At 71.2% G+C, this 41,513-nt stretch carries 36 protein-coding genes and 1 pseudogene; 25 read left to right on the forward strand and 12 right to left on the reverse strand.

Features of this window, described 5'->3' with window-relative positions:
- From VFW79_RS05850 to VFW79_RS05905, 12 genes are all read left to right on the forward strand, one after another.
- Nucleotides 1-1,578 (forward strand): dihydroxyacetone kinase family protein (locus tag VFW79_RS05850; protein ID WP_329676379.1); only part of this gene is annotated, 1,578 nt, incomplete at its 5' end.
- On the forward strand, nt 1,575-2,042 hold the full coding sequence (locus VFW79_RS05855) for a ribose-5-phosphate isomerase (RefSeq protein ID WP_329676380.1): 468 nt from the start codon (nt 1,575-1,577) through the stop codon (nt 2,040-2,042). The genes VFW79_RS05850 and VFW79_RS05855, both read left to right, overlap by 4 nt.
- Complete coding sequence (locus tag VFW79_RS05860) at nt 2,039-2,779, forward strand: triose-phosphate isomerase (RefSeq protein ID WP_329676381.1); 741 nt, start codon at nt 2,039-2,041, stop codon at nt 2,777-2,779. The genes VFW79_RS05855 and VFW79_RS05860 overlap by 4 nt, the downstream gene beginning before the upstream one ends.
- Before the next feature lie 248 nt (nt 2,780-3,027).
- Nucleotides 3,028-3,723 (forward strand): TetR/AcrR family transcriptional regulator, encoded by a 696-nt coding sequence (locus VFW79_RS05865; RefSeq protein WP_329676382.1) that lies wholly within the window; start codon nt 3,028-3,030, stop codon nt 3,721-3,723.
- 47 nt (nt 3,724-3,770) lie between these two features.
- Entirely contained in the window at nt 3,771-4,691 is a 921-nt protein-coding gene (locus VFW79_RS05870; RefSeq protein WP_329676383.1) for an ABC transporter ATP-binding protein, read from the forward strand.
- The gene (locus VFW79_RS05875) at nt 4,688-6,331 is read left to right on the forward strand and encodes an ABC transporter permease (RefSeq protein WP_329676384.1); all 1,644 of its coding nucleotides are present in this window, start codon (nt 4,688-4,690) and stop codon (nt 6,329-6,331) included. Before VFW79_RS05870 ends, VFW79_RS05875 begins: the two co-directional genes overlap by 4 nt.
- A 408-nt stretch (nt 6,332-6,739) precedes the next feature.
- Nucleotides 6,740-8,041, forward strand: a complete 1,302-nt coding sequence (locus VFW79_RS05880; RefSeq protein WP_329676385.1) for an extracellular solute-binding protein — start codon at nt 6,740-6,742, stop codon at nt 8,039-8,041.
- 8 nt (nt 8,042-8,049) lie between these two features.
- Nucleotides 8,050-9,066, forward strand: coding sequence for a sugar ABC transporter permease (locus VFW79_RS05885; protein WP_329676386.1), 1,017 nt, complete (start codon nt 8,050-8,052; stop codon nt 9,064-9,066).
- The gene (locus tag VFW79_RS05890; RefSeq protein ID WP_329676387.1) at nt 9,066-9,938 is read left to right on the forward strand and encodes a carbohydrate ABC transporter permease; all 873 of its coding nucleotides are present in this window, start codon (nt 9,066-9,068) and stop codon (nt 9,936-9,938) included. Before VFW79_RS05885 ends, VFW79_RS05890 begins: the two co-directional genes overlap by 1 nt.
- Nucleotides 9,939-10,036: 98 nt before the next feature.
- Nucleotides 10,037-12,460, forward strand: a complete 2,424-nt coding sequence (locus VFW79_RS05895) for a beta-glucosidase family protein (protein ID WP_329676388.1) — start codon at nt 10,037-10,039, stop codon at nt 12,458-12,460.
- The gene (locus VFW79_RS05900) at nt 12,457-14,055 is read left to right on the forward strand and encodes a glycoside hydrolase family 43 protein (RefSeq protein ID WP_329676389.1); all 1,599 of its coding nucleotides are present in this window, start codon (nt 12,457-12,459) and stop codon (nt 14,053-14,055) included. Before VFW79_RS05895 ends, VFW79_RS05900 begins: the two co-directional genes overlap by 4 nt.
- Nucleotides 14,056-14,136: 81 nt before the next feature.
- On the forward strand, nt 14,137-15,630 hold the full coding sequence (locus VFW79_RS05905; RefSeq protein WP_329676390.1) for an MATE family efflux transporter: 1,494 nt from the start codon (nt 14,137-14,139) through the stop codon (nt 15,628-15,630).
- Nucleotides 15,631-15,710: 80 nt separating this feature from the next.
- Here the strand turns inward: VFW79_RS05905 and VFW79_RS05910 are convergent, their stop codons facing one another.
- Both VFW79_RS05910 and VFW79_RS05915 read right to left on the reverse strand, forming a co-directional pair.
- Entirely contained in the window at nt 15,711-16,199 is a 489-nt protein-coding gene (locus VFW79_RS05910) for an SRPBCC domain-containing protein (protein WP_329676391.1), read from the reverse strand.
- Nucleotides 16,196-16,546 carry a metalloregulator ArsR/SmtB family transcription factor gene (locus VFW79_RS05915; RefSeq protein ID WP_329676392.1) on the reverse strand — a complete coding sequence of 117 codons (351 nt, stop codon included), beginning with the start codon at nt 16,544-16,546 and terminating at the stop codon, nt 16,196-16,198. The genes VFW79_RS05910 and VFW79_RS05915 overlap by 4 nt, the downstream gene beginning before the upstream one ends.
- A 108-nt stretch (nt 16,547-16,654) precedes the next feature.
- Here VFW79_RS05915 and VFW79_RS05920 point away from each other — a divergent pair, with 108 nt between their 5' ends.
- Both VFW79_RS05920 and VFW79_RS05925 read left to right on the forward strand, forming a co-directional pair.
- The gene (locus VFW79_RS05920) at nt 16,655-16,879 is read left to right on the forward strand and encodes a three-helix bundle dimerization domain-containing protein (protein ID WP_329676393.1); all 225 of its coding nucleotides are present in this window, start codon (nt 16,655-16,657) and stop codon (nt 16,877-16,879) included.
- A 95-nt stretch (nt 16,880-16,974) separates the two neighbouring features.
- Nucleotides 16,975-17,631: a histidine phosphatase family protein gene (locus VFW79_RS05925; protein WP_329676394.1), complete on the forward strand. Its 657-nt coding sequence runs from the start codon at nt 16,975-16,977 to the stop codon at nt 17,629-17,631.
- 30 nt (nt 17,632-17,661) lie between these two features.
- On the opposite strand, the gene VFW79_RS05930 is transcribed toward VFW79_RS05925, so the two are convergent.
- Entirely contained in the window at nt 17,662-18,270 is a 609-nt protein-coding gene (locus tag VFW79_RS05930; RefSeq protein ID WP_329676395.1) for a TetR family transcriptional regulator, read from the reverse strand.
- An 84-nt stretch (nt 18,271-18,354) separates the two neighbouring features.
- Between VFW79_RS05930 and VFW79_RS05935 the strand changes: the two genes are divergently transcribed.
- A complete protein-coding gene (locus tag VFW79_RS05935; RefSeq protein ID WP_329676396.1) occupies nt 18,355-19,944 on the forward strand; it encodes an MFS transporter in 1,590 nt (529 codons plus the stop codon).
- 29 nt (nt 19,945-19,973) lie between these two features.
- Here VFW79_RS05935 and VFW79_RS05940 read toward each other — a convergent pair whose 3' ends face one another.
- Nucleotides 19,974-20,159: a hypothetical protein gene (locus VFW79_RS05940; protein WP_329676397.1), complete on the reverse strand. Its 186-nt coding sequence runs from the start codon at nt 20,157-20,159 to the stop codon at nt 19,974-19,976.
- Nucleotides 20,160-20,339: 180 nt separating this feature from the next.
- Between VFW79_RS05940 and VFW79_RS05945 the strand changes: the two are divergent.
- Nucleotides 20,340-20,459 (forward strand): annotated as a pseudogene (locus VFW79_RS05945) (helix-turn-helix transcriptional regulator); the annotation flags it as partial.
- A 90-nt stretch (nt 20,460-20,549) separates the two neighbouring features.
- Here the strand turns inward: VFW79_RS05945 and VFW79_RS05950 are convergent.
- From VFW79_RS05950 to VFW79_RS05975, 6 genes are all read right to left on the reverse strand, one after another.
- On the reverse strand, nt 20,550-21,317 hold the full coding sequence (locus VFW79_RS05950) for an HAD-IIB family hydrolase (protein WP_329676414.1): 768 nt from the start codon (nt 21,315-21,317) through the stop codon (nt 20,550-20,552).
- A gap of 91 nt (nt 21,318-21,408) precedes the next feature.
- Nucleotides 21,409-22,371, reverse strand: coding sequence for a transporter (locus VFW79_RS05955; protein ID WP_329676398.1), 963 nt, complete (start codon nt 22,369-22,371; stop codon nt 21,409-21,411).
- Nucleotides 22,372-22,414: 43 nt separating this feature from the next.
- Nucleotides 22,415-23,335 carry a cation diffusion facilitator family transporter gene (locus tag VFW79_RS05960; protein WP_329676399.1) on the reverse strand — a complete coding sequence of 307 codons (921 nt, stop codon included), beginning with the start codon at nt 23,333-23,335 and terminating at the stop codon, nt 22,415-22,417.
- Nucleotides 23,332-26,163, reverse strand: coding sequence for a cation-translocating P-type ATPase (locus tag VFW79_RS05965; protein ID WP_329676400.1), 2,832 nt, complete (start codon nt 26,161-26,163; stop codon nt 23,332-23,334). The genes VFW79_RS05960 and VFW79_RS05965 overlap by 4 nt, the downstream gene beginning before the upstream one ends.
- Before the next feature lie 138 nt (nt 26,164-26,301).
- Complete coding sequence (locus tag VFW79_RS05970; protein ID WP_329676401.1) at nt 26,302-26,982, reverse strand: response regulator; 681 nt, start codon at nt 26,980-26,982, stop codon at nt 26,302-26,304.
- Nucleotides 26,979-28,601, reverse strand: coding sequence for a sensor histidine kinase (locus VFW79_RS05975; RefSeq protein WP_329676402.1), 1,623 nt, complete (start codon nt 28,599-28,601; stop codon nt 26,979-26,981). Before VFW79_RS05975 ends, VFW79_RS05970 begins: the two co-directional genes overlap by 4 nt.
- Before the next feature lie 420 nt (nt 28,602-29,021).
- Between VFW79_RS05975 and VFW79_RS05980 the strand changes: the two genes are divergently transcribed.
- The 7 genes from VFW79_RS05980 (at nt 29,022) to VFW79_RS06010 (ending at nt 36,599) form a co-directional block, all read left to right on the forward strand.
- A complete protein-coding gene (locus tag VFW79_RS05980) occupies nt 29,022-30,470 on the forward strand; it encodes an anion permease (RefSeq protein ID WP_329676403.1) in 1,449 nt (482 codons plus the stop codon).
- Between the two features lie 80 nt (nt 30,471-30,550).
- Nucleotides 30,551-32,002, forward strand: coding sequence for a class II fumarate hydratase (locus VFW79_RS05985; RefSeq protein WP_329676404.1), 1,452 nt, complete (start codon nt 30,551-30,553; stop codon nt 32,000-32,002).
- A complete protein-coding gene (gene frdA / locus VFW79_RS05990; protein ID WP_329676405.1) occupies nt 32,002-33,819 on the forward strand; it encodes a fumarate reductase (quinol) flavoprotein subunit in 1,818 nt (605 codons plus the stop codon). The genes VFW79_RS05985 and frdA overlap by 1 nt, the downstream gene beginning before the upstream one ends.
- Entirely contained in the window at nt 33,816-34,637 is an 822-nt protein-coding gene (locus tag VFW79_RS05995; protein WP_329676406.1) for a succinate dehydrogenase/fumarate reductase iron-sulfur subunit, read from the forward strand. Before frdA ends, VFW79_RS05995 begins: the two co-directional genes overlap by 4 nt.
- On the forward strand, nt 34,634-35,125 hold the full coding sequence (locus VFW79_RS06000; protein WP_329676407.1) for a hypothetical protein: 492 nt from the start codon (nt 34,634-34,636) through the stop codon (nt 35,123-35,125). Before VFW79_RS05995 ends, VFW79_RS06000 begins: the two co-directional genes overlap by 4 nt.
- Nucleotides 35,125-35,484 carry a fumarate reductase subunit FrdD gene (gene frdD, locus VFW79_RS06005; protein WP_329676408.1) on the forward strand — a complete coding sequence of 120 codons (360 nt, stop codon included), beginning with the start codon at nt 35,125-35,127 and terminating at the stop codon, nt 35,482-35,484. Before VFW79_RS06000 ends, frdD begins: the two co-directional genes overlap by 1 nt.
- A gap of 8 nt (nt 35,485-35,492) precedes the next feature.
- Entirely contained in the window at nt 35,493-36,599 is a 1,107-nt protein-coding gene (locus VFW79_RS06010; protein WP_329676409.1) for a hypothetical protein, read from the forward strand.
- A 67-nt stretch (nt 36,600-36,666) separates the two neighbouring features.
- Here the strand turns inward: VFW79_RS06010 and VFW79_RS06015 are convergent, their stop codons facing one another.
- Nucleotides 36,667-38,094, reverse strand: coding sequence for an NAD-dependent malic enzyme (locus VFW79_RS06015; RefSeq protein ID WP_329676410.1), 1,428 nt, complete (start codon nt 38,092-38,094; stop codon nt 36,667-36,669).
- 330 nt (nt 38,095-38,424) lie between these two features.
- Here VFW79_RS06015 and VFW79_RS06020 point away from each other — a divergent pair, with 330 nt between their 5' ends.
- On the forward strand, nt 38,425-39,753 hold the full coding sequence (locus VFW79_RS06020; protein WP_329676411.1) for a 2-hydroxycarboxylate transporter family protein: 1,329 nt from the start codon (nt 38,425-38,427) through the stop codon (nt 39,751-39,753).
- A 32-nt stretch (nt 39,754-39,785) separates the two neighbouring features.
- Here the strand turns inward: VFW79_RS06020 and VFW79_RS06025 are convergent, their stop codons facing one another.
- Nucleotides 39,786-40,790, reverse strand: coding sequence for a patatin-like phospholipase family protein (locus VFW79_RS06025; RefSeq protein WP_329676412.1), 1,005 nt, complete (start codon nt 40,788-40,790; stop codon nt 39,786-39,788).
- Nucleotides 40,791-40,929: 139 nt separating this feature from the next.
- Here VFW79_RS06025 and VFW79_RS06030 point away from each other — a divergent pair.
- Nucleotides 40,930-41,513 (forward strand): methyl-accepting chemotaxis protein (locus tag VFW79_RS06030; RefSeq protein WP_329676413.1); only part of this gene is annotated, 584 nt, incomplete at its 3' end.

Genomic DNA, 41,513 nt, shown 5'->3' on the forward strand with positions numbered 1-41,513 from the left:
CCCGGGATGGCGCACGGCGTCGTCTGCGGCAACGTCTTTGCCTCGCCTTCTGCTTCGCAGGTCTACTCCGTGGTCCGCGCCGCCGACAACGCCGGCGGGGTGCTGCTCGGTTTCGGCAACTACGCCGGGGACGTCCTGCACTTCGGGCAGGCCGCCGAGCGGCTGCGGGCGGAAGGCCTCGATGTCCGGATCGTGACCATCACCGACGACATGGCGTCCGACACGGCTGCGAACTCGCTGTTGCGCCGGGGCATCGCGGGCGATCTGCTCGTGTTCAAGATTGCCGGTGCCGCAGCCGAGGCGGGCTGCGACCTCGACGAGGTCGAGCGGGTCGCGCGCAAGGCCAACGCCCGGACCCGCTCCCTCGGCATCGCATTCGGCGGCTGCACGCTGCCCGGCGCGGACCATCCGCTGTTCGAGGTGTCAGGCGCCACCATGGCGATCGGGCTGGGCATCCACGGGGAGCCCGGGATCTCCGTCGCGCCGCTCGGCACCGCGGACGATGTCGCCGACGCGCTGCTCGACGGCATCCTGGCGGAGGAACCGGAGCGCGGTGTCGACGGCTACGAGGGTCGCGTCGCGGTCTTGCTGAACGGCCTCGGCGCCACGAAGTACGAGGAGCTGTTCGTCGTGTACGCGCGGATCGCGGATCGGCTTGCGCGGATGGGACTGACTGCCATCGAGCCCGAGGTCGGCGAGCAGGTGACGAGCCTCGACATGGAGGGACTGTCGCTCACGGTCACGTTCCTCGACGCCGAGCTCGAGGGGTACTGGACGGCACCGGTGGACACCCCTGCATTCCGGCGGGGTGCCTCGTCTCACCGGCCGCGCCGCGTCGCGCGAGTCGAAGCCGACGAGCAGGCGGCGATCGTCCCCGGCTCGGCAGAGTCGCAGGAGCTGGCCGCTCGGCTCGCCGCTGCGATCGACGCGATGGTGCTGTGCGCCCGCGAGAACGAGCAGCAGCTCGGTGACCTGGACGCGGTGGCGGGCGACGGCGACCACGGACAGGGCATGGTGCTCGGCACCAGCGGTGCCGCTCGAGCGGCCGAGGCGGCGCTCGCAGCTGGTTCGGGTGCCCAGACGCTTCTGATCAGAGCCGGCGGGGCGTGGTCCGAGAGCGCTGGCGGTACCTCCGGGGCGCTGTGGGGGGCGGCGCTCGCGGCGATGGGCGCAGCGCTGAGCGACTCCGTCGGGGCGGACGAGGACGAGCTGCTCGCCGCGGTGCGTGCCGGTACCGACGCGATCGTGCGGCTGGGCGGCGCAGCACCGGGTGACAAGACGATGGTCGATGCGATCGCCCCGTTCATCGACACGCTGACCACGTCTCGTGCGGGTGGCGCCTCGCTGCACGAGGCCTGGGCAGCGGCGGCCGCCGTGGCCGCCGTGGCCGCGGAAGCGACTGCCCTCATCACGGCGAAGCGTGGTCGAGCCCGCACGCACGGCGAGCACAGCCTCGGCCATGCCGACCCCGGTGCGACGTCGTTCGCCCTCCTGATGGCTGCCGTCGCACCCGTGCCCGCAGACGCCGACCAGACCGATCCCCCTTCGTCCACCTCGCTGACCGGAGTCCTCTCGTGACCTTTCGCATCGTGATCGGCTCGGACTCCGCCGGATACGCGTACAAGGAGGCCCTCAAGAAGGACCTGGCCACCGACACTCGAGTGAGCGACGTCATCGACGTCGGTGTGGGAGCCGACGCGGACACTACCTACCCTCACGTGGCCGTGGAGGCGGCCCGGTTGGTCGCGGCAGGGGAGGCCGACCGCGCCCTGCTCATCTGCGGGACCGGCCTCGGGATGGCGATCGCCGCGAACAAGGTGGCGGGCATTCGAGCTGTCACGGCGCACGACGGGTACTCCGTCGAGCGTGCAGTCATGTCGAACAACGCCCAGGTGCTCGCGTTCGGCCAGCGTGTCGTCGGTCTGGAGGTCGCTCGGCGCCTCGCGCACGAGTGGCTCGGGTACGAGTTCGACGAGACGTCGCACTCCGCCGCGAACGTGGCCGCGATCTGCTCCTACGAACCAACACCTCTCCCCACGTGACCACCTGGGTGGGCACGAGCTGGAAGATGAACAAGACGCTGGCTCAGGCTCGCGACTACGCCGAGACCCTGGCCGCCACCGACCCGGGACGGTGGCCCGGTGTCCAGCCGTTCATCTTGCCGCCGGCCACCGCGTTGGCAAGCGTCAGCGCGGTGCTCGGGCGGGGCTCGCACGTCCTGGTCGGCGCGCAGAACGCGCACTGGGCCGACGACGGCGCGTGGACCGGCGAGGTCTCGGTACCCCAGGTCGCCGACGCCGGGGCGACGATCGTGGAGATCGGGCACTCGGAGCGGCGTGCGTACTTTGCGGAGACCGACGCGACCGTCAACCTCAAGGTGCAGGCATCGCTGCGGCATGGCCTCACCCCGCTGGTGTGCGTCGGCGAGCCGGACGAGGTGTTCGCGTCCGGCAGCTCCGTGCTGCACGTGCTCGACCAGGTCCGCGCAGCCCTCGACGGCGTCGACGACGTGTCGTCGGTCGTGCTGGCCTACGAGCCGATCTGGGCCATCGGCTTCAGCGGCCGGCCGGCCGCGGCGGCGGACATCGCCGACGTGTTCGCTGCGCTGAGCGCCGAGTGGGGCAGCGCTGTGAGGGGCATCCTCTTCGGCGGCTCGGTCAATCCAGGCAATGCGCTCGCGACCCTGGGCGTCGACGGCGTCGACGGGCTGTTCATCGGGCGTGCCGCGTGGGATGTCACGGGATTCATCGGGCTCCTCGACCTCGTGGCCGCCCGCTGACCCTCCTCCACGAGGTGGTCGACGATGGACGCGTAGGCGCCGTACTTGCGCCGGTAGGCGGCGTCGACCATCAGCGGACGCGCCGCCGACTGGTTCCATGGCACAAGCAGACCGCCGGCGGCCGCCGTGCGGGAGTCCCTGGTGAGACGGGTACCGGCAGTGCCACCGTCGGCGCCGCCGGGCGACGCTCGTCGTTGGCCCCGATCTCGTCGGCGCGTCGCGCTGGTCGCGTGTATAGGATGCTGGTCGTGGGTACAGCAGCCGTACCGGACGAACGCTCGGCATCGGACCTGACCGCGCGCGCGAGGATCCGCGACGTCGCGATCGAGTCGTTCGCGGACGAGGGCTTCGGCGCCTCGTTCCGGACCATCGCCACGCGCGCCGGCGTCTCCCCGGGCCTCATCACTCACCACTTCGGCTCGAAGGCCGCGCTGCGGGCCGAGTGCGACGCCGAGGTGCTGCGGCACTACCAGGCGCTGAAGACCGAGGCCATCGCCGACCCGAGTGCGTACCTGTTCGCACGCCTCACCGGACCGGGCATCGCCAGCACCGTCGTCGTCTACATGCTTCGAGCGATCAATGCGGGCGGTGAGCCGGCCCGCCGCTTCCTGGACAGCCTCGTCGACCAGGCCCGCATCGTCATGGCCGACAGCGTCGCGAGCGGGTTGGCGCGTCCGTCGCGCGACGAGGAGGCGCGGCTGCGCTACCTCACCCACCAGACGATGGGCGCGATGCTCGTGCGGTTCGTGACGTCGCCCGGCCTCACCCCGGACGAGTTCGTGGCGTCCCTGCACGACGCCGAGCAGGAGGCCGTCCTGCCGATCCTCGAGCTGTACACCGAAGGGCTGCTGACCAGCCGCCAGATGCTCGACGACTACCTGGAGTACCTGTGGGAGCCGCCCAGCGAGCGGTCCGAGGCCGGATCCTCGGAGCAGACCGCGTGACGGCGTCCGCCGCCCGCCCGCACAGCCGCAGACGAAGGAAAGTGACGATGCCCGCACCGCAGATGGCCGTCGAGGTCGAGGGCCTGACGAAGAGCTTCGGTCGAGTCCACGCGCTGCGTGGTCTGGACCTGACCGTCCCCGTCGGTCAGGTCACGGGCTTCCTCGGCCCGAACGGCTCGGGGAAGTCGACGACGATCCGCATCCTGCTCGGTCTGCTGCGCGCGGACGGCGGGCGGGTCGACGTCCTGGGCGGCGACCCCTGGGCGGACGCCGTGCGCCTGCACCGGTCGATCGCCTACGTCCCGGGCGACGTGACGCTGTGGCCCAACCTCACCGGCGGAGAGGCGATCGACATCCTCTCGCGGCTGTCCGGCTCCCTCGACCCGAAGCGCAAGAAGACGATGCTCGACCGGTTCGAGCTCGACCCGACGAAGAAGGCCCGTGCGTACTCGAAGGGCAACCGGCAGAAGGTCGCCCTGGTCGCCGCTCTCGCGTCGGACGCCGAGCTGCTGCTGCTCGACGAGCCGACGTCGGGCCTCGACCCGATCATGGAGGCGGCGTTCACCGAGTCGATCCTCGAGGTGAAGGCCGACGGCCGTTCGGTGCTGCTGTCGAGCCACATCTTCGCCGAGGTGGAGCGGCTCGCCGACCGCGTGACGATCATCCGCGACGGCGTCACGGTCGAGGCGGGCACCATCGCCGAGCTCCGCCACCTGACGCGCTCGCAGGTGACCGTGGTGCTCGACGGTGGCGTCGACGGCCTTGCTGCCCTGCCCGGGGTGCACGACCTCCAGCGGCTCGACGGCCACGTCACGTTCGCGGTCGACGACGCGGAGCTGCCGGCGGTCCTGAGCGCGGTTGCCCGGCTCCAGCCGCGGTCGCTCGTCGCCAACCCGCCGTCGCTCGAGGAGCTGTTCCTGCGCCACTACGGCGACGAGCTCGCGGCGCTGAGCGGCGGCGACCGATGACTTCGACAGCAGTGCGGACACCGACGGCGGTGCAGCGCCCGGCAGCCGACACCCTGGCCGGGCTGGGCTCGATGGTGCGGCTCGTCGTGCGGCGCAACCGCGTCCGCCTGGCGGTGTGGTGGGTGGTGCTCGTCGGGATGTTCGCGTACGTCGGTTCGTACTACAAGAGCGTCTTCACCACGCAGGCGGCGCTCGACGACTTCGCCGCGCTGAGCAACACGCCGGGGATCAAGGCGCTCACCGGGCTGGCCGCGGCACCGGCCACGCTGGGTGGTGCGGTGTGGACGAAGATCTGGATGACGAGTGCGCTGTCGCTCGCGTTCGGCGTCGTGTTCCTCGTGACGCGCAGCGGGCGCGCCGACGAGGAGGCCGGTCGCACCGAGCTGCTCCGCTCGCGGGTGCTCGGCCTGCACGCCTACTCCGCGGCGTCGTGGCTGGTCAACGCGGCGCTGTGCGTGGCGGTCGGCGCGGGCCTCGCGCTGGCTTCGGTAGCCGGTGGCCTCGACCCGGTCGGCGCGGGCGTCACCGGCTCGCTCCTCACCGGTGCCTCGGTGACCGGCGTCGGGCTCGTGGCGCTCGGCATCGGAGCCATCGCCGGTCAGGTCGCGTCGACCTCGCGCGGCGCGAACGGGCTCGGATCGATCGTCCTCGGCGTGCTCTACGTGCTGCGGATGGTCGGCGACCTCGGCGACGGCCGCCTCACGTGGGTCTCGCCCCTCGGGTGGGGGCAGGAGATGGCGCCGTGGGGCGCGGACCGCTGGTGGCCGTTGGCCCTGCTCATCCTGCTGGCCGCCGTCCTCCTCGTGGTGGCAGGTCTGCTCGAGGCGCGCCGCGACCTCGGGTCCGGGCTGGTCCCGGAGCGTCCCGGCCCAGCCGCGGCACCCGCGCGGTACTCCACGCCCCTCGGCCTCGCGCTGCGGCTCCAGCGCGGGCCCATCATCGGCTGGACCATCACGATCGTCCTGTGCGCGCTGCTCTTCGGATCCGTCGTCCAGGCCATGACCGACCTGATCAAGGACGCCGGGCCGATGGCGAAGGCGATGTTGGGCGGAACGGGCGTCGACGCGCTGCTGTCCCTGCTCATCGTGATGATCGCCATGATCACCGCGGTGTTCGCGCTGCAGTCCGCGGTCACGCTGCGGACCGACGAGGCGAGCGGGATCGTCGAGCCCCAGCTGGCCGGGGCTCTGTCCCGGAGCCGGTGGGCTCTCGAGCGACTGCTGGTCCCGGCAGTCGGGGCAGCTGTCCTGCTGCTCGTCGGGGGAGCGGGCATCGGTGCCGGCTACGGCTCGATCGTCGGTGACCCGGGTCAGACGAGCCGGCTCGCGGGCGCGGCCCTCGCGTACTGGCCGGCCGTCATGGTGCTGGTCGGCGTCGCAGTGGCGCTGTTCGGGTGGCTGCCGCGCCTCGCGATCCCGCTGACGTGGGGTGTGCTCGCCGCGATGTGGTTCATCGTCATCGTCGGCGACGCGTTGCACCTGCCCGGCTGGGTGCTCGACGCGCTGCCGTTCTCCGCGACACCCACCCAGCCGCTCGAGCCCCTGACCTGGACGCCCCTCGTCGTCATGACGGTCGTGGCCGCAGGGCTGATCTGGGGCGGGCTCGACCACTTCGCGCGTCGCGACGTGCTCCCGGGGTGATGCCCCGAGGTCGCGCGATGCCCGCGACGGTTCGTCGCGGGCGACCGATCGACCAGGGACATGGCGAGGCGCGCAGGCCCTGAGCCTCCGGCGTGCTTGACGGGCAGGTGAGCCGCGGCTCGCTCGACGGCCGTTAGGAAAACGTTATCGATAACAATTGACGAGCGGGCGGAAGAGATGCCAAAGTGGCGCTTGCGTCCCCCTGTCGACGACGACCAGGAGTACTCGATGAAGAAGACCGCACCACTCATGACGGTGGTTTCCGCCCTGCGGGGCGGGCGCAGGACCGGCGAGGACGCCGGTCTGCGGCAGTGCCGGGTGGTGCGTCGGTAGCACCTGCGGTCCTCGGTTCGCCTCGCAACGGGCGAACTTTCCACTCTGTGCAGCTCAACGAAGAGGACAGATCTGATGAACGGTAAGAAGTTCCTGGTGGCCACGGCCGCCCTGTCGATCGGCGCTCTGGCGCTGACTGCCTGCAGCAGCGGCGGTAGCAGCAGCGGTGGCAGCAGCTCTGCCGCCGCCGGTGGCAACGTGTCGATGACCTTCTGGCACAACTCGACCACCGGTGAGGGCAAGGCGTACTGGGAGTCCACGGTCGCCGACTTCGAGGCGGCGAACCCGGGGGTGAAGATCACCATCCAGGCCATCCAGAACGAGGACATGGACGGCAAGCTCCAGACCGCCCTCAACTCGGGTGACGCGCCGGACATCTTCATGGCACGCGGCGGCGGCAAGCTGTCGGACGTCGTCACGGCGGGCCAGGCGCAGGAGGTCAAGGTCGACGACGCGACGAAGACCGCTGTCGGCGACGCGGCGTTCAGTGCGTTCACCGTGGACGGCAAGATCTACGGCATGCCGATGTCGATCCTCCCGGGCGGCATCTACTACAGCAAGGACCTGTTCGCGAAGGCGGGGATCTCCGGGACGCCCGCGACGATCGCCGACCTTGAGGCCGACGTGCAGAAGCTCAAGGACGCCGGGATCGCCCCGATCGCCCTCGGTGCCAAGGACGCGTGGCCCGCTGCGCACTGGTACTACTTCTTCGCGCTGCGCGCCTGCTCGCAGGAGACCCTCGACAAGGCCACCGCCACCAAGAAGTTCGACGACCCGTGCTGGACGAAGGCCGGCGACGAGCTGGCCGCGTTCTCCAAGACGAACCCGTTCAACGACGGCTTCCTGACCACCTCCGCCCAGCAGGGCGCCGGCTCGTCGGCCGGTCTGCTCGCCAACCACCAGGCGGCCATGGAGCTCATGGGTGCCTGGGACCCGGGAGTCATCGCGTCCCTCACGCCCGACCAGAAGCCGCTGGCCGACCTCGGCTGGTTCCCGTTCCCGGCCATCGACGGCGGACAGGGCAAGGCCGGCGCCATGATGGGCGGGCTCGACGGGTTCTCCTGCTCCAAGAAGGCCCCCGCGGAGTGCTCGACGTTCCTGAACTTCGCGATGCAGAAGAAGTACCAGGAGGGCTACGCGAACGCGTTCCACACGCTGCCCGCCAGCAAGGACGCGCAGAGCGTCGTCACCGAGGGTGCCCTGGTGGACGTCCTCGCGTCCTACAACAAGGCGCCGTACGTCTCGCTGTGGCTCGACACGCTGTACGGCCAGAACGTCGGGAACGCGCTGAACGCCGGCGTGGTCAACCTGCTGGCCGGCAAGGGCGACTCGGCCTCGATCGTCAAGTCCGTGGTTGACGCGGCGGCGAAGGAGTAGTCGGCACCATGAGTGACACCTTGGGCGAGGGCAAGCTCGCCGTGACGTCATCGCCCGAGGGTCTGTCTGCAGCCGGGGACGGTGCTCGCAAGGCATCGTCCCCGGCCCGCCGGGTCGGTAGGTCGGGCTGGGGCCAACGCCTGGAGATCGCTCTCCTGGCCGGTCCCGCGATGGTCATATTCATCACCTTCGTGATGCTCCCGGTCCTGCTGGCGGCGTACTACGGGTTCTTCAAGTGGAAGGGCTTCGGCCCGCCCACCAACTTCGTGGGGCTGCAGAACTACGTCACGATCTTGAAGGACAGCACGTTCCACGACGCGCTCGCGCACAACGCGATCATCGTGGTGCTGTCCCTGCTCCTGCAGGGCCCGGCCGCAGTGCTGCTGGCGCTCCTGCTGAACCAGAAGATGCGCGGCCGGTCGCTCGTGCGGGTCCTGATCTTCGTGCCATACGTGGTGTCCGAGGTGATCGTGGGCACCGGCTGGAGCCTCATGCTCCAGACCAACGGCGCGGTGAACGACCTGCTGGTCAAGGCGGGGCTACCGAGCTGGACGGTCGACTGGCTGTCCGACCCGAAGATCGCCATCTGGTCGTTGATGCTCATCATCACCTGGAAGTACATCGGCTTCGCCGTGATCCTCTTCCTGGCCGGACTGCAGGGCATCCCTCAGGAGCTCTTCGAGGCGGCGGCCATCGATGGTGCCTCCTACTGGCAGACGCAGCGGCGCATCACCCTGCCGCTGCTCGGCCCGACGATCCGCATCTGGGCGTTCCTGTCGATGATCGGCGCGCTCCAGCTGTTCGACCTCGTGTACATCATCTGGGGCCAGTACGTGGCAGCGACCGCCGGGACGTCGACGATGGCCACCTACATGGTGGTCAACGGCCGCAACGCCGCGAACTACGGCTTCGGCAACGCCGTGGCCGTGCTCCTGTTCGTCATCTCGCTCATCCTCGCCCTCACCTACCAGCGGTTCGTGCTCAACCGCGACACCGAGGGTGCCCTCACGGAAGGAAAGAAGTGATGGCGACGATCACTGCGCCTCCGCTGAGCCCGACGACGAGCCGCAAGCGGCCCAGCCTGAGCCGGGCCAGCTGGGTCACCTACGTCGTCGCGTTCGCCCTGGTGGGCGTCTGCGTCGGACCGGTGATCTACATCATCATCGGCGGCTTCCGGACCAACTCGGAGATCACCCGCGACCCGTCGGGCTTCCCGTCGACGTGGCAGCTGGTCAACTACTCCGAGGTCCTCAAGAGCTCGATCTTCTGGCGCCAGGTCTCCAACTCGGTCATCTGCGGGGTGTTCACGACCCTCGGGGTCGTCGTTCTCGGAGTGGCCGCGAGCTTCGTGCTCGCCCGCTACAACTTCTGGGGGCGCAACGCGATGTACGCGCTCTTCGCCGCGGGGCTGATGTTCCCGATGACGGTGGCCATCACCCCGCTGTACATCCTGATCCGGGGCCTGGGCCTGACCGACAACCTCGCGGGCATCATCCTGCCGCAGATCGCGTTCGCCCTGCCGACGACCATCATCATCCTCGTGCCGTTCCTGCGGGCGATCCCGAAGGAGCTCGAGGAGGCCGCCTCTATCGACGGCGCGAGCCGGCTCGGGTTCTTCTTCCGGATGGTGATCCCGCTCTCGATCCCGGGTGTGGTGACCGTCGGCATCCTCGCGTTCATCGCGAGCTGGAACAGCTACTTGCTGCCGCTGTTCATCCTCAACAACGAGGGGTCGTACACCCTGCCGCTCGGCGTGCAGGCGTTCGCCGCGCAGTACTCCGTGGACACCGCCCGGGTGCTCGCGTTCACGTCCCTGTCGATGATCCCGGCCCTGGTGTTCTTCTCGTTCTTCGAGCGCCGGATCATCGGCGGCCTGAGCGGCGCCGTCAAGGGCTGAGCCCAGGTGCCCGACGGCGGCAGGGCGCACCGCCGCCGTCGGGCCCGGACCAGTGCTCCGGCTCGACACCCCTGCGTCACGACCAAGGAGAACCGCCCGTGTTCGACGCCGCCCCTGCCCTGCCGCACGCCTCCGAGCGCGTGCGCGCGCTCCTTGCGCAGATGACGCTCGAGGAGAAGCTGGCCCAGCTCGTGGGCTACTGGCTCGACCAGAACGGCACGGTCGCGCCGATGCAGTCCGAGATGGCCGCCGGCCAGCAGGACTCGGGAAAGCTCGGCGAGATCACCCGCCACGGCCTGGGCCACTACACGCGTGTGTACGGCACCCGTCCCGTGGAGCCGGCCGAGCGCGCAGCGTGGCTGTGGGCCGAGCAGCGTCGCCTCAAGCGTGAGACCCGCCTCGGCATCCCCGCGCTCGTCCACGAGGAGTGCCTCACCGGGCTCGCCGCGTGGCAGGCCGCCACGTACCCGACGCCGCTCGCCTGGGGTGCGTCGTTCGACCCCGACCTCGTCCTGGAGGCCGCTCGGGCGATCGGCGACTCGATGCGGGAGCTCGGGATCCACCAGGGCCTCGCGCCCGTCCTCGACGTCATTCGCGACCCGCGCTGGGGCCGGGTCGACGAGTGCATCGGCGAGGACCCGTACCTGGTCGGCACCATCGGCACCGCCTACGTGCGCGGGCTGCAGGAGGCCGGCGTGCACGCGACGCTCAAGCACTTCGTCGGCTACTCCGGCTCGCGCGCGGGCCGCAACCACGCGCCCGTCAGCGCCGGCCCGCGCGAGATCGCCGACATCTTCCTCCCGCCGTTCGAGATGGCGGTGCGCGACGGCGGCGCGCGGTCGGTGATGAACTCCTACACCGACATCGACGGCGTGCCGGTCGCGTCGAGCCCCGAGCTGCTCACGACGCTGCTGCGCGAGCAGTGGGGCTTCGACGGCGTCGTCGTCGCCGACTACTTCGCGATCGCGTTCCTCGAGGTCATGCACCAGGTCGCCGCCGACCGCGGGGAGGCCGCCGCGCTCGCGCTGACCGCCGGCATCGACATCGAGCTGCCCACGGGCGACGCCTACCTGCAGCCGCTCGCGGACCGGGTGCGTGCCGGTGACCTCGACGAGGCGTACGTCGACCGGGCCGTCCTGCGCGCGCTGACGCAGAAGGAGGAGCTGGGCCTCCTCGACCCCGACGCGTTCGAGGACGAGCCGCCGACCGACATCGACCTCGACTCGCCGCGCCAGCAGGAGCTGGCCCGTCGCCTCGCCGACGAGTCGGTCGTGCTGCTGTCGAACGACGGTGTCCTGCCGCTGATCCGGTCGCTGTCGGCACCGGCCCGCATCGCGGTCGTCGGCCCCAACGCCCACCGTGCCGAGGCCCTCATGGGCTGCTACTCGTTCGCCAACCACGTGCTGGCCCACCACCCCGAGTTCCCCATCGGCTTCGCGATCCCGACGGTCTTCGAGGCGCTCGCCGCGGTGTACGGCGAGACCGGCACGGCCCAGCCCGAGCTGACGTTCACCGAGGGCTGCGCTGTCGAGGGCGAGGACACGTCCGGCTTCGACGCGGCTGTCGCGGCCGCGCGGGACGCCGTCGTCGTCGTCGTCGTCGTGGGTGACCAGGCCGGCCTGTTCGGCCGCGGCACCGTGGGCGAGGGCAACGACGCGGACTCGCTCGAGCTGCCGGGCGTGCAGCGCCAGCTGGTCGAGGCGCTCCTCGCGACCGGCACCCCGGTGGTCCTGGTGCTCCTGACCGGCCGCCCCTACGCGATCGACTGGGCGCTCGACGGTCCGGGGGCGAAGCCGGGCGCGGTGCTGCAGGCCTTCTTCCCGGGCGAGGGTGGCGGGTTGGCGATCGCCGACGTCGTGACCGGGCGCGTCAACCCGTCGGGCCGGCTGCCCGTGTCGATGCCGCGCTCCGCCGGCGCGCAGCCCTACTCCTACCTGCGCCCCGTCCTCGGCGGCCCGTCCGGCGTGACGTCGACCGACTCGACCCCGCTGCGACCGTTCGGCTTCGGGCTGTCCTACACGTCGTTCGCGTACTCCGACCTGGTGCTGGACGCGACGGTCGGGTCCGGCGGTGTCTTCGAGGCGGCCGTGACCGTCACCAACACGGGAGACGTGCCCGGCACCGACACGGTCCAGCTGTACGGGCACGACGTGCTCGGCACGGTCGCCCGGCCCGTCGTGCAGCTGCTCGGCTACACGCGCGTCGAGCTCGCACCGGGGGAGTCCGTGCGCGCGACGTTCTCGGTGCCGACCGCACGGTTCGCGTTCTCCGACCGCCGGCTCGTCCGGATCGTCGAGCCCGGCGACGTCGAGGTGTGGGTCGGCTCGCACGCCGGCGCCTCGGGCGCTGTCACGACCACCGAGGACTCCACCGGCGGCGCCATCGCCAACGGCAAGGTCGCCCAGGCGCGGGACATCCCGGGGACCGCGACGGCCCGCGGCGTCGTCGCGATCACGGGCGACGTCCACGAGGTCACGGCCGACGACCACCGCTGGGTGGAGGTCAAGGTCGTGCCCGCGTGACGATCGCGCGCAACCCGCTGCTGCCCGGCTGCTACCCCGACCCGACGATCTGCCGGGTCGGCGAGGACTACTACCTGGCCTGCTCGACCTTCGAGTACGTCCCCGGGCTGCCGGTCTTCCACAGCCGCGACCTCGTGAGCTGGGAGCAGATCGGGCACGTCGTCGACCGGCCCGGTCAGCTCGACCTCGACGGCATCGCGTCGTCGGGCGGGCTCTACGCCCCCACGCTGCGGCACCACGACGGCGTCTTCTGGGTGGTCTGCACCCTCGTCGACCAGCAGGACGGCGCCCGCGGCGGCAACTTCCTGATGACCGCGACCGACCCCGCGGGCCCGTGGTCCGACCCGGTCTGGCTCGACGCCGCCGGGATCGACCCGTCGATCTTCTTCGACGACGACGGTCGGGTCTGGGTGCACGGCACCCGGCCGGCACTCGAGCCCGCGTGGCACGACCAGACCGAGGTGTGGGTACGCGAGCTCGACCCGGCGACCAAGCAGCTCGTCGGGCCGGAGAACGTCATCTGGAACGGGGCGCTGCGGGACGTCGTGTGGGCCGAGGGGCCGCACCTGTACAAGGTCGACGGCACGTACTACCTCCTCGCCGCTGAGGGGGGAACCGAGTTCCACCACGCCGTCTCGGTCGCGCGCGCCGACTCGGTGACCGGGCCGTACGTGGGCTGCAAGGGCAACCCGATCCTCACCCACCGGCACCTGGGCCACGGGTCAGACGTCATCGGCGTCGGACACTCCGACCTCGTGCAGGCTGCGGACGGCAGCTGGTGGGCCGTCCTGCTGGGCATGCGGCCGTACGGCGGCTACCACTACAACCTGGGCCGCGAGACGTTCCTGGTGCCTGTGGTCTGGGAGGACGGCTGGCCGGTGTTCGCTCCCGGCGTCGGCCGCGTGCCTGCCGAGGTCGACGTGCCGTTCGCCCTCCCGGCGCGTCCCGGGGCCGCGCAGGGCGTTGCGTCCGGAGTCGTCCGTCCCGACGATCTGCGCTGGACTGCGCTGCGCCGACCTGCCGCGGAGTTCGCCACCGCGCGCGGCCACGGCTGGGACCTCCTGATGCGGCCGGCGACGTTGAGCGAGCCGGGGACGCCGGCCTTCCTCGGGGTGCGGCAGCAGCACCAGGACGTCGACGTGCACGCGACCGTCCGCGCCGACCTTGCGCCGGGGGAGGACGTCGGTGTGGCCGTACGCCAGTCGGAGGACGACCACGTGCGGCTCTTCGTCACGGTCGCGGACGGGGGGGCGAGCCGCAGGGTCGTCGCCGTCCACCGCCGCGCCGGCGTCGAGACCACCCTCGGGGAGCTGGCGCTGCCGGGTGCCGGCGACGGACCGGTGACCCTGACCGTCTCCGCCCGCGGGCAGGACTACACCCTGCTCGGCGGGGTGGCCGGCGACGAACCGGCGACAGTCGCGGTCGTCGACGGCCGCACGCTCGACAGCGTCGCGACCGGCGGCTTCCTTGGACTGTGGATCGGGGTGTACGCCACGAGCAACGGGCGCCCGACGACGACGGTCGCGCACGTGGAGACATTCGAGTACGTGCCGGATCCGCGTGCGGAAAATCACTCAGGAATCCGCGAATCGTAACGATACGATTGGCGAGCATCGGACCGGCCCGCCGGGCCCGGCGCCCGCCCGATCCGTTGCGTCCTGAGGACTCGTCCCGCCATGCCCAAGGTTCTGACCGCCGGACGTCCGTGGCTCGTCATCCTCGCCTTCGCCGTCCCGCTCCTCGTGGGCAACATCGTCCAGCAGCTCTACCAGGTCGTCGACGCGGTCGTCGTCGGGCGGGTGCTCGGTGTCGGCGCCCTCGCCGCAGTCGGTGCGACCGGGAGCCTGCTCTTCCTCCTCCTCGGCTTCGCGTGGGGCCTGACGTCCGGGTTCGCCATCCCGACGGCGCAGGCGTTCGGCGCGGGCCATGGCGCGGCGGTGCGTCGCTCGGTGGCGACCGGCGCGGTGCTGACGGCGGCGACGAGCGTGGTCCTCACGGTGGGCGCGCCGCTGCTCGCCGGGCCCGCCCTCCGGCTGATGCGGACGCCGGAGGAGCTCGTCCCGCAGGCGACGACGTTCGCGGTCGTCAGCTTCCTCGGCGGGAGCACGATCATGTTCTTCAACTACCTCGCGGCGATCCTCCGGGCCATCGGGGACTCGCGGACGCCGCTCGTGTTCCTCGTCCTGAGCTGCGGCCTCAACATGGGGCTCGTCCTCGCCCTCGTCCCGGGCCTCGGGTTCGGCGTCGGCGGAGCCGCGCTCGCGACCATCATCTCGCAGGGCGTCTCGGTCGCGCTGTGCCTGACATACGTCCGGCGTCGCGTCCCCGTGCTCCGGCTGCGCCGCGAGGACTGGCGCGTCACCCGCGGCGACCTCGCCCGGCACCTGCGGCTCGGCCTGCCCATGGGGTTCCAGGCGTCGATCATCGCGATCGGGACGCTCGCGGTGCAGGTGCGGCTCAACAACCTCGGCTCCGATGCCGTCGCGGCGTACACGACGGCGGCCCGCGTCGACGGGCTCGCGGTCGCACTCCTCGCGTCCCTCGGTATCGCCGTGTCGACGTTCGCCGCGCAGAACTACGGTGCCGGACGGCCCGACCGCATCCGGCTCGGCGTCGTCCAGAGCGTGTGGATGTCGATCGCGGGCGGTGTGCTCCTCGGCGCCGTGCTCATCGCGGCCGGGAGCCAGATCGTGGGGCTGTTCTTCGGGACGGGGGAGGAGCAGGTCGTGGCGATGGCGGCCTACCTGCTCAAGGTCAACGGCTTCCTCTACGTCACCCTGGGTGTCCTCTTCGTGCTCCGCGGTGCCCTGCAGGGCCTCGGGTACACGTTCGTCCCGACGTTCACCGGCGTGATCGAGCTCGCGATGCGCGTCGGTGCCGCCGTCGTCCTCGGCGCGCTCTTCGGCTTCACCGGCGTCGTGTGGGGCAACCCGTTGGCGTGGCTCGGCGCGCTCGCCGTGCTCGTCCCCGCCTACGTCCGGGCGAGCCGCCGGCTCGGCGTCAGGTCGGAGTCGCGCGTCGGCGGGGCTCGGGACCACGTCGTGCTCGAGGGCCCGATCGACGGGTCCGTGGTGATCGATGCCGTCGTGCCCGCCCCCGACCTTTGTCCGGACGCGGAGGACGCGCTCACCGGGAGCGAGCCCCTCGAGTCCGGGGTCGGCGCGCGCTGACCGCTCGCGCCCGTGCGGATCGGCCGGGCGGATGAGGCCGGTCGGGTCAGACCGGCGTGAGGTCCGCTGCGGGCGGATCGTCAGACGCGGACCAGGAGGTCGTCGATCTGACCCATGGCTCCCGTCATGCCCTCGACCATGCCCATGGCCACGAGCTGTTCCATCTGCTCGAGCGTCGCGAACCGCGACGTGACGGTCATGCGCGTGCCGTCGGCCGTCCCCTGCAGGTCGACCCTCGCGCGGATCGTGGGCATGTCGGGGTTGGGCGTTCCGGAATCGTCGGCGAAGCCGTCCTCGAACTCGAGCGAGCGCGGCTCGTCGATCGACAGGAAGCGCCACCACCCGTGGGCCTTCTCGCCGTCGGGCCCGGTCATGTAGTAGCTCGAGCGTCCGTCGACGACGACGTCGTGCTCGACGAAGGTCGCGGGCCACGTGGGCGGTCCCCACCACCGCTCGAGCTGGCGCGGGTCGACCCAGACCTGCCAGGCCCGCTCGGGCGATGCGGCGAGGTCGGCGACGATGGTCAGGGTCAGTGCCGAGGTGTCCGGCGTGGTGCTGATGACGGTCATGGTGCTGCTCCTTCGGCTGGCTCGGCGAGCATCTCGTCGATTCGGTCGATGCGGCCGCGCCAGATCTCCTCGTACTCGCCGAGCAGACGTGCGGCCGTGCGGATGGTGGTGACGTCGCCGGAGACGATCTGCTCGCGGCCCCGGCGCCGCTTGGTCACCAGATGTGCTCGCTCGAGCACGGCGACGTGCTTCTGCACGGCGGCGAAGCTCATGTCGTAGTGCCGGGCGAGGGTCGTGACCGAGGCTTCGGAACGCAGGACGCGCGTGACGATGTCCCGGCGGGTGGCGTCGGAGAGGGCGGCGAAGATCTGATCGGTCGCCTCTCGTTCCGCCTGTCGTATAACCATGTGGTTGTACGTTACGCGTCTCGTCGGTGCGCCGCAAGAGCGTGCCGGACGACGAGATCCTGACGGTGGGCGGTTGCCGATCCATCGAGGTTCAGCAATGGTGGACCGATGGTCACGATGGATGAGGATCAAGCGATCGCGCACGTGCAGGACAGGCTGATCGAGCGGTATCCCGACGTCGGCCCGGACGTGGTTCGAGACGCGGTGCAGGACGTCCACCACCACCTCGACGGACCCGTGCGCAACTACGTGCCCATCCTGGTCGAGCGCGAGGCCGCGAGCCGTCTGGAGGAGCTGTCCGCGCGGCCCGAGGGCGAACAGCCCGAGACCTGACACGTCGCGTGCACCTCGCGGACATGTCGCGGTCATCGAGGTCTCCTAGCCTGCAGGCAACGGCCGGCGCCGCCGGCTGACGCCTGGAGGTTCATGTGGTCCTGACGCTCTCGCTCGTCCGGCACGGTCAGACCGAGTACAACGCCGCCCACCGGCTGCAGGGCTGGTGCGACTCGCCCCTGACGGCGCGGGGCCTCGCCGGCGTCCGCGCGACGGCTGCGCATCTGGCCGCGAGCCCGTTCACGGCTGCCTACGTCAGCCCCACCGGCCGCGCCCAGACCACGGCGCAGGAGATCCTCGCGCACCACCCGTGGGCTCCGACGGTCACAGACCCGGACCTGCGCGAGTTCGGCTTCGGCGACTTCGAGGCGCGCCCGGAGGTCGACCTCCTTGCCCGGTACGACCCGGACACGATGTTCGCCGAGGTGCTCGGCGGGACGTTCGCCGGCATCCCGGGCGGGGAGCCCGGGCACGAGTTCCTGACGCGGGTGCGGTCGGCGTTCGGACGCATCGAACGCGACCACCCGGACGGACACGTCCTGGTCGTGAGCCACGGGCTCACCCTCCGCGCCTACCTGGCGATGATCGACGCGCGGCCGATGGACCCCTTGCCGAACGCGAGCATCTCGACGGTGGAGGTGCACGGCGACGGGAGCCGTCGGGTGGTCACCGTCGCGGTCGACCCGGCCGGGCATGGCGTGCCCGACGCGATCGTCGCTGCACCTGCACCTGCACCTGCCCTCGTCCGGTAGCGGCTCGAGGCCGCCGCGCTGCTCGACCGGCTACGGGAGCGGTGCGGAGAGGTCGCCGGTGAGGTAGCGCTGAAGGGTCGGGGCGATCGCATCGGCCACGGCCTGGTGGTCACGCGAGGCGAGGGGCTCCACCTCGACGATGTAGCGGGCCATGATGAGGCCGACGATCTGCGACATCAGCAGCGCAGCGCGGTAGTCGGCGTCGTCCGAGCCGATGCCTGCTGCGAGGGGTGCGAGCACCTCCCGGGTCAGCAGGTCGCGGACGACGCGGGCCGCCTCCGGCTCCGAGGTGGCCGCCCGGATCAGCCCGACCGCTCGGCTGCGGCCCTCGTCGGACTCGAACACCCCGAGCGCGAAGCGCGCGAGCCGTGCTCCGGCCTCCTTCGGGTCGCCCGCGAGGAGCCCCGGCAGGACCTCGGCCGGCTGGAACGGGAGCCCGATCACGGAGAGGAACAGCTGGCGCTTGGACCCGTGGAAGTGGCTGACGAGCGTGGGGTCGACCTGCGCCTCGAGGGCCACCTGCCGCATGGACGTGCGGTCGTAGCCGAGCTCGGCGAACTGCCGTCGTGCAGCGCGCGCGATCGCCTCCCGCGTGCCGCTGTCGCCCGGGCGTCTGCCCGAGTGGGTGCGCGCCGTCATCCCGTACCTCCTTCACTCCTTGACATCCGGATTCTACACGCGCAGAATTCCACACGCCCCGAATTCATAGCGCGAGGATTTCCGATGACCAACGCCAGCCCGGTTCTGTCCCGTCGACGCCGTACCGCCCTGCTCGCGGTCATCGCGCTCGCACTGATGATGGTCGTCTCCGCCGTCAGCGGTCTGAACGTCGCCCTGCCCGACCTGGCGATCGACACGGGCGCCTCCCAGACCGACATCACGTGGATCGTCGACGCGTACACGCTCGTCTTCGTCGGGCTCCTCCTGCCCGCCGGAGCGCTCGGTGACCGGTTCGGGCGCAAGCGGGTGCTGCTGGCCGGGCTGGCGGTCTTCGGGGCCGCAGCGGCGGGGGCGATGTTCGTGTCCTCGCCGGAGCCTCTGATCGTGCTGCGCGCCGTGATGGGGATCGGTGCGGCCGGGGTCATGCCCGTGACGCTGTCGATCATCACCACGACCTTCCCGCCGGACGAGCGCGGACGCGCGGTGGGGGTCTGGGTCGGTGTTGCCGGCGGTGGCGCCGTGCTCGGCATGTTCGCGTCCGGCATCCTGCTCGAGCTCTTCACCTGGAGCTCGTTCTTCGCGCTCAACGTCACCCTCGCCGTGCTGGCGATCATCGGCACCCTCGTCGTCGTGCCATCGTCCCGGGATGCCCACCCGCCCCGCCTGGACGTCCGAGGCTCCCTCACGTCGCTGGTCGGACTGGTCGCTCTGGTGTTCGCGATCATCGAGGGGCCCGACCAGGGCTGGACCAGTGCGATCACCGTGGGTACGTTCGCGCTCAGCGCCGTCTCGCTCGTCAGCTTCGTCCGCTGGGAGCTGCGGAACCCTGAGCCGATGCTCGACATGCGGCTCTTCCGACTGCCGGGCTTCAGGATCGGGACCCTCGCGATCACCACGCAGTTCTTCGCCAGCTTCGGGTTCTTCTACCTCGTGCTGCAGTACCTGCAGTACATCGCCGGCCGGTCCCCGCTCGGTGCGGCCGTCGCCCTCCTGCCGCTCCCGGCCGTCCTGATCCCGGTGGCTCGCACCGCCCCGCGACTCGCGGACCGGTTCGGCCTCAACAGGGTCGTCGCCCTCGGTCTGACGCTCAGCGCGTCGGGGATGCTGGTGATGACCACCCTGGACCTCGTGCTCGTCTACTGGCACCTCGCCGCCGGCCTGGTGCTCTTCGCGGCGGGCATGGGGCTGGCCGGGACGCCGTCGACGACCGCCGTCGTCTCGTCGCTGCCGGCGTCGAAGCAGGGCGTGGGCTCGGCGGTGAACGACACCTCGCGCGAGCTCGGCAGCGCGTTGGGCATCGCGATCCTCGGCACGATCCTGAACGGCGCCTACCGCAGCGGCCTGACGGACGCCGTCGCGGGGCTGCCCGCCGCGGTCGCAGAACGCGCGCAGTCGTCCATCGCCTTCACCCGCCTCGGCGCCGACCAGCTCGCCCAGCTCGGCCCGGCCGGGCAGCGGCTCGTCGCCGCAGCGCAGCAGGCGTTCGTCGACGCGACCAGCGCGGCCTTCCTCACCGCTGCCGGCGTCCTCGTCGTGACTGCGGTGTACGTGGCGCTCCGCGGACCGAGGCGCGAGCTGCACGGCGGACGCGACGCCGAGAGGGATGACCAGGCGGACGTGCTCCTGCCTGCGCGAGGGTCGATCGCGCCCTGACGTCCGGCGCTGCCGGTGCTGACGGCGCGTCAGCGGCGCCGGACGGACCGCACGACCAGGACCAGGCCGACGAGCGCGACGACCGGACCGATGACCGCCCAGAGCGTGACGCCGGTCATCGGGCTCCCCGCGAGGTAGCCGAGGCCCTGGACCGTGAACACCGCACCCATCACGACGAGCACCGCGCCGAGTGCGATACCGACTGCCTTGCTCACGGGCTCCTCCTGGGACGGCGACGCGCGGCCGGTCAGGCTGCGGATCCAGTCTCGTGCCGTGCGCGGGCACGCGCCACACGCGGCTGGCCGGACCCGTGTGCGTGGCGCCCCATCCCGCCCCGACGCCCGCAGGCTGACTCGCCGGTGTTCGAACGATCGGGACCTGATCTCCCGCGATGTACCCGCCAGACCGTCATCGCCATCGAGCAGGGGCGGTACTCGCCCTCGCTCGAGCTGGCCTTCCAGATCGCCAGCGCGTTCGGCGTCCCGCTCGACGCCGTCTTCCGGTACCCCGACGACGTGCTCATCCGCAGCGGGTCCCCGCTACGACCTCGTCCTCGACACCGCGGGCAACCGCCCCCTGTCGCTGCTGGCCGGGAGCGCGATCGTCTAGTTCGCCGTGAGCTCGGGGATGAAGAGGTCGAGGTAGTCGGCGGTGTTCTCCCAGTCGGTGACCGCGTGGCACGGGACCCCGAGCGCCTTGACGGGGTAGTCGTTGCCGACCTCGTCGAGCCGGTCGCCCACGAAGTGCATCTCCTGCAGGTCGATCCCCGTCATCTCGGCGAGGCGGGACATGCCGTAGGCCTTGTCGATGCCCTTGCGGGTGATGTCGACGGACGTGGACCCGCCCGAGCGCACCTCGAGATCGGGCAGCTGGGCGGCGACCGCCTCACGCAACGACGTCTTCTTGGAGCCGGTCGGGTCCCAGGCGGTCTTCGCGGCGACCGGGGCTGCCTGCCCGAGCGCCGAGAACGTGATCTGGCTGCCACGGTCCTCGAGGATCGGTCCCCACGTCTCGCTCTCCCAGAGGCCCAGGGCCTGCGCGGACTCCGTCACGGCGGCGAGCGCGCGGGACTTCTCGTCCTCGGTGAGGTTCTGCGCGTACACCTGGTCCCAGGACTCGCCCGTGTGGCGGAAGTACTGCGTGCCGCACGTGGGCATGAGGTGCAGCCGGGCCAGCTGGGCGGGCGTCGCCGCTCCGAGGCGGTCGACGACCTGCATCTGGAACTGGCCGAACTGACCGCCCGAGATCACGCACACCTCGACGACGTCGAGCAGGCGCACGAGCAGGTCCGCCATGCGCGGGTCGAGCGGGGACTTCGAGGGGGCCAGCGTGTCGTCGAGGTCGAATGCGACGAGCCGAGGTGCGGGGGACAGGGGGAGCCTCCAGGAGGTGGTGCGGGCATCCGAGCCGTGGGTTGCACGGCGGCTCGATGGTCCGCGCGACGCGGACAGCCCTCACATTCTCTCAGATGTTGCGCGCAGAGCCGAAGCCGCGGACGACGAGCACGACCGATCGAGCGGCGATCCAGCCGATCAGGCCCGTCGCGCCGGCCACCACGAGCCAGCCCCACACGCGGTGGCCGGCCGGCTCGGTCAGCACGAGCCAGCGCAGGGCGAACGTCGCGCTCGATGCGGCCGTGAAGGTGAGCGCCCAGAAGCTGAGGCCGAACGTCAGCCGGGCGTAGCGCGGGACGAGGAAGACTTGCACGAGCATCAGCACGATGAACGTGCCCAGCAGCAGCTCCTCGACGACGTCGACCCTCCCGCCGTTGAGCGCGAACCAGGCGTTGCCGGCGACCGCGGGCGGGGCGCTGAGGATGGCCAGGCTCGGCACGAGCGCGTCGGGCAGGGCCGGGCGGAACGCCAGCCGGGCGAGGATGACGGTGCCGACGATGATCCAGAAGAGGATGCCGACGGCCCACGCTCCGACCGCCACGTGGCGTGCACCCACGACGGCGAGCGACTGGCCCGAGATGAGGGCGGCTGCCACGGTAGGGAGCAGGTGGCCGCCGTGCACGGCGTCGAGGGCACCGCCGCCCTGGAAGACCACCGCGAGGAACCAGGCCGCGTACACGACGGCGATCACCGCCATGGTCCACACGAGGACCTCGCCGGCTCGGGGTGCCGACGCGGCCAGCCGCCCACCGAGCAGCAGGCCCACGATCGCGAACAGCGCTGCGAACGGGCCGACGGCGGGGTGGCGCAGGTCCGTGAGGATCGCGCGGGGGCCGCCGGGACGGGCGAGGTACCGGGCCGTCGTCACGACCCACGTCAGGCCCGCGACGACCCACAGTGCCGCGCCGACGGCCGCGGGTGCGCCCAGGCCGTGCGTCGCGGCGGTCCACGTGCCGGCGAGCCCGGACAGTCCGAACGCGGGGCCGAAGGCGCTGAGCGGGACGCGCACGGGGCGCAGCGTGCTGGTGGTCACGGCAGGAGCCTCGCACAACCGAGGCCGCCCACCTGGCGGGTTCTCACCCCGAGGTGACGGCCTCCGGCTCAGCCTGCGGCTCGACGTGGACGAACGTCTCGGTCCCGGGCAGGATCTCGTCGATGTCGGCCTCGAGCTGCTCGGTCATGTCGTGCGCGGCCTGGACGGTCCACTCGGCCGGGACGGTCAGGACGGCGAACACGAACCGCTGGCGACCGGACTCCACGGTGCGCAGCGGCGCGAACGTCACGCCGTACTCCGTGCGGTACCGGTCCAGCACGGTGTCGATCTGCGCGCGCTCGTGCTCGGGGAGGGTCGCGCTGAGCAGGCCGCTGACGGATCCGCGCAGCAGGCGGTAGCCCGTCCAGAGGATGTTCACGCCGACGGCCAGGGCCACGATCGGGTCGAGCGGCTGCCAGCCCGTCAGGGCGACCAGGGCGATGCCGACGAGGACGCCGACCGAGGTCCACACGTCGGTCAGCAGGTGCTTGCCGTCGGCGACGAGGGTGGCCGACCGGTGCGCCCGCCCGACGCGCTGCAGCGTGACGCCGACAGCGAGGTTCACCAGCGACGCGACGGTCGACAGCGCGAGGCCGACCCCGGGTTGCAGCACGGGCGCGGGCGCGAGGAGCCGCTGGATCGACGTCCACACGATCGCGGTCGCGGCGACGAAGATCATCGCCCCTTCGACGAGCGCGGACAGGTACTCGGCCTTGCCGTGGCCGAAGTGGTGGCTCGCGTCGGACGGACGCGCGGCGACCCGCAGCGCGAACAGGGCCACGACCGCGGCGACGAGGTTGACGCCGGACTCCATCGCGTCGGACAAGAAGCCGACCGAGCCGGTGATGACGGCTGCGCCGACCTTGAGGGCGATGGTCACGACGGCTGCCGCGAGCGAGAGCAGCATGAAGCGGAACAGCAGCCGATCCTCGTGCGGACCGCCCGGCCGGGTCGGGCCCGTCATGCCGCTCGCTCCTCAGTCGGCGCGCGCCGGTGGCCGTACCGGTCGACGAGGCGTAGGGCGAGCTTGCGGAGCTCGCTGACCCAGAGCACGGTGCTCGCCATCGCCACGCACACGAGCCACTGGTCGCCGGTGAGGGGCGAGGTCGTGAACGCGTGGTTGAGGCCGGGCAGGTGCACGACGGCGACCTGCAGCGCTGCCGACAGCGCGATGGCCCCCCACAGCCACGCGTTCGCGAACAGCCGGTGGAACGCGGTCACGGTCTCCGAGCGCGCGTTGAGGGCGTTGAAGAGCTGCGCGAGCACGAGGACGGTGAACCCGGCGGTCCGCGCGTTGGTCAGCGGGTGGGTGCCCGCGATGAGCCCCCCGGCGGCGAACAGGTCGATGGTCAGCAGCGTGACCGCCGCCATGACGAGACCCAGGAGGATGACGCCGCCCCACATGCGGCCGTCGATCGCGCGGTCCTGGAGCGACCGCGGCGGGCGGCTCATCACGTCCTCGGTCTCGTTGTCGACGCCCATGGCCAGGGCGGGCGCGCTGTCGGTGAGCAGGTTGATCCACAGGATCTGGGTCGCCAGCAGAGGGAGCGCGACGGTGCCGTCGACGTGGGCCAGCCCGAGGACGCCCGCGAGGACGACCCCGAAGAAGACCGTGAGGACCTCGCCCATGTTCGACGACAGCAGGTAGCGCAGGAACTTCTTGATGTTGAGGAAGATGCCGCGCCCCTCGCGGACCGCCTGGACGATCGTCGCGAAGTTGTCGTCGGCGAGGATCATGTTCGCCGCTTCCTTGGTGACCTCCGTGCCGGTCAGCCCCATCGCGACCCCGATGTCAGCGGCCTTCAGCGCCGGCGCGTCGTTGACGCCGTCGCCGGTCATGGCCACGACGTGGTGGTCGGCCTGGAGGGCGTCGACGATGCGCAGCTTGTGCTGCGGGGTCACCCGGGCGTAGACGGACCGGTGGCGCACCGTCTCGCGCAGCTGGTCCGCGTCGAGCCGGTCCAGCTCGAGACCGGTCACCGCGACGTGCTCGCGCTCGACGATCCCGAGGTCGCGCGCGATGCGGCTCGCCGTCCGGGGATGGTCGCCCGTGATCATGATGACCCGGACCCCGGCCCGGTGGGCCTCAGCGACGGCACGGGCCGCCTCGGCGCGCGGCGGGTCGATGATCCCCGCCGTCCCCGCATAGACCAGTCCCCGCTCGAGGGAGTCGTCGAGCGCCGGGGCCGCCCACACGTCGAGCGGCCGGTAGGCCACGCCGAGGGTGCGGAACGCCTCGTCCGACAGGCGCTCGACGTCCCGCAGGATCCGGGCCCTGCCGTCGATGTCGAGCAGCACGTGGCGATCGGCGACCTGCACGTGCGAGCACCGGTCGAGGAGCACGTCCGGGGCACCCTTCGTCACCACCGCGAGCCGTCCGGCGCGCTGGGCGTCGGCCTCGAGGCTCGTCATCATCTTGCGCTCCGAGGTGAAGGGGATCTCACCCTGCCGCTGGAACCGTGCCGTGCGGTCGTCCTGCGTGCCCAGCTTGATCTCGGCGACCATGAACGCGGCCTCCGTGGGGTCGCCCTGGATGACCCACTCGCCGTCCTCCTCGCGCAGCGTCGCGTTGTTCGCGAGGCTGCCGCCGCCCAGCACCAGTGCGGTCTCGTTCCACAGGTCGGTGCCGGCGACGAGCGCGACGCCGCCGTGGACGACCTGCCCGTCGGGCCGGTACCCCGCGCCCGTGAACGTGACCTCGCCCGACGCGGTGACGACGCACCCGATGGTCATCTCGCCCTTGGTCAGGGTCCCGGTCTTGTCGGAGCAGATCACCGACGCCGAGCCCAGGGTCTCGACCGACGAGAGATCCTTGACGATCGCGTGCCGGGCCGCCATCCGCTGCACGCCGAGCGCGAGCACGACCGTGAGGATCGTGGGCAGGCCCTCGGGAACCGCGGCGACGGCGAGCGACACGCCCAGGAGCAGAGCCGTGACGACGTCGCCCAGCGAGTGGACGCCGAAGACCAGGAAGATCGTCCCGATCACCACGACGGCGATCACGATCACGGCGATGCCGAGCATCCGCCCGACGTGGGAGATCTCCCGCTGGAGGGGGGTCGGGCCCTCGTGGGTGGCGTGCAGCAGGTCGGCGATCTGACCCATCTGGGTCGCCATCCCGGTGCTGGTCACGACCGCCCGGCCGACGCCCTGGGTGACGGAGGTGCCGTTGAAGACCATGTCGAACCGGTCCCCGAGCGCGGCGGGCTCCGGCAGCGTCCGGGCGTCCTTGAGGACCGGTTCGCTCTCTCCGGTGAGCGACGACTCCGCGACCCTCAGGGTCGCCGCGGAGATGAGCCGGGCGTCCGCCGCGACCGTGTCGCCCTCGGCCAGGAGCAGCAGGTCCCCGGGCACCAGCTCGCGAGTCGGTACCCGCAGCTGGACGCCGTCACGCACGACGGTCGCGGTGGTCGCGGTCATCCGCGCCAGCGCCGCGACCGCGTTCTCCGCCCGGGCCTGCTGCACGTAGCCGAGGACCGCGTTCGCCACGACGATGACCGCGATCACGAGAGCATCGAACGGCAGCCCGTCGGCCCCCTCCACCCACCAGGCCACGACCGCGATGACGATCGCGGCCAGCAGCAGGTAGATCAGCGGGTCGCGGAACTGGGCGACGAGCTTGCGCCACGACGGCACCGGCTTCGCGGTCGCGATCTCGTTCGGGCCCACCGTGGCCAGGCGCTGGGCGGCTTCGTCCGACGACAGGCCGCGGTCCGGGTCAGACCTCACCCGGCGCAGCACCGTCCGTGCGTCCACGACCGAGGGGTCGGTCTCGAGGGTGGCGCTCGCCATGCCGTCCACTCTGCCACCGGGGGCGGCGTCCCGACGGTCGGAACCGTCGCCGGCATCGGGGTGGTAGCGGTGGAAGCTGAGGGGGCAGTGGCTGTGGGGCAGGACGCGATCTCGCCGACAGCCGCCGTGGCCGGCGGGTCAGGTGGCGGGGCGAAGGCGGTAGCGCAGCTCGGGTCGGCCTGCGCGGCCGTACACGGGCTCTCGCTCGCACCCGCCGCCCGCGACAAGGTGCTCGAGGTACCGGCGCGCGGTGACGCGCGACGTGCCCACGACATCGGCGGCCTGCAGCGCGGTGAGACCCTCGGGCGCCGCGATGAGCGCCGAACGGACCGCGCTGAGCGTCTCGCGCGACATCCCCTTGGGCAATGACGCCTCGCTCGAACCTCGCAGGGCCGCGAGGGCTGCGTCGATCTCGCCCTGGTCGGTGACGTCGCGCTGCCCGGCGGCGGCCGCCCGGTACGAGGCGTACACGTCGAGCTTGCCGCGCAGCGCCGCGAACGTGAACGGCTTGATCAGGTAGTGCACGACTCCGTGACGGACTGCGGTGCGCACCGACTCAAGGTCGCGCGCCGCCGTGACCATGATGACGTCCGGTGGCTCCGGATAGGTCTGCAGCGTCCGGCACACGTCCAGACCCGACATCCCCGGCATCGTCAGGTCGAGCAGGACGAGGTCCACGCCGCCGCGTCGGATGCGCTCGAGAGCAGCGGCACCGTCCCTGGCGATGGACACGGTCGTGAAGCCCGGGACACGGTCGACGAAGGTGCGGTGGGCCCGGGCCACGACCTCCTGGTCGTCGACGACCAGGACCCGGATCATGCGGGGTCCCGAGGTTCGGGCGCGAGCGCGGACGTGGGGGCGGCGGGTTGCAGCAGGGCCGGGCCGGTGGGCCGTGGCACGACGGCTGTCGCGAGCGGGAGTCGCACGATGAACAGGGTGTGGGGGTCGTGACGGACCTCGACGCGTCCGCCGAGGCGCCGCACGGCTCCCTCCACGAGCGCGAGGCCAAGCCCGCGACCGTGCGGACGGTCCTGATCAGGTGCGGACTTGGTGGACCACCCGCGCGTAAACGCGAGCCGTGCCGCCTTCGGGGACAGACCCGCGCCGGAGTCGGCGACCTCGAGCACGAGCTCAGCGTCCTCGCGTCGGCCGCTGACGTGCACCCACCGAGGGGCGGGGGCATCCGACGCGGCGTCGATCGCGTTGTCGATGATGTTCCCGACGATGACCACGAGGTCGCCAGCGGGCAGCCCCGTCACCGGGATGTGCGTGGCCGACATGAGCTCCAGGTGGACGCCGCGCTCATCGGCCTGGGCTGCCTTGCCGAGCAGCAGTGCGGCGAGCGGCGGCTCCGCGACCGCGGTGGTCACGCTGTCCACGAGCTGTTGCGTCTGGGTGAGCGTGGCGGTCGCGAACGCGACGGCCTGCTCGGTCTCGCCGAGCTCGATCAGAGCCACGACGGTGTGCAGTCGGTTGTCGGCCTCGTGCGCGCGAGCGCGCAGCGAGTCGGTGAAGGCGCGCAACGAGTCGAGCTCGCCGGCAAGCTGGATGAGGTCCGTGCGGTCCCGCAGGGTCGTGACCCAGCCCAGCTGGGTGCCGTCGGTCACGGCGGGGACCTGTGTGACGACCAGGGTGCGGAACGCCGTGGCGTAGACCTCACCGTCGCACGTGCGCCCCGAGGACATGAGCTCACCGAGAGCAGCGTCGAGCCCGAGCGATGACACGGCATCGCCCGGGCGGACGTCGGGGGTGTCGAGCAGTCGGCGCGCGTCGTCGTTGCAGAGCACGACGGTGCGGTCGTTGCCGACGAGCACCAGACCGGCCCGGACCGAGTGCAGCAGCGCGTCGTGATAGCTGTGCAGGCGGGCGAGGCCGACAGGTCCGAGGCCATAGGTCTGACGGTGCAGTCGGCGAGTGGCGATCGAGGTGCCCAGCAGCCCGAGCAGCACCGCGCCGCCCGTGAGCGTTCCGAGCCGGAGCGCGCTCGCGCGCACCCTGTCGACGATCGACGTCAGCGGCACACCAGCTGACACGAGGGCCACGACGTGGCCGCGGTCGTCGAACATGGGTGTCACGACGCGCACCGAGCGTCCGAGCGTGCCGGTGTAGTCCTCGACGGTGGTGCGCCCCTGCTGGGCGCCGCTGATCGTGCCGAGGAACCTGCCACCGACCTCGCGCGGGTCCGGGTGGGTGTACCGGGTACCCGTCGGGCTCATCACGACGAGGAACGCGATGTCGTTCGCCTGACGAAGACGCTCGACCGGCGCCGCGAGGGTGCCTGCTGGGTCGGGGCCCTGCACGGCAGCGAGGACCGTCGGGTCCAGGGCGAGCGTGACGGCCGTGGCACGAGCCTGCGCGATCGCCTCGGCACGCGTCGACCGCTGCGCCTCGTGCACCGCGAACATGAAGCCCGCGGCGCCGACGGCGATCAGAAGCACGACCTGCAGCACGAAGACGCGGCTCGCCAGGCTGCGACTGTCCGGCGCGGCTGCCCACGCCGCGGGGCCGGGAGCCCTCGCGGGACCCTGAGCACCCGAAGCGCGACCTGGTCGCCACGTGGGGCGTCGGATCGGCCGTGAGTTCATGCGTTCATTATGGCCAAAACTCTGTGCCGAAGCGCAGGTCGCGCGAGGTTCGCTGCGAACACAACGACCACAATCCGCTCCGCGCCAGCGTCGGGACAATGGTCCCCGCTCGGTGAGGTGCGCACGGCAAAACTCGTGGTGATCGGGCCGCGACGGCGCGGCTCTCGTCTCACGAAAGGCCACACGACAATGGCCCAGGGCGTTTACTCCGACAATCGGATTGGCAACGCAAGAAAGGCCGTCCCCGGTGGTGCGGCCGCCGACGTCCCACCGGTGCCCGGCGAGCACGGGGGCGCTCCGGCGCCCGGTGGGCTGCACCCCGTCTCGCTCACGCGGCTCGCGATCCCGATCGCCGTCGGATCCGCGCTCTGGTTCGTACCGGCGCCGTCCGGGGTCGAGTCGCCGGCCTGGCACCTGTTCGCCATCTTCGTCGCGACGATCGTCGGTGTCATCGCCAAGCCGTTGCCGATGGGTGCAGTCACTGTGCTCGGGCTCGTCGCGTCGATCGTCACCGGAGTGCTCAAGCCGGCCGACGCGCTCTCCGGATTCTCGAACACCACGATCTGGCTGATCGTCGTCGCGTTCTTCATCTCTCGCGGCGTCATCAAGACCGGTCTCGGGCGGCGCCTGGCGCTGTTCTTCGTCGCGCGGCTCGGCAAGAGCCCGCTGGGCGTCGCTTACGGCCTGGCCGCGACCGACCTCATCCTGGCGCCCGCCACCCCGTCGAACACCGCGCGGGCAGGCGGGATCATCCAGCCGATCGTGCGGTCCGTGTCCGCGAGCTACGGCAGCGAGCCGAACGGTCCGACCGCGCGCAAGGTCGGAGCCTTCCTGACGTCGTCCGCCTTCCACGTCAATGCGGTCACGTCGGCGATGTTCCTGACGGCGATGGCGGGCAACCCGCTCGCGGCGCAGCTCGCCGGCGACCAGGGGGTGTCGATCTCCTGGGGGTCGTGGGCCCTGGCGGCGATCGTGCCCGGGCTCGTGTCGCTGGCGGTCGTGCCCTGGGTCGTCTACCGGATCTATCCGCCCGAGCTGAAGAAGACCCCGGAAGCCGCGGCGTCCGCGAGGTCCGAGCTCGCCGAGCTGGGCCCCATGTCACGCGCCGAGAAGGTCATGACGGCCACCATCGTGCTGCTGCTCGGGCTGTGGACGCTCGGAGAGCCGCTGCTCGGCCTCTCGGCCACGACGACCGCCCTCGTCGGGCTCGTGGTCCTGCTCGTCTCGGGGGTGCTGACGTGGGACGACGTCAAGACCGAGACGCAGGCATGGGACACCCTCGTGTGGTTCGCGGTGCTCGTCATGATGGCGACCCAGCTCAACGCGCTCGGGCTGATCCCGTGGCTCAGCACGCAGATGTCCGGCGCGGTCGCGGGAATGGGCTGGGTGACGGCATTCATCGTGCTCACGCTCGTGTATTTCTTCAGCCACTACCTGTTTGCATCCAACACTGCGCACGTCTCCGCAATGTACGCAGCATTCCTGGCCACCGCCATCATGGCTGGCGCGCCGCCCCTGATGGCGGCGCTCGTCCTCGGATTCATCTCGAGCCTGTTCGCGTCGGTGACCCATTACTCCTCAGGGCCTGCGCCCGTGCTGTTCGGCGCCGGCTACGTGCCCGTCGCCGCCTGGTGGCGTACCGGATTCGTCATCAGCCTCACGACCATCGCCATCTGGATGGGCGTCGGCGGGGTCTGGATGAAGGTTCTCGGCATGTGGTGACGCCCGACCGGCGCGTGCGCGCGCTTCCCCCCGAACCTGCGGCGCCCACCCAGGACGCCCCCACCCAGTAAGGCCTCACCATGACTCTCGATCTGAATCCGATCCTGCTGACGGACGACGGCGCGCCCCGGACCCGCACCGAGCACGACACGATGGGGGAGGTGCGGGTCCCGGTCCAGGCCAAGTACTGCGCCCAGACCCAGCGCGCCGTGGACAACTTCGCGATCTCCGGCACACGGCTCTCCCGCCACCACATCGCGGCCCTGGCCCAGGTCAAGCGCGCTGCCGCCATCGCGAACCACGAGCGTGGCCTCTTCGACGAGAAGACCGCCGCCGCGATCGTCTCCGCGGCCGATGAGGTCATCGCCGGCCGCTGGGACGTCGACTTCCCGATCGACGTCTTCCAGACCGGCTCCGGCACGTCGTCCAACATGAACGCCAACGAGGTCCTCGCCACTCTGGCTTCGGAGCGGCTCGGCCATCTCGTGCACCCGAATGACGACGTCAACGCCTCGCAGTCGTCGAACGACGTGTTCCCCGCCTCGATCCACATCGCCGCGACGCAGGCGGTCGTGACCGAGCTGCTTCCGGCGCTGGAGCACCTCGCTGGCGCGCTGGCCGCGAAGTCGGACGAGTTCGCCGACGTGGTCAAGTCGGGTCGGACGCACCTGATGGACGCCACTCCTGTGACGCTCGGCCAGGAGTTCGGCGGGTACGCCGCGCAGGTCCAGCTGGGGGTCGCCCGGCTGCTCGACATGCTGCCGCGGCTGGCCGAGCTGCCGCTGGGCGGCACCGCGGTCGGCACCGGGATCAACACCCCCGCGGGGTTTCCCCAGCGCGTCATCGAGCTGATCTCCGCCAGCACGGCGCTGCCCCTGACCGAGGCGCGCAACCACTTCGAGGCACAGGGCGCGCAGGATGCGCTCGTCGAGGCGTCCGGCGTGCTTCGCACCGTGGCGATCTCGCTCGTCAAGATCTGCAACGACCTGCGGTGGATGGGCTCCGGTCCCCGCACCGGCCTGGGCGAGATCTCGCTGCCGGACCTGCAGCCGGGCTCGTCGATCATGCCCGGCAAGGTGAACCCGGTGATTCCCGAGGCTGTGCTCCAGGTCGCCGCACAGGTGATCGGCAACGATGCGGCCGTCGCCTTCGCCGGGGCCTCGGGATCGTTCGAGCTCAACGTCATGCTCCCGGTGATGGCTCGCAACCTGCTCGAGTCGATCACTCTGCTGGCGAACGCCGCACGGCACCTGGCGGACAAGTGCGTGGTCGGCATCGTCGCCCATCGTGAGCGGTGCCGGCAGCTCGCCGAGTCCTCGCCCTCGGTCATCACCCCCCTCAACCGGCTGATCGGTTACGAGGCCGCCGCGAAGATCGTCAAGCACGCGGTCGCCGGCGACCTGACGATCCGTGCGGCCGTCGTCGGGCTCGGCTACGTCGAGCGCGGCGAGCTCACCACAGCTCAGCTGGACGCTGCGCTCGACGTGCTCGCGATGACGGTCGCGCCGGCCGCGCGCCCGCAGGAGAAGTGATGCAGACGCTGCGAGCCGACATCGCGATCGTCGGCGGAGGTGGGGCCGGGCTGCGCGCGGCGATCGCCGCGGCGAGCGCCAATCCCGAGCTGAGCATCGTGCTCATCTCGAAGGTCTACCCGATGCGTTCGCACACGGTTGCGGCCGAGGGCGGGGCCGCTGGGGTCGTGGGCGAGGGCGACTCGATCGACAAGCACTTCGCGGACACCGTCTCGGGTGGGGACTGGCTGTGCGACCAGGATGTCGTGCAGTTCTTCGTGGAGCACGCCGCGGAGGAGATGTACCAGCTCGAGCGCTGGGGATGCCCCTGGAGCCGCAAGGGCGACGGCAACGTCAACGTCCGCCGGTTCGGAGGCATGAGCGAGCCGCGTACGTGGTTCGCGGCCGACAAGACAGGGTTCCACCTGCTGCACACGCTGTTCCAGACGTCGCTCAAGCACACCTCCATCGCGAGGCTTGACGAGCACCTCGCTCTCGAGCTGGTCGTGCACGACGACCGCGTCGCCGGGGTGCTCACCTACAACCAGCGTGACGGCTACCCGGTGCTCGTCGAGGCGGGCGCGGTGATCATGGCGACGGGCGGTGCTGGGCGCATCTACGCACAGAACACCAACGGGGCGATCGTGACCGGCGACGGCATGGCGATGGCCTATCGGGCTGGGGTCGCACTGCGGGACATGGAGTTCGTCCAGTACCACCCGACGGGCCTGCCGGGCTCGGGCATCCTGATCACCGAAGGATGCCGCGGCGAGGGCGGGATCCTGCTCAACAAGGACGGACACCGCTACCTCGCGGACTACGGACTGGGACCCGAGACGCCGATCGGCGAACCGAAGAACAAGTACATGGAGCTCGGACCGCGCGACCGGCTCTCGCAGGCGTTCTGGCACGAGCAGCGCAAGGGCAGCACGATCTCCACCCCGCGTGGGGACGCCGTGCACCTGGACCTGCGTCACCTCGGCGCGGCGTACCTGCACGAGCGGCTCCCGCTCATCTGCGAGCTCGCGGAGAAGTACCTGGGTGTCGACCCGGCCACGGAACCCATCCCCGTCTGCCCGACCGCGCACTACACGATGGGTGGCATCGAGACCGACGTCACCACGGCGACCGGGCTCCCCGGTCTGTACGCGGTGGGGGAGTGCGCGTCCTCGGGCCTGCACGGCGCCAACCGGCTCGGATCCAACTCGCTGGCCGAGCTGGTGGTGCTGGGAAAGGTCGCCGGAGAGCAGGCAGCGGCGTTCGCGTGGAGCGAGCCGACCGGGCCGTCGGTCGCCGTGCGGACGGCGGCCCAGGACACCGGCGCGCGCTTCGTGTCGATGATGGGTCGAGGTACCGAGAAGCCCGCGCTGATCCGTGCTGAGCTCGGCCGGACGATGAGCGATGGAGTCGGGATCTTCCGCACCGCCGAGGGGATGGCTGCGACCGCGGCCAAGGTGGGCGAGCTCAAGGAGCGCTACGCCGACGTCCAGGTCGTCGACACGTGCCCGGTCTACAACACCGACTGGGCGGGCGTCGTCGAGCTCGGCGCGATGCTCGACGTCGCGCAGGCGATGGTGCACTCCGCCATCGGACGCGAGGAGTCGCGGGGGTCGCACCAGCGGTTGGACGGCTTCACCGAACGCGACGACGACCGGTTCCTGGCGCACAGCCGGGCCTGGTTCCGCACCGAGGGTGCGCCGACGATCAGCTACGCGCCGGTCGTCATCACCACCTCGCAGCCCGCCCAGCGGGCGTACGGCGCAGCAGGAGCAGCAGCGACCGCCCAGCAGGCGGCGGCGGCGCCGGGTGCCTCGGCACCGGAAGGAGCACGTCGATGAGCGAGGAGTGCGCAGACTCCGCGAACTGCTGCGGTTCGTGCGACGGCGCAGGGGGTCGCGGTTCCGGCGCGGTGCTCGGCACGATCCGTCTGCAGGTTCAGCGTTACCGTCCCGATCTCGACACGGCCCCCTCGGTGCAGGAGTACGACGTGCCGTGGGGTCAGGACACGTCGGTCCTGGACGCCCTCACGTGGATCAAGGACACCGTGGACCCGTCGCTGACGTTTCGGTGGTCGTGCAGGATGGCGATCTGCGGCAGCTGCGGATTCATGCTCAACGGTGTCCCGAAGCTCGGGTGCGAGCAGTTCGTGCGTGACTACGCCCCCGGGCCGTTGCTGGTCGAGCCCCTCGAGAACTTCTCCGTCGAGCGCGACCTCGTCGTCGACCTGGAGCCGTTCATGTCCCGGCTCGCCGCGGTCAAGCCCTTCGTCGTGGCGGACGACGTGCCGCTGGCCGGACCGGGGAACCTGCAGACCCCCGAGCAGATGCTCGCGTTCCACGACTACTCCATGTGCATCAACTGCCTGCTCTGCTATGCGGCCTGCCCGCAGGTGGGCATCGCCGCGGACTTCCTCGGGCCGGCCGCGGTGACGGCCGCAGTCCGGTACAACCGGGACTCGCGCGATCACGGCGAGGACCTGCGGCTGCCCGCGCTCGACTCCGAGGCAGGCCTGTGGGCGTGCACCTTCGTGGGTGCGTGCTCCACGTCCTGTCCCAAGGGGGTCGACCCGGCCGCTGCGATCCAGCAGGCCAAGGCAGCGGCTGCCAAGGCATGGGCCGGCGAGTTCGTGCTGCCCCGCCACGGAGCGGTCCGATGAGCGCCTCCACGGTCAGCGGTCGCGTCGTCGGGACGCGATCGAGAGGATCCGACGCCCGTCCCGAGGTGCTTGTCGTCCGCGACGGCGCCGCACCTGTGAGCGCGCGGCGTCCCTATCGTGCACCCACGTCACGAACGTGGTTCCTGCAGACGCGCGAGTACCGGGCGTATGCGTTGCGTGAGGCGTCGAGCGTCGTCGTCGGGCTGTTCGTGTTCGATCTCGCCGTCGGGCTCGTCTGCCTGCACCGCGGGCTTGACGCATGGCAGTGGTGGGTCGCGATGCAGACACGGCCCGTCAACCTCGTCCTCACCGCGCTGTCAGTGGTCATGTCGCTCGTGCACGCGACGACGTGGTTCCAGGCGACGCCCAAGATCATCCGGATCCGCCGCGGGCGTCGCTATGTCGCCGACGGCTGGGTGGTCGCCCAGCACTACGTGCTGCTGCTCGCGTTCGCCGCGATCGTCTACGTCGGGCTCGGAGGCCTGTGATGCGCCAGTGGGAAGGGCGGACGAACGAGCCGCTCATGTGGTCGTTGTTCGGTGGGGGCGGCATGCTCGCCGTCTTCACGATGCCGGTACTGGTGGTGGTGTTCGGGCTGCTCGTGCCGTTCGGTGCGTTCGGTGGCGCCTCGGGAACCTATGAGCGGATGCACGGGTTCCTCACGCACCCGCTCGTCGCGCTGGTGGTCTGCCTGGCGCTCGGCCTCGTGCTCTGGCACTGCTGCCACCGCACGTACCACGCGCTGCACGACCTCGGACTGCACCCGCCCGAGCTCGTCCGCGCGGGCATCTACGGCATCGCGATGCTGACGCCGGCCGTCGCCTATGCGCTGTTCCTCGCCTCATGAGGGCCTCGATGATCGGCACTCTGCCGGGTGTCCGGACGACGTCGGCGATGAAGGTGCGCGGTGCGGTGCGCGACGCCACGCTCGCCGCGTCGGTGCACAACAGCCAGCCGTGGCGGTTCGTCGTGGGTTCCGACTCGGTCGAGATCTGGCTGGAGGACGGACCGCGGCCCACGGTGATCGACCCTCTGGGGCGCTGGGCGCTGGCCTCGCTCGGTGCCGCAGCCGCGAACCTCGAGCTCGGGTTGCGCCGACGGCTCGAGCGTGAGGTACGGATCGAGCCCGTGAGCGGCGCGTGCGTCGCTGCGGCGGTCGGTCGACGTGATCGTGGCGTTGCGATGCCGTCCGGCCCAGCACATCGACCAGTGGTCGTGGCGACCTGGGGTCGGGACCGCGTGCCTGCGACGGCGCGCGAGCGCGAGCTGCACGCCGCCGTCGGTGCGCGACGCACAGTGCGGACACCGCTGTACGGCGAGCTCGACCCGCAGGTCTGGGAGTCGCTCGCGGCCGCGGTGCGCGGACGGGGATCGGTCGACCTCGCGGAGGCGGCGCAGGGCAACGGCCCGGCGCTCGCGGTCGGCGCGCGCGCTCTGCGACCCGATGCGGCCCGCTCCGCCGAGCTGCTCGCTCTCACCGCACAGGTTGATGCGCGCTGGTGCGACGACCCGGCGTACCTGGCGGAGATCGCGCGATGGGCGAAGGTGTCCGGCGGTCGCGGGATACCCACCGGTGCCTACGGTCGGCGCGACGCCTCGGGACGAGTCGCGGGCCGGGACTTCAGCGTTCGCGTGGACGGGTCTTCCGAACGGCTCGTCGATGACTACTTCGAGATCACGCCTCAGCTGCTCGTCGTCGTGACGGTCGGTGACTCGCCTGGTGAGCAGGTGCTCGCCGGAGCGGCCGTCCAGCGCGCGATGCTGGCGGCCACCGCCGCGGGACTGGGCATCGGGGTGCTCGGCCAGCTGGTGGAGGACGCCGATGCGCGTCGGCGCGCTGCCGATGCTCTGGGTCTCGGCGGAGGGGTGGTGCAGCAGGTGCTGCGTCTCGGACGACCGGCCGCCGACGACCCGCGTCCCGCGCGGACGCCACGCCGATCGGTGCGGCGCGTCGTCAGCTGACAGCGGTCCAGACCTCGGCCCGGCCCCGGAGCACCTCCGGAGTCGGGCCGACGTCCGTCCGTGAGTGTCAGGCGATCGCCGCAGCTGCAGTGACCGGACGCGACGCGGCGTGCTGGACCTGCTGGACCGCGGCCGCGACCGCCGGCACGATCCGCGGGTCGAACACACTCGGCACCACGTAGTCCTCGGTCGGGCCGTCCTGCGCGACGACGTCGGCGAGCGCATGTGCTGCGGCCACGCGCATCTGCGGCAGCACCGTGCGCGCACGGGCGTCCAGCAGCCCGCGGAAGAACCCCGGGAAGATCAACGTGTTGTTGATCTGGTTCGGGTAGTCGCTGCGACCCGTGCCGAGGATCCGCACGTTCGGTGGCACAGCCTCGGGCATGATCTCGGGGACCGGGTTCGCCATCGGGAACACGATGGCGTCCGGACCCATCGAGCGCAGCCACTCGGGGCGGACCGCGTCGGGACCGCTCACGCCGACGAAGACGTCGGCACCGCGCAGCGCGGACTCGACGCCGCCCGTGCGGCGCTCGGGGTTCGTGTGCTCGGCGATCCATCGGCGTTCCGGGTCCAGGTCCGCCATCCGCGGGTGCAGGATCCCGGCCTTGTCGACCGCGAGGATGTCGCTCACACCGGCGTCGAGCAGCAGACGCGTGATGGCGACACCGGCCGCCCCGACGCCCAGCACGACAACACGCAGGTCGTCCAGGCGTCGCCCGATGACCCTCGCCGAGTTGATCAGGGCCGCGAGCACGACAGTGGCCGTGCCGTGCTGGTCGTCGTGGAAGACGGGGATGTCGACGAGGTCCTGCAACCGGCGCTCGACCTCGAAGCAGCGCGGTGCGCTGATGTCCTCGAGGTTGATGCCGCCGAAGCCGGGTGCGATCATCACCCCGAGCGCGACCAGCTCCTCGATCGTGTGGGCGTTCGCGCAGATCGGGTACGCGTCGATCCCCGCGAACTGCTTGAACAGCATCGCCTTGCCTTCCATGACCGGAAGGGCAGCACACGGTCCGAGGTCGCCCAGCCCGAGCACGGCCGAGCCGTCCGTCAGCACCGCGACCGAGTTGCGCTTGATCGTCAGGTCCCATACCAGCTCCGGCTCCTGGGCGATCGCTGACGAGATCCGGCCGACCCCAGGGGTGTAGGCGATCGAGAGGTCCTCGCGTGCGTCGAGTGCGAAGCGCGGCGTGATCTCGATCTTTCCGCCCTGGTGGAGCGCGAACGTACGGTCGGTGACCGACGCGACCGTCGTGCCGGCGACCGTGCGGGCCGCCGCCATGACCTGCGTGCCGTGGGCCTCGTCGCGGCAGAAGACCTGGATGTCCCGGACGAGCGTGTGCCGCCCGCGGGAGACGACGTCGACGCTCCCGATGTTCGCACCGGCGGCACCGAGCACGGTCGTCAGTCGGCCGAGCGTGCCGGGGCTGCTGCTGAGCTCGACTCGCAGCGTGAGGGTGTAGGCGGCGGACGGGGTGGCCAGGACGGTCATGGTGATCCTCGGGGCGAGGGGCTCGGCGTCGTTGCCGAGGACGGCGTGCCGCCATCTGCTCCGTTCTAGCTCGCGCCAGGTGCGCGGTCACGCTTGCGTACACAACGGTCGCGACGTCGTGCGCAGCGGAGCGGAGCGTGAAGGTGGGCCCGTGGCGACCGTTGTGTACGCAACCGTGACGTGCGACACCCCGGGCACTAGACACATCTCGACGGCCTTGCCGTCGATGGCAACGACGCCGTGCTCATCCCCGGAGGACCCATGTCGACGACGACTGCACCACGCCCCACAGCTCTGCCCGAGGCCACCACACCCGTTGAGGATCGACGTGTGGTCGATCGACTCGGTGGGGTGGCGGTCGTCGTCCCCGTGCTGCTGACCGCGCTGGTGCTGGTCGCGGGCGCGCTCGGCAGGATCCCGGAGAACATGATCGGCGGACTGGCCGTGATCACGGGCCTGGGGATGCTGCTCGGTCCTCTCGGCAACCGGCTGCCCGGCGTCTCCCGGGTCGGTGGCGGGGCCCTGGTCTGTCTGATGGTGCCGTCGCTGCTCGTGTATCTCGGGTTCTTCAGCGAGAACACCCTCGCGGCGACCAGTGCGTTGATGAAGCAGGCGAACTTCCTCTACTTCGTGATCTGCACGCTCGTGGTCGGCAGCATCTTCGGCATGCGCCGCTCGATGATGCTGTCGGGGCTGGCGAGGATCTTCGCGCCGCTGCTGGTGGGCACGCTCGCCTCTGTCGGAGTCGGCATCGGGGTCGCGATGCTGTTCGGCTACAGCTTCCACCGTGCGCTGTTCTATCTCGTCGTGCCGATCATCGGAGGTGGCATCGGCGAGGGGATCCTGCCGCTGTCGGCCGCGTACTCGGGTGCCCTCGGCGGATCGGCCGAGACGTACGTCGCGGAACTCATCCCAGCCGCGGTCATCGGCAACATCGTGGCGATCATCCTGGCCGGCGCGCTGCGTCGGCTCGGTGAGCGGCGACCACAGCTCGACGGTGGCGGGATGCTGGTGCGGCCCCGGCCCGCGTCCGACCGGCCGGCCGCAGCGACCGTTCAGGCGCAGGCAGCCGCGGGCGCCGCAGGCTCTGTGGCCACCGTGCGCGGCGAGCACGCCGGCCCGACGTCGTCGGCCCCGACGGCCTACGGGATGGGTGTGCTCGTCATCTGCTCGATGTTCGTGCTCGGCACCCTAGCGGAGCCGCTCGTGCACCTGCCCGCCCCGGTCCTGGTCATCGTCTTCTCGGTGATCCTGAAGGTTGCAGGCCTCGTGCCGGAGAGCGTCGAGGACTCGGCGCGGGCCGTGTACTCGATCATCTGCGGGCACTTCATCTACCCGCTCATGATCGGCCTCGGGATGCTGTACGTGCCGCTGGACAACGTGCTGAAGGTCCTCGGCCTGGGGTATGTGGTGACGTGCGCGGCGGTGGTCCTGACCATGGCGGGCGCCGGATTCCTCGTCGGGCGCGCGATCGGCATGTTCCCGATCGACGCCGCACTCGTGACCGTGTGCCACAGCGGGCTCGGCGGGACCGGCGACGTCGCGATCCTGTCGGCGTCGCAGCGCATGGTGCTCATGCCGTTCGCGCAGATCTCGACCCGCATCGGAGGGGTCACCACCGTCGTGGCGGCGGCCTCGCTCATCCGGCTCATCAGCTGAGCGAGCCAGAACGGGCGTCGTGGTGGCCCGGGTCAGCCGACGATGGGATGCTCCGAACGGTGCGCGTCGGTCGTGTCGGTCACGTCGATCGCGTCGAGGGCCTCGATCGTGAGGTCGCGACCGAGCTGGATCATGTCGGCCGCCAGGTGGAAGTCCATCGTCCGGCACGCGTCGCTCGGTACGGTGACCAGCACGTCGGGCGGGTAGCCGGAGAGCCGGTACCTGGTCAGGACGCTCTGCATCGCCTCGAGCGACAGGTTCATGACGTCGACCGTCCGCAGGCCGGGCGGGAACGGGGGCACGAGGTCCACAGGTTCGATCGGTGGCATGACGACGGGTGGCGAGCCGTGCCCGGGGACCCGATGGCCCGCCTGGAACCGCGGCAGCTCGAACTCGCGGACCTGGCCGACGGTGCGCCGGACCAGGCCCAGCAGCTCCTCGGCCGGGCGGAGCGCCGCGTACTCGTGGCCCGGGCTGCGGGTCCGTTCGCCGCCGAGCGACACCGCCACGGTGAGGTCGGCGTGCGCCGCCGTGAGGGCCGCGACGGGGACGGGGTTGATCATGCCGCCGTCGGCGAGCAGGCGACCGTCGATCATCACGGGGGTGAAGAAGCCCGGCAGCGCGATCGACGCCCGGATGGCAGCGTCCATGCGTCCCTGCTGGAACCAGACCTCCCTGCGCGCAAGCAGGTCGGTCGCCACTGCGGTGAAGGGGATCGCCAGGTTCTCGATCAGCGCGGTGCCCAGCAGCTCGCTGACCCGAGCCAGGATCTTGTCCCCGCGGATCGCGCCGGGACCCTTGATCGAGAGGTCCAGCAGGCGCAGGACGTCGCGCTGGGTGACGGTGCGGGCCCAGTCGGTGTACGGGCCGAGGGTGCCCGCGGCGTGGAGACCTCCCACCAGGGCCCCCATGGAGGAACCCGCGACGCTGACGATCTCGTAGCCGCGCTCCTCCAGGACGGCTATGACGCCGATGTGGGCGTGCCCGCGCGCACCACCGCTGCCGAGGGCGAGGGCGACGCGCTTTCCGGGTGCCACGACATCGACACTACGACCCCACGGCAACCGAGGTGTGGGTTCCGGTCGCTCCCCGGTCGGTGCCCCGAATCACTCACGATCGGCCCCGCGTGGCCGACGGGAAGAACGGTCCACTCACGCAGGTCTCCAGGGAGCACTCATGGCCGGCTCGACACAGCGCGGCTCGCAGCCGACGACGACTTCTCCGAGCAGCGGCGGGTTCGTCGGCTGGCTCTCGGACGTCTCCTTCCTGACGAAGCTCATGCTGACGGTCGGCTGGTCCATCGTGCCGCTGGTCGTCGTGGCCGTGCGGGCTGGGCTCGACGCGGTCACGACCAGCGTCGCGGTGCTCGGCGTCGTCATGCCGATCAGCGTGGGCCTCTGGATGGCCGGACGGGTCAGCCGCTCGCTGGCGCGCGTCCAGTACGTCGCCGAGGGGTTGGCGTCGGGCGACCTGACCCGGAGCACGGGCCTGGACCGCAACGACGAGATCGGCCAGGCGGCTGCGTCGATCGACCGCGCCACGGCCGCGCTGCGCGACACGATGACGGTCCTCAGGCAGACCGCGCAGGGCATGGCGTCCACCTCGCAGGACATGTCGGTGTCGAGCTCGCAGGTGTCGGCGGGCTCGCAGGAGACGAGTGTGCAGGCGGGGGTGGTGGCGGCTGCGGCGGAGCAGGTGTCGCGCAATGTGCAGACGGTGGCGGCGGGGGCGGAGCAGATGGGTGCCTCGATCCGGGAGAT

Source organism: Cellulomonas sp., from assembly GCF_036279715.1.
GTDB lineage: Bacteria > Actinomycetota > Actinomycetes > Actinomycetales > Cellulomonadaceae > Cellulomonas_A.

Bases quoted from the DNA above. Each gene is read 5' to 3' on its own strand.
- VFW79_RS05870 (WP_329676383.1), top strand. From the start codon at position 3,771: ATGCCCGCACCGCAGATGGCCGTCGAGGTCGAGGGCCTGACGAAGAGC.
- VFW79_RS05875 (WP_329676384.1), top strand. From the start codon at position 4,688: ATGACTTCGACAGCAGTGCGGACACCGACGGCGGTGCAGCGCCCGGCA.
- VFW79_RS05880 (WP_329676385.1), top strand. From the start codon at position 6,740: ATGAACGGTAAGAAGTTCCTGGTGGCCACGGCCGCCCTGTCGATCGGC.
- VFW79_RS05885 (WP_329676386.1), top strand. From the start codon at position 8,050: ATGAGTGACACCTTGGGCGAGGGCAAGCTCGCCGTGACGTCATCGCCC.
- VFW79_RS05890 (WP_329676387.1), top strand. From the start codon at position 9,066: ATGGCGACGATCACTGCGCCTCCGCTGAGCCCGACGACGAGCCGCAAG.
- VFW79_RS05905 (WP_329676390.1), top strand. From the start codon at position 14,137: ATGCCCAAGGTTCTGACCGCCGGACGTCCGTGGCTCGTCATCCTCGCC.
- VFW79_RS05910 (WP_329676391.1), bottom strand. From the start codon at position 16,199: ATGACCGTCATCAGCACCACGCCGGACACCTCGGCACTGACCCTGACC.
- VFW79_RS05915 (WP_329676392.1), bottom strand. From the start codon at position 16,546: ATGGTTATACGACAGGCGGAACGAGAGGCGACCGATCAGATCTTCGCC.
- VFW79_RS05920 (WP_329676393.1), top strand. From the start codon at position 16,655: ATGGTCACGATGGATGAGGATCAAGCGATCGCGCACGTGCAGGACAGG.
- VFW79_RS05930 (WP_329676395.1), bottom strand. From the start codon at position 18,270: ATGACGGCGCGCACCCACTCGGGCAGACGCCCGGGCGACAGCGGCACG.
- VFW79_RS05935 (WP_329676396.1), top strand. From the start codon at position 18,355: ATGACCAACGCCAGCCCGGTTCTGTCCCGTCGACGCCGTACCGCCCTG.
- VFW79_RS05960 (WP_329676399.1), bottom strand. From the start codon at position 23,335: ATGACGGGCCCGACCCGGCCGGGCGGTCCGCACGAGGATCGGCTGCTG.
- VFW79_RS05965 (WP_329676400.1), bottom strand. From the start codon at position 26,163: ATGGCGAGCGCCACCCTCGAGACCGACCCCTCGGTCGTGGACGCACGG.
- VFW79_RS05970 (WP_329676401.1), bottom strand. From the start codon at position 26,982: ATGATCCGGGTCCTGGTCGTCGACGACCAGGAGGTCGTGGCCCGGGCC.
- VFW79_RS05985 (WP_329676404.1), top strand. From the start codon at position 30,551: ATGACTCTCGATCTGAATCCGATCCTGCTGACGGACGACGGCGCGCCC.
- frdA (WP_329676405.1), top strand. From the start codon at position 32,002: ATGCAGACGCTGCGAGCCGACATCGCGATCGTCGGCGGAGGTGGGGCC.
- VFW79_RS05995 (WP_329676406.1), top strand. From the start codon at position 33,816: ATGAGCGAGGAGTGCGCAGACTCCGCGAACTGCTGCGGTTCGTGCGAC.
- VFW79_RS06000 (WP_329676407.1), top strand. From the start codon at position 34,634: ATGAGCGCCTCCACGGTCAGCGGTCGCGTCGTCGGGACGCGATCGAGA.
- frdD (WP_329676408.1), top strand. From the start codon at position 35,125: ATGCGCCAGTGGGAAGGGCGGACGAACGAGCCGCTCATGTGGTCGTTG.
- VFW79_RS06010 (WP_329676409.1), top strand. From the start codon at position 35,493: ATGATCGGCACTCTGCCGGGTGTCCGGACGACGTCGGCGATGAAGGTG.
- VFW79_RS06015 (WP_329676410.1), bottom strand. From the start codon at position 38,094: ATGACCGTCCTGGCCACCCCGTCCGCCGCCTACACCCTCACGCTGCGA.